This window comes from Actinomyces qiguomingii (genome assembly GCF_004102025.1).
GTDB classification, from domain to species: Bacteria; Actinomycetota; Actinomycetes; order Actinomycetales; family Actinomycetaceae; genus Actinomyces; species Actinomyces qiguomingii.
This window is the reverse complement of record NZ_CP025228.1, coordinates 1,095,237-1,152,907: the sequence shown is the minus strand read 5'-3', so window position 1 is coordinate 1,152,907 and position 57,671 is coordinate 1,095,237. Positions and strand designations below refer to the sequence as shown.

General features: G+C 67.1%; 47 protein-coding genes, 2 tRNA genes and 1 pseudogene (1 of these 50 only partly in view). 17 read left to right on the top strand and 33 right to left on the bottom strand.

What is annotated here, in order from left to right; all coding sequences use genetic code 11:
* On the top strand, window positions 1-28 hold the 3' portion of the coding sequence (locus CWT10_RS04700; protein ID WP_103063503.1) for an IclR family transcriptional regulator. It extends 713 nt beyond the left edge of the window; only the last 28 of its 741 coding nucleotides appear in the window; its start codon lies off the left edge, out of view; its stop codon occupies window positions 26-28.
* A 73-nt stretch (window positions 29-101) separates the two neighbouring features.
* Here the strand turns inward: CWT10_RS04700 and CWT10_RS04695 are convergent, their stop codons facing one another.
* The 3 genes from CWT10_RS04695 to CWT10_RS04685 all read right to left on the bottom strand — a co-directional run bounded on the left by CWT10_RS04695 (window position 102) and on the right by CWT10_RS04685 (window position 2,856).
* A complete protein-coding gene (locus tag CWT10_RS04695; RefSeq protein ID WP_103063502.1) occupies window positions 102-1,238 on the bottom strand; it encodes a glycosyltransferase family 4 protein in 1,137 nt (378 codons plus the stop codon).
* Between the two features lie 123 nt (window positions 1,239-1,361).
* Entirely contained in the window at window positions 1,362-1,847 is a 486-nt protein-coding gene (nrdR, locus tag CWT10_RS04690) for a transcriptional regulator NrdR (protein WP_103063566.1), read from the bottom strand.
* A gap of 172 nt (window positions 1,848-2,019) precedes the next feature.
* Window positions 2,020-2,856 (bottom strand): LysM peptidoglycan-binding domain-containing protein, encoded by an 837-nt coding sequence (locus CWT10_RS04685; protein ID WP_103063501.1) that lies wholly within the window; start codon window positions 2,854-2,856, stop codon window positions 2,020-2,022.
* Between the two features lie 219 nt (window positions 2,857-3,075).
* On the opposite strand from CWT10_RS04685, the gene lexA reads away from it, so the two are divergent.
* Window positions 3,076-3,837: a transcriptional repressor LexA gene (lexA, locus tag CWT10_RS04680; protein ID WP_103063500.1), complete on the top strand. Its 762-nt coding sequence runs from the start codon at window positions 3,076-3,078 to the stop codon at window positions 3,835-3,837.
* A gap of 347 nt (window positions 3,838-4,184) precedes the next feature.
* On the opposite strand, the pseudogene CWT10_RS04675 reads toward lexA, so the two are convergent.
* The 5 genes and pseudogenes from CWT10_RS04675 to hflX all read right to left on the bottom strand — a co-directional run bounded on the left by CWT10_RS04675 (window position 4,185) and on the right by hflX (window position 12,543).
* A pseudogene (locus CWT10_RS04675) lies at window positions 4,185-5,512 on the bottom strand (IS3 family transposase).
* A gap of 274 nt (window positions 5,513-5,786) precedes the next feature.
* Complete coding sequence (locus CWT10_RS04670) at window positions 5,787-6,779, bottom strand: L-lactate dehydrogenase (protein WP_416171714.1); 993 nt, start codon at window positions 6,777-6,779, stop codon at window positions 5,787-5,789.
* Between the two features lie 713 nt (window positions 6,780-7,492).
* A complete protein-coding gene (locus CWT10_RS04665) occupies window positions 7,493-7,717 on the bottom strand; it encodes a hypothetical protein (protein ID WP_103063498.1) in 225 nt (74 codons plus the stop codon).
* A 1,110-nt stretch (window positions 7,718-8,827) separates the two neighbouring features.
* Entirely contained in the window at window positions 8,828-10,903 is a 2,076-nt protein-coding gene (locus CWT10_RS04660; protein ID WP_483396347.1) for an ATP-dependent DNA helicase, read from the bottom strand.
* 5 nt (window positions 10,904-10,908) lie between these two features.
* Window positions 10,909-12,543 carry a GTPase HflX gene (gene hflX, locus CWT10_RS04655; protein ID WP_103063497.1) on the bottom strand — a complete coding sequence of 545 codons (1,635 nt, stop codon included), beginning with the start codon at window positions 12,541-12,543 and terminating at the stop codon, window positions 10,909-10,911.
* Window positions 12,544-12,697: 154 nt separating this feature from the next.
* Between hflX and CWT10_RS04650 the strand changes: the two genes are divergently transcribed.
* Entirely contained in the window at window positions 12,698-14,110 is a 1,413-nt protein-coding gene (locus tag CWT10_RS04650) for an MFS transporter (protein ID WP_103063564.1), read from the top strand.
* Between the two features lie 48 nt (window positions 14,111-14,158).
* Window positions 14,159-14,770 (top strand): class I SAM-dependent methyltransferase, encoded by a 612-nt coding sequence (locus tag CWT10_RS04645; RefSeq protein WP_416171713.1) that lies wholly within the window; start codon window positions 14,159-14,161, stop codon window positions 14,768-14,770.
* Window positions 14,771-14,912: 142 nt separating this feature from the next.
* Here CWT10_RS04645 and CWT10_RS04640 read toward each other — a convergent pair whose 3' ends face one another.
* The 3 genes from CWT10_RS04640 to CWT10_RS04630 all read right to left on the bottom strand — a co-directional run bounded on the left by CWT10_RS04640 (window position 14,913) and on the right by CWT10_RS04630 (window position 16,956).
* Window positions 14,913-15,395, bottom strand: coding sequence for a 2-thiouracil desulfurase family protein (locus tag CWT10_RS04640; RefSeq protein WP_233188196.1), 483 nt, complete (start codon window positions 15,393-15,395; stop codon window positions 14,913-14,915).
* A 225-nt stretch (window positions 15,396-15,620) separates the two neighbouring features.
* Window positions 15,621-16,316 carry an ATP-dependent Clp protease proteolytic subunit gene (locus CWT10_RS04635; RefSeq protein ID WP_103063494.1) on the bottom strand — a complete coding sequence of 232 codons (696 nt, stop codon included), beginning with the start codon at window positions 16,314-16,316 and terminating at the stop codon, window positions 15,621-15,623.
* A 1-nt stretch (window position 16,317) separates the two neighbouring features.
* Window positions 16,318-16,956, bottom strand: coding sequence for an ATP-dependent Clp protease proteolytic subunit (locus CWT10_RS04630; RefSeq protein WP_103063493.1), 639 nt, complete (start codon window positions 16,954-16,956; stop codon window positions 16,318-16,320).
* A 324-nt stretch (window positions 16,957-17,280) separates the two neighbouring features.
* Between CWT10_RS04630 and CWT10_RS04625 the strand changes: the two genes are divergently transcribed.
* On the top strand, window positions 17,281-17,634 hold the full coding sequence (locus CWT10_RS04625; RefSeq protein ID WP_103063492.1) for a cupin domain-containing protein: 354 nt from the start codon (window positions 17,281-17,283) through the stop codon (window positions 17,632-17,634).
* A 27-nt stretch (window positions 17,635-17,661) separates the two neighbouring features.
* Here the strand turns inward: CWT10_RS04625 and CWT10_RS04620 are convergent, their stop codons facing one another.
* The 7 genes from CWT10_RS04620 to CWT10_RS04590 all read right to left on the bottom strand — a co-directional run bounded on the left by CWT10_RS04620 (window position 17,662) and on the right by CWT10_RS04590 (window position 24,871).
* Window positions 17,662-18,450, bottom strand: coding sequence for a hypothetical protein (locus CWT10_RS04620; protein WP_128683289.1), 789 nt, complete (start codon window positions 18,448-18,450; stop codon window positions 17,662-17,664).
* Window positions 18,447-19,160, bottom strand: coding sequence for a fluoroquinolone export ABC transporter permease subunit (locus CWT10_RS04615; protein ID WP_103063490.1), 714 nt, complete (start codon window positions 19,158-19,160; stop codon window positions 18,447-18,449). The genes CWT10_RS04620 and CWT10_RS04615 overlap by 4 nt, the downstream gene beginning before the upstream one ends.
* On the bottom strand, window positions 19,157-20,008 hold the full coding sequence (locus CWT10_RS04610; RefSeq protein WP_103063489.1) for an ABC transporter ATP-binding protein: 852 nt from the start codon (window positions 20,006-20,008) through the stop codon (window positions 19,157-19,159). The genes CWT10_RS04615 and CWT10_RS04610 overlap by 4 nt, the downstream gene beginning before the upstream one ends.
* Complete coding sequence (locus tag CWT10_RS04605; RefSeq protein WP_244936777.1) at window positions 20,001-20,675, bottom strand: TetR/AcrR family transcriptional regulator; 675 nt, start codon at window positions 20,673-20,675, stop codon at window positions 20,001-20,003. The genes CWT10_RS04610 and CWT10_RS04605 overlap by 8 nt, the downstream gene beginning before the upstream one ends.
* 817 nt (window positions 20,676-21,492) lie before the next feature.
* Window positions 21,493-22,935, bottom strand: a complete 1,443-nt coding sequence (gene tig, locus CWT10_RS04600) for a trigger factor (protein ID WP_103063488.1) — start codon at window positions 22,933-22,935, stop codon at window positions 21,493-21,495.
* Between the two features lie 229 nt (window positions 22,936-23,164).
* Window positions 23,165-23,464: an FMN-dependent dehydrogenase gene (locus CWT10_RS04595; RefSeq protein ID WP_103063487.1), complete on the bottom strand. Its 300-nt coding sequence runs from the start codon at window positions 23,462-23,464 to the stop codon at window positions 23,165-23,167.
* Window positions 23,465-23,524: 60 nt separating this feature from the next.
* On the bottom strand, window positions 23,525-24,871 hold the full coding sequence (locus tag CWT10_RS04590; protein ID WP_168190784.1) for an amino acid permease: 1,347 nt from the start codon (window positions 24,869-24,871) through the stop codon (window positions 23,525-23,527).
* A 262-nt stretch (window positions 24,872-25,133) separates the two neighbouring features.
* Between CWT10_RS04590 and mmuM the strand changes: the two genes are divergently transcribed.
* Window positions 25,134-26,087 carry a homocysteine S-methyltransferase gene (gene mmuM, locus CWT10_RS04585; RefSeq protein WP_199176353.1) on the top strand — a complete coding sequence of 318 codons (954 nt, stop codon included), beginning with the start codon at window positions 25,134-25,136 and terminating at the stop codon, window positions 26,085-26,087.
* An 80-nt stretch (window positions 26,088-26,167) separates the two neighbouring features.
* On the opposite strand, the gene CWT10_RS04580 is transcribed toward mmuM, so the two are convergent.
* The 4 genes from CWT10_RS04580 to rpmF all read right to left on the bottom strand — a co-directional run bounded on the left by CWT10_RS04580 (window position 26,168) and on the right by rpmF (window position 27,900).
* Window positions 26,168-26,917: a hypothetical protein gene (locus CWT10_RS04580; RefSeq protein WP_128683287.1), complete on the bottom strand. Its 750-nt coding sequence runs from the start codon at window positions 26,915-26,917 to the stop codon at window positions 26,168-26,170.
* Between the two features lie 553 nt (window positions 26,918-27,470).
* Window positions 27,471-27,544: transfer RNA gene (locus CWT10_RS04575), tRNA-Pro, on the bottom strand.
* 52 nt (window positions 27,545-27,596) lie between these two features.
* Window positions 27,597-27,667: transfer RNA gene (locus tag CWT10_RS04570), tRNA-Gly, on the bottom strand.
* A gap of 68 nt (window positions 27,668-27,735) precedes the next feature.
* The gene (gene rpmF / locus CWT10_RS04565; protein WP_103063484.1) at window positions 27,736-27,900 is read right to left on the bottom strand and encodes a 50S ribosomal protein L32; all 165 of its coding nucleotides are present in this window, start codon (window positions 27,898-27,900) and stop codon (window positions 27,736-27,738) included.
* A 200-nt stretch (window positions 27,901-28,100) separates the two neighbouring features.
* Between rpmF and CWT10_RS04560 the strand changes: the two genes are divergently transcribed.
* The 3 genes from CWT10_RS04560 to cysE all read left to right on the top strand — a co-directional run bounded on the left by CWT10_RS04560 (window position 28,101) and on the right by cysE (window position 30,972).
* Window positions 28,101-28,805, top strand: a complete 705-nt coding sequence (locus CWT10_RS04560; protein ID WP_174721934.1) for an IMPACT family protein — start codon at window positions 28,101-28,103, stop codon at window positions 28,803-28,805.
* A gap of 391 nt (window positions 28,806-29,196) precedes the next feature.
* A complete protein-coding gene (gene cysK, locus CWT10_RS04555) occupies window positions 29,197-30,126 on the top strand; it encodes a cysteine synthase A (RefSeq protein ID WP_103063482.1) in 930 nt (309 codons plus the stop codon).
* 270 nt (window positions 30,127-30,396) lie between these two features.
* Window positions 30,397-30,972 (top strand): serine O-acetyltransferase, encoded by a 576-nt coding sequence (gene cysE / locus CWT10_RS04550; protein ID WP_103063481.1) that lies wholly within the window; start codon window positions 30,397-30,399, stop codon window positions 30,970-30,972.
* Window positions 30,973-31,134: 162 nt separating this feature from the next.
* Here the strand turns inward: cysE and CWT10_RS04545 are convergent, their stop codons facing one another.
* From CWT10_RS04545 to CWT10_RS04510, 8 genes are all read right to left on the bottom strand, one after another.
* On the bottom strand, window positions 31,135-31,719 hold the full coding sequence (locus tag CWT10_RS04545) for a DJ-1 family glyoxalase III (protein WP_103063480.1): 585 nt from the start codon (window positions 31,717-31,719) through the stop codon (window positions 31,135-31,137).
* 23 nt (window positions 31,720-31,742) lie between these two features.
* Window positions 31,743-33,260, bottom strand: coding sequence for an alpha-amylase (locus CWT10_RS04540; protein WP_269843782.1), 1,518 nt, complete (start codon window positions 33,258-33,260; stop codon window positions 31,743-31,745).
* A 46-nt stretch (window positions 33,261-33,306) separates the two neighbouring features.
* On the bottom strand, window positions 33,307-36,717 hold the full coding sequence (locus CWT10_RS04535; RefSeq protein ID WP_103063479.1) for an ABC transporter ATP-binding protein/permease: 3,411 nt from the start codon (window positions 36,715-36,717) through the stop codon (window positions 33,307-33,309).
* A 318-nt stretch (window positions 36,718-37,035) separates the two neighbouring features.
* On the bottom strand, window positions 37,036-37,941 hold the full coding sequence (locus CWT10_RS04530; RefSeq protein ID WP_233188194.1) for an SIR2 family NAD-dependent protein deacylase: 906 nt from the start codon (window positions 37,939-37,941) through the stop codon (window positions 37,036-37,038).
* A gap of 110 nt (window positions 37,942-38,051) precedes the next feature.
* Window positions 38,052-38,900, bottom strand: coding sequence for an alpha/beta hydrolase family protein (locus CWT10_RS04525; protein WP_103063478.1), 849 nt, complete (start codon window positions 38,898-38,900; stop codon window positions 38,052-38,054).
* Window positions 38,893-39,354, bottom strand: coding sequence for an alpha/beta hydrolase family protein (locus CWT10_RS04520; RefSeq protein ID WP_103063477.1), 462 nt, complete (start codon window positions 39,352-39,354; stop codon window positions 38,893-38,895). The genes CWT10_RS04525 and CWT10_RS04520 overlap by 8 nt, the downstream gene beginning before the upstream one ends.
* Window positions 39,351-39,899, bottom strand: a complete 549-nt coding sequence (locus CWT10_RS04515; protein ID WP_233188193.1) for a methylated-DNA--[protein]-cysteine S-methyltransferase — start codon at window positions 39,897-39,899, stop codon at window positions 39,351-39,353. Before CWT10_RS04515 ends, CWT10_RS04520 begins: the two co-directional genes overlap by 4 nt.
* Window positions 39,900-39,928: 29 nt before the next feature.
* Window positions 39,929-41,989 (bottom strand): hypothetical protein, encoded by a 2,061-nt coding sequence (locus CWT10_RS04510; protein WP_128683286.1) that lies wholly within the window; start codon window positions 41,987-41,989, stop codon window positions 39,929-39,931.
* 382 nt (window positions 41,990-42,371) lie between these two features.
* Between CWT10_RS04510 and CWT10_RS04505 the strand changes: the two genes are divergently transcribed.
* Window positions 42,372-43,298: a GIY-YIG nuclease family protein gene (locus tag CWT10_RS04505; RefSeq protein ID WP_103063475.1), complete on the top strand. Its 927-nt coding sequence runs from the start codon at window positions 42,372-42,374 to the stop codon at window positions 43,296-43,298.
* Window positions 43,299-43,498: 200 nt separating this feature from the next.
* Here CWT10_RS04505 and CWT10_RS04500 read toward each other — a convergent pair whose 3' ends face one another.
* On the bottom strand, window positions 43,499-44,269 hold the full coding sequence (locus tag CWT10_RS04500; RefSeq protein WP_103063474.1) for a carboxymuconolactone decarboxylase family protein: 771 nt from the start codon (window positions 44,267-44,269) through the stop codon (window positions 43,499-43,501).
* Between the two features lie 248 nt (window positions 44,270-44,517).
* Window positions 44,518-46,971, bottom strand: coding sequence for a beta-glucosidase (locus tag CWT10_RS04495; RefSeq protein WP_174721933.1), 2,454 nt, complete (start codon window positions 46,969-46,971; stop codon window positions 44,518-44,520).
* 273 nt (window positions 46,972-47,244) lie between these two features.
* Between CWT10_RS04495 and CWT10_RS04490 the strand changes: the two genes are divergently transcribed.
* From CWT10_RS04490 to CWT10_RS04480, 3 genes are all read left to right on the top strand, one after another.
* Entirely contained in the window at window positions 47,245-47,691 is a 447-nt protein-coding gene (locus tag CWT10_RS04490) for a MarR family winged helix-turn-helix transcriptional regulator (protein ID WP_128683285.1), read from the top strand.
* An 11-nt stretch (window positions 47,692-47,702) separates the two neighbouring features.
* Window positions 47,703-49,067: an MATE family efflux transporter gene (locus tag CWT10_RS04485; RefSeq protein WP_199176352.1), complete on the top strand. Its 1,365-nt coding sequence runs from the start codon at window positions 47,703-47,705 to the stop codon at window positions 49,065-49,067.
* 1,283 nt (window positions 49,068-50,350) lie between these two features.
* Window positions 50,351-50,980 (top strand): helix-turn-helix transcriptional regulator, encoded by a 630-nt coding sequence (locus CWT10_RS04480; RefSeq protein WP_103063471.1) that lies wholly within the window; start codon window positions 50,351-50,353, stop codon window positions 50,978-50,980.
* A gap of 123 nt (window positions 50,981-51,103) precedes the next feature.
* Here the strand turns inward: CWT10_RS04480 and CWT10_RS04475 are convergent, their stop codons facing one another.
* A complete protein-coding gene (locus CWT10_RS04475; protein ID WP_233188192.1) occupies window positions 51,104-51,988 on the bottom strand; it encodes a LysR family transcriptional regulator in 885 nt (294 codons plus the stop codon).
* A 125-nt stretch (window positions 51,989-52,113) separates the two neighbouring features.
* Here CWT10_RS04475 and CWT10_RS04470 point away from each other — a divergent pair, with 125 nt between their 5' ends.
* The 4 genes from CWT10_RS04470 to CWT10_RS04455 all read left to right on the top strand — a co-directional run bounded on the left by CWT10_RS04470 (window position 52,114) and on the right by CWT10_RS04455 (window position 56,165).
* Window positions 52,114-52,992 carry an aldo/keto reductase gene (locus CWT10_RS04470; protein WP_103063469.1) on the top strand — a complete coding sequence of 293 codons (879 nt, stop codon included), beginning with the start codon at window positions 52,114-52,116 and terminating at the stop codon, window positions 52,990-52,992.
* A 118-nt stretch (window positions 52,993-53,110) separates the two neighbouring features.
* Window positions 53,111-54,001 carry an aldo/keto reductase gene (locus tag CWT10_RS04465; RefSeq protein WP_103063468.1) on the top strand — a complete coding sequence of 297 codons (891 nt, stop codon included), beginning with the start codon at window positions 53,111-53,113 and terminating at the stop codon, window positions 53,999-54,001.
* Window positions 54,002-54,225: 224 nt separating this feature from the next.
* Window positions 54,226-55,143: a magnesium transporter CorA family protein gene (locus tag CWT10_RS04460; protein ID WP_103063467.1), complete on the top strand. Its 918-nt coding sequence runs from the start codon at window positions 54,226-54,228 to the stop codon at window positions 55,141-55,143.
* Window positions 55,144-55,496: 353 nt separating this feature from the next.
* On the top strand, window positions 55,497-56,165 hold the full coding sequence (locus tag CWT10_RS04455; protein WP_103063466.1) for an SDR family NAD(P)-dependent oxidoreductase: 669 nt from the start codon (window positions 55,497-55,499) through the stop codon (window positions 56,163-56,165).
* Window positions 56,166-57,671 lie beyond the last annotated feature (1,506 nt).

Here is a 57,671-nt window from a genome sequence, read left to right as displayed (position 1 = left end):
GGTCCTTCGCAACAACGACGAGGGCTGAGGTAACCATCGAGACCGGCCGATACGGTTCCGGGGAAGCAGCCGCCCGCACCCCGGCGCGGATTCAACGACGCTCAACGATGCTTACCTAGCTCAATGGCACGCCGGTAGGCGTCAACGTTCATGTTCGTCACATCACCCCATACCGGCAGCGGGTCGACGGCGTAGTTATGCGCCTTGATGCGCCGCAGCAGGCCGGGACTCGTCATGAACTCCGCAAGTGCCCGAGCCAGATCGGCATCATCCTCGCCCAGAAGTCCGTCTTGACCGTCCGTAATGAAATCCGCAACGCCGGAGGAGCGTAGGGCAACCACGGCCAGCCCCGCCGAACGCGCCTCCAGCACACTGATTCCGAAAGAGTCCGCGGGCGAGGTCTGTAGGTAGACGTCGGCCCCAGAAAAGGCTCGCGCCAGTTCATCACGATCAACTCTGCCTACCAAGGTGATCCGAGCCGCCATACCGGATTCGGCAACCTCCTGAGCTAGTCGATCACGCAACGGACCGTCACCGTACATCTCCAACACGGCATCACAGCCAGTACGCCTGACGGCGTCGACGAACACGCGAACAACCTGCAGGGGCCGCTTGCGTTCGATCCAACGCAGCGAGGCCACGACCCGCAAAGGACCCTGCGCCGCGGGTTCCGCACTCCGGGGAAGCCTCCAGTCCTCCACGGTGATACCGTTCGGCAGCACCGTGACCGGCCAGGCGCCGCCCGCCCTTTCGACTTCTGCGGCGAGCATGGAGGACACAGCTGTGAGGTCGGCCCCACCGCGCTGCCAGATGCGCACGGGGCTCGCCGGGCCTAGGGCACCGCATACCGCCGCCCAGGGACCGAGGACACAGTGGAAGGTGATGGCCAGAGGCAGCTCGGCGCGCCGTGCCGCACCGATGCCGGCCCAGGCGAACTGGGAGACGATGCCGGTGTGGACGTGAACGACGTCGGGCCGCAGCCGCGTCATCAGGGCCGACACTTCCCTCCCGGCACGCGGATGCAGCGGCAACTCCCCGGGCAGGCGGACGGTGGTTCGGTACACCGGAAAACCATCGGGATCCTCAAGGCTGCGGCCTCGTACCGTACCCGTGGGTGTGGCCGTAACGACGGCGGGTTCATGACCGGCCGCCAGCAGGTTCCGGGCGAGGTCCCTCACCTGCGTTTCAATGCCGCCCAGCCGCGGCGCATAGCAGTCGGAGACAATAAGCACGCGCATGCCCTCAGTGTGCCACGCAGATTCACGCACTCGCCTGAAGCCACCGGCAGTACCCACGCCCGGCCCGTGTCATGCAGAACCAGGCGGGTCGCGCGACTGCACAGCTCGGCGCCGTCGTACAGCTCAGCGCGTCGGAGAGTCTCCGGCCGCGTCGGAGCCCTTGGCGTGCCGAGTGCGCAGGTCGGCTATGGCGGATTCGAAGTCGGCTAAGGAATTGAAACCGGAGTACACGGAGGCGAACCGCAGGTAGGCGACCTCATCCAGTTCTTGCAGCGGCTCAAGAATCGCCAACCCCACCTCGTGGGAGTCAACGATGGCGTGCCCCCTTCCACGAACGGCCTCTTCGACCCGGTGGGCCAGCAGCGCCAACTGGTCGTCGGTGACCGGGCGCCCCTGGCAGGCGCGACGCACACCTCGAATCACCTTCTCACGGGAAAAGGCCTCAATGACGCCGGAGCGCTTGCGCACAGACAGGCTGGCCGCCTCAATGGTGGTGAAGCGCCTGCCGCAGTTAGTACATTGGCGACGACGGCGAATCGATGCGCCGTCCTCGGAGGTGCGCGAGTCGACGACGCGCGATCCGCTGTGCTGACAGAAAGGACAACGCACGCCGGCCACCTCCGATTCTCCTCGCTGTGCGTACGGTTCGGAGGGTATGTGTCCGGCAGGACAATTCGCAAGCGTTTGCCGCGCGTCGCCTCTACCGGAGCCGTCGACGCGCCCCATCACCGCATCGAACAACCTCATCAAACCAGAAGAACCGGAAAACGACGCCGAAAGCTCAGTCAGCCGGGACTATGAGCGTCTGACCGGCCTGCAGCGTGGAGCTGGTCAGCCCGTTCAAGTCGACGATCTGGGACATGACCTCATTGACGTCACCGGCGCCGGTGGCCACGGCGATGTCCCACAGGGACTGGCCAGACTGTACGACGGCGGTGGTGGTCGCGGCAGGGGTGGCGTCGAAACCGGAGGCCACGATGCCGCTGGCTACCGCCAGGACGACAACCAGCACCAGAGCACCGAGGGCGAACAGCCGCCGCACGACGCCCGGCAGGCCGACCGCATCGCTTCGGCGTGGGGCCCGGGAATGCGTCTGCGCGCGACCAGATGTGGAAGTCTGCACGGCAGGAGATACCACCTGCTCATGCGCCTGTCTCCGACGGCGAGCGCGCACGGCCGGATGGGCGGGCGCAAGCGCATCCACGGAATCTGATCGCACACCGAGCTCCCGCACACCGACGCCGGTGACGAGCACCGGACGGGCCGCCGCGGCGGCGCTGACTTTACGCGAAGACGCACTGCCTGGGGAAACACTGCCCGGCGACGCAGTGCCCGGGGACACGCTGCCCGGCGACGCCGTACGGCCTCGGTGCGGAGGGATCGGCCGCCGAATCAGCTCCCGCGGCGAGTCTGGGATTGGTGCCGGGGTCGGCTCGAAGTCGGCGTCGACGCCCCCGGGCACCAGACGCAGCCGAGGCCTGCCCCATTTGCCCTCAGGCGTATCGGCAGGTGCGGAGAACCTGGACACGGCACCGACCACAGACTCAGCGGGTGTCCGCCCATCCTCGACCGATACCAACCGAAGGTGCGGCGGCAGTGGCGCGGTGAGAGCGCTCATGAAACCCTCCTAGAACATACGTTCGACGAACGCCTGTTCGATAGATTAGCGGTTCACGTCCGACACGTCCAGAGCGTTTTCGAACACATGTTTGATCACTTGGACGATCGGCCGTAGTCTTGACGGGACCAGGCCATCACGGGCCACCGACATGAATTCGGGCTCCTTAACCGGCACCCGGCCCCGAGCCGCCGGAAGCCCGGGAATGAGGGACAGGCGATGAGCGCGAACACCGGTCCGACGGGCCGCCGCGACACGAGCACGGCAGCCGATCCCACCGCCGATGCACTGCACCGCCTGGATGCACGCGCCCGCGCCGTGTATGAGTCGGTACGCGAGGCCGTCGCCGTCCACGGTTACCCACCATCCATGCGAGAGATCGGCGCCCAGGTGGGCTTGACCAGCCCCTCCTCGGTCAAGCATCAGCTGGACAAGCTCGAACGCCTCGGCCTGGTGCGGCGCAATCCCAATCGACCACGCGCCTTGGAAGTGGTGACTCCTGCGGTCACGCCGGACGAGCCGGACACCTTTGTTTCCCCCGCCGCACGCGTTTCCGAACCCTCACTGCCGCTGCTGCCCGGCGTCGCCGACGGCGAGGCAGTGGCCGTGCCGCTGGTGGGGCGCATCGCTGCGGGTTCACCGATTTTGGCCGAGCAGGACGTGGAGGACGTGCTGGCCCTCCCCCGACGCCTGACCGGCGACGGGGAGTTGTTCATGTTGGAGGTTCACGGCGACTCCATGATCGATGCGGCCATCTGCGATGGCGACTGGGTGGTCGTACGTGCTCAACCGGATGCAGACAACGGCGACGTCGTGGCCGCGATGGTCGACGACGTCGACGGCGCCTCCGCCACGGTCAAGGTACTCTCCCGCAAAGACGGCCACCAGTGGCTGCTGCCACGCAACCCCGACTACGCCCCTATCCCCGGCGATGCGGCCACGATCATGGGCAAGGTAGTCACGGTACTGCGGTCCCTATAGTAGGCATCCGCCGGACGCCCCCTCACGTCCCCCGTATGCGGGTTATGGGATATGGGTGTCGGCGCGAACGCGTGCGCCGCCCGACCTTCGACTACAGCGCCCGGCTGCGGATGGACCTCCGGGCTGCGAATAGACCATCTGGAACACACTCTCAGACGGTTCAAGCACAGGGACGCGGTCCAAGCACAGGGACGCGGTCCAAGCACAGGGACGCGGTCCAAGCGCGACGCCGGCAGCCAACCGGGCCCACACCCACCACCGCCAACACCCACCCATACCCAATATGGACCAGGCGCAAACTCGCGTGGTCGGGGCTTGCCCCTGTTTTGTGGACACGAGGGTTTGGTTCATGCGGCGTGTTCCAGCATAGTGGCTGGCGTCGCGGGTGTGTAGTGGTTCTCGTAAGTGTTCGGGGGCAGGTTCTGGCAGTAGGAGTGTCTGCGGACGGTGTTTGTTGCGGGTCAGCCACCGGAACGCCTGACGGCGGCAGGTGGTCTCGTCGGGCCAGGCGCGTTGGTCCATGAGCACTTCCCGCTTGAACGCGGCATTGAAGGACTCCGCCAGGGCGCTGGTTGGCGCTGGTGCCCACCGCACCCATCGACTGGGTAACCCCAAGGTCCTTGCAGGCCTTGTGAAACGCCGAAGACGTGTAGACGCTGCCGTGGTCGGAATGGAAGACAGCCCCTTTAAGGCTCCCGCGCTCACGCGCGGCAGCCTGTAGGGCGTCGACGACGAGGCTGGTGCGCATGTGGTCGCGCACAGCCCAGCCGACCAGGCGCCTGCTGTAGCAGTCGATGACGGTGGCCAGATACAGGTTGCTCCCGTCAGCCAGCGGCAGATAGGTGGGGGCACCTCCCACGCAGTGGGGGAATGTCGCCCACGTACTTGCGGTTGGGGGCATCGGCGGCGGTAGTCCCGCCCCAGCAGGTCGGGATACCTTGGACGCCGCCTGGTCCGGGACAGTGGTACGCACCCGGCGCCGCTTGCGGCACCCCCACAATGCCGCCGGCCCGCATCAGGCGGGCAACCCGCCTTGCGGTTGATCCTGCTCCCGCCGGACTCGGCCTGCTGGTCGCCTGGTTCGGCGGCGGGTCCTGGGAGCGCCCATGGCCCGGTCACCGGCATTGATGGCCCGTATCCGCTCGGTCAGGGCGGCATCTGCCGCCGCCCGCTGCGCCCTGTTGGGAGCACCTGCCTTCCAGGCGTAGTAGGAGGAGCGGGCTACCTCCAGCAACTCACAAAGCCGCTCCCGCCCCATGGGTGGCTGCATGGTCGGCGACGAACTGGAAGCGGCTCACCAGATCGTCTCCCCCGCGAAATACTTGGCCGCCTGCTGCAAGATCTCCCGCTCCCGGGTCAGCTTGGCCCGCTCCGCCCGCAGGGCGGCGTTCTCCGCCTCCAGGCGGGCGACCCGCTCCTCCATCGACTCCTCGGCTGGCGGCTGGGTCCCGGTCCTGTCCCCGAGGTCGGTCTTGGGTTTGAGCGGGCTGGGGGCCGGTGCCCCATCCGGACCGGTCTTACCTCCGGTGCCCCACCGGTGCAGCCAGCCGCGCAGCGTGCCCCGGCAGACCCCCAGGTCCTGGGCGATGCCGCGCACGCATCGCCCCCGGTGTCGTCTCGTACAAGTCCACCGCCTGACGACGCAAGCTCCTGCCGAGTAACTCTTCATAACCATAGTCAGATCATCTCGCTCTCCCCAGCCCCGCAGGGCCGGAATCAGCGTGTCCAACAAACAGGGTCAAGGCCCGTCTGGCCGTCCGATCGGCACCCACCCACACCCATATGGACCAGGCCCTCATACCCGAAGAGCCCTTAAACCACAAAGGAGGGTCCGACCCCACCGGAGTCGAACCCTCCTTTACCTTCCGGCCAATGACTGTGATGTATCAGGCCGAAGCCAACGCCAAGGCTCCCGCGGACGCACACACTCCTCGGCTTTGCCTGCCGGATTAGTAGCCCAGACCGCGAGCCACCTCGCGCAGGCGCTCGGCGGAGGCAGTCAGCCGGTCGCGCTCATCGAGCGTTAACGGCAGCTCCAAACGACGCCCGGCGCCCTCGCGGCCAACGATGGTGGGCACCGCCATGCACACGTCGGAGATACCGTGCCAGTTATCCAGCAGCGGCGAGATGGTCAACACGCGCTGCTCGTCGTTGAGGATGGCGCCGATGATACGGGAAACGGCCAGGCCGACGGCATAGTTGGTTGCACCCTTGCCCTCAATGATGCGGTAGGCGGAGCGGACCACATCGTGGGCGATGCGGTCACGCTTGGCCTGATCGAATACGCCGCCGTCCAGGGTCTTGCCCCACTGGGTGACCGGCACGCCGCCAATCTCGGTGGAGGACCACAGGGCGACCTCTGAGTCGCCGTGCTCACCGGCGATGTAACCGTGGATGTTCTGGGTCGCGGTGCCGGTCTCCAGGGACACCAAGTACCGCATGCGGGCGGTGTCCAGGACGGTGCCGGAGCCGAAGATCTGATTCTCGGGTAGACCAGTGATCTTCTTGGCACAGTAGGTGACCACGTCTACCGGGTTGGCCACCAGCAGGAAGATCGCGTTCGGAGCCACCTCTACGAGCTTGGGAAGGATCTTCTCCATAATGCCGACGGTGGCGCCGGCTAGCTCGAGGCGGGACTGGCCGGGCTTCTGCTTGGCGCCGGCAGTGATGGCCACGACGTCCGCGTCGCGGCAGATCTCCGGGTCGTCCGAGCCGGAGACAGCGCCGGCGGAGGTGAACTGGATACCTTGGGCGATGTCGAGAGCCTCAGCCTCAACCTTCTCCTTGACGATGTCCTGCAAGACGATCTCTCGAGCGACGCCCTTGGTGACACAGGCGTAGGCGAGCGTGGACCCAACCGCGCCAGCGCCGATGATAGCGACCTTGGAGGGACGGCCGGAGCGAGCCGTCGGATACGAACCTTGAGCACTGTTGGTAATCATGGGGTCTGACACTGTGTTCCTCCGAATCTGAACGGTTGTCAGGTTGGTGAGCTGGCCCACCCACGGCCTAGCGTACGCGGTCAACCCCGACGGCGCACTGAGAATTGACGCGAACACAACCGCGATGTGACGTCAACCACATTCCTATTTACATTATCGCAACTATCGTACAACATCGAACCCACGATGGTTAGGGCAACCACACCCCAAGAGCTACCATGAAACGGCGCACATATACGCGCTCTTGCCTTTCATATCCATAGCAGTGCAACTAGCTGTGCTTGCGTTGGTTTCCACAATTGACTCCACACTCAGATTGGCATTGTTTTTGGGTCACGTCCGCCTTATAGCCACCTCGCTGCCGCGTTATCACTGCCGGTTTTAGCAGGAGCCATACCTCGGGCGCTGGCACGTGGTCGCATTACCGAAAGCGGTTGCTTCGGCTCTCTTTTCTTCTTTCTTCGGCCCGGGTTCGCCGATTGCTTATTGTGTGCGATAGGGCTCTTCCGGTTTGAGGGTGTTGGCGGTGGTGGGTGCGGGTTCGGCCGGCTGCTGGCCGCGTACTTGGACCGCGTTACTGCGCTTGGACCGTCTGAGAGCGCGTTTCAGGTGGTCCAACCGCAGCCAGTCGGTCCAACGGCAGCCAGACGGTCCGGGTGTGGGGGTGCTGACTCGGGCCGGTGGGGTTGCCGTGGACGCCGGCGCACCCAAGGTCAACGGTCAAGATGCCCTAGGCCGCGGACGTCGCCGGCATGGCCGGCAGCCAGGCCCGGCATGCCAGCGGGCCGGGCCTGGCCGCGGGCGGGTTCATCGCCAAAGACGTCCCAGCCGATCGGACAACGGGGCCAGTCGGCGGCCAGACGCCCTGGCTTGCCCACCACATCAGGGCGGTAGGCCAGCACCTGGGAGCCAAAAGTGTCCAGAATCGGCACAAACACCCCACCCCTCCCAACAGGCGCCCTCAGACTCATTGGAACCATGCAGACCTGGTGAGCGACGTCGGGCAGGGGAACATCGTTCGTGCCGAATCCGGACACTTCCCCCACCCCGCCAACCCCACCAACCGAACTCGATCGTCATATCTACCGAACTCGACGGTTATTTCGACCGAACTCGATCGTCATATCTACCGAACTCGATGGTAATAACGACCGAACTCGGCGAACACGGCTCGACCGGAAGAGCCGAATTCAACCCGGGCTCGGTCTTTCATCGGAGCTGGGTGCGCTTGTGCTGGGCCTGGGTCCGGCCTACATTCAGGCTGATTCAGCACTCGGCACAGGGGGTGCTGTGATGGCCTGGTATCCCATGAAAACGCCCAGCCGCGGGGGAACTGGGCACTCGTCTCGGCGGCCCGGCCAACCCGGGCACCTGGTTACCGCCCCCCCACCACTTGCCAACCTAACCGATGCCGACCGCCCGCGGCGAGGCGTTCGCGGGAATCGGACGCTTCAGCTACACCCAAAGGCCATGAGCAGGAACCAACCAAGCCTCGACGCCAGAGGCCGGAGTCACCTACTACGCCGGTTCATGCTGTAGTACGCCACTTAGGTCTTTGCTGAAGGACTCAAAACCCTTCAACACAAGTCTAACCGGCGTAGCAGACACCGAAGGAGCGCACCCAACAGTCAACCGACGTAACCCACGGCACCATGACGGAGCGAGCACCCAACACACCCCACACCCACCACCCACCACGCCCACACCCCCACACCCGAACAGCTAGTAGAGTCGCTAGAAGTCGATGTGCGGCTGCAGTCACTTACGCATGAGCGAGCACAGCCTGGCCATCCATCGCTCCTTGCACCACACACCTGAGACGCCATCCAGGCCCGCCTGACAGTGGTGGCGGCGTCGCGGCTCGCCCGTCCGCCACCTACAAAATGCCGCCGGGATGAGCATAAGGCGGCTCGTGCGCGGGCCCAGGCCGCTCAAAGAACTCACCATCACCAGCTAAGGCCACCGCATCACTCAAACCAACTCGCTCAGACCGTCCGGCAAGTCATCACTGACTGAACCCTGCGGGCTCTAAACCGGCACGGCTCAGGTCAGGTAGTGGCTGCCAGCCGTTCCAATGCCCCCAGAACGACGTCACGATCCCGAGTGGGCCACAGCGGCGGCATGGAGCGGGCCAGGAAAGTCCCGTAGCGGGCGGTGCGCAGCCGCGGGTCCAGGACGGCGACGACACCGCGATCCTCAGCCCGCCGCACCAGTCGCCCGGCGCCCTGCGCCAGCAGCAAGGCGGCGTGGGTGGCCGAGACGGTCATGAAGCCGTTGCCGCCCGCGGCAGTGACGGCCTCACTGCGTGCCTGGGCTACCGGGTCATCGGGTCGGGGGAAGGGGATCCGATCGATTACCACCAGCCGACAGGTGCGTCCGGGCACATCCACCCCCTGCCACAGCGACAGGGTCCCCACCAGGCAGGCGTCCTCATCGGCTGCGAAGGCCTCCACCAGTGTGGGCAACCGGTCCTCCCCCTGGGCGAAAATGGTCAACTCGGTGCGCTCGCGCAGCACCGCGGCGGCCTCCTCGGCGGCTCGCCGGGAGGAGAACAGCCCGAGCATGCCGCCGCGACTGGCGCGGGCCAGGGCCACCACCTCCTCCAGGGTGGCCTGCGAGATACCCACCCCGGGCCGAGGCAGGTGGGTGGGGGTGTACAGGATCCCCTGGCGTGCATAATCGAAGGGAGTGCCGACGTCGAGCCCTTCCCACCCGGAGTCGACCAATGTCAGCCCGAGGGCGGCCGCCATCGGGTTGAAGCTGCCGCCCAGGGCGAGGGTGGCGGAGGTGAGTACTGCGGCCCGGTCGGCCAGCAGCGTGTCAGCCACCGAACCGGCCACATCTATGGGTGCCAGCGTCAACCGGGGTGGCTCTTGGCCCATGCGCGGTCGCTCAACCCAGGCCACGTCGCGCCGCCGGGCCACCGAGTCTGAGGTCATGCGTTCCACAACTTCGGTCATATCCGCCACGGCGGTGCGGGCCAGCGCCACTCCCCCGGCGTCACCGGTCACCTGCCCGCCGCCCTGGTTCGCCGCGCGGGCGACCTCGCGCACGTCGGTAAGCACCTGCCGGCAGGCCGCCTCCAACACGGTGAGGGCGTCCGCGAGCGCGGGCGGCAGCCCATTGGCAAGACGCCCATCGGGCAGGTCCGCCAGGGCCAGCTGCAGATTCTGTCCGACCTCCTCCAGTTCGTTGACCAATACGCCGGCGTGGCGCCGGGCGGTGGTGGCCACGCGCGCAACAGCCGCCGCCGACAGGCTGGCGGTGCCTTGGGAGCGCACCCGGTCTGCCAGTTCATGGGCCTCATCGATCACCAGTACCTCGTGCTCAGGCAGTACCCCGGGATTACCGGCCACCGCAATGCCGAGCATGGCGTGATTGGTAACCACCACATCCGCCTTAGCGGCCGCGGCGCGCGCGAGTACGGGGAAGCACTCGTCATGTAGGGGACATTTGGCGCCCAGGCACTCGGCTGCGTTGACGGATGCTTGCGCCCAGGCGCGATCGGAAACGCCAGGCACCAGGTCATCCCGGTCGCCGGTGTCGGTCTGTTCGGCCCACTCGCGCAGCCGCACCACCTGCTCGCCCAGGCTCTGCTCGGCGCCCTCACCTATACGGGCGCGGGGGGTGGCCACTGCGGCTGAGAAGAGGGTGTCGGCGTCGTCATCGGGATAGCCGCCGGCCAGGCGGTGGCGGCACAGGTAGTTCTGCCAGCCCTTGAGCAGGGCGACCACGGGTCGGATGCCCGTGACCCCTTCGACGGCGTCGGCGGCCAGTGGGGCATCCTTGGTCAGCACCTGGCGCTGCAGGGCCAGGGTGGCGGTGGACACAACCGCACGCTCACCGGCGTCGACGGCGTGAACCATGGCGGGTACCAGGTAGGCCAGTGACTTGCCGGTGCCGGTGCCTGCCTGGACCAGCAGGTGGATTCCGGAGCCAATGGCGCGGGCCACGCGACGGGTCATCTCCGTCTGTCCCTCCCGGGGGCGGCCACCGAGCGCTGTGACGGCGGCGGCCAGCGCGGCCTGGGAGCGGTCCGCGCCGCCCCCGTCCGCCTCTCCCGGTCGGGCCGATTCGCTATCGCCGGCGCCCTCAGGGCTGCTGGGCGCCTCGGTCTCGATCACGGCACCTACTCGTCATCGACGGCGGGTGTCGGCACGGCGGCATCGACGGCGGCCAGCTCGGCTGCGAGGGCGGCGTCGACGCGGGCGACCACATGGGTGCCGGACTCTACGTATTCGACGACGTCAAGGTCGCCGTCGGCGTGCACGCGGGAGACCAGGTCCCCGCGCGAATAGGGGACGACGACGTCCACGGCCACGTCGGGGCGTGGCAGCATGGCCTCGACGCGTTCACGCAGTTCTCCCAGTCCCTGGCCGGTGCGGGCGGAAACGATGACCGCGTCGGGCAGGCGGGTGCGCAGAGCAGCCAGCGTGACGGCGTCGGCAAGGTCGGCCTTGTTTAGCACGATCAGCTCCGGCACGTCCAAAGCGCCGGGGATGTCCGCCAGGACGGCGTGGACGGCGGTAATCTGTCCGAGCGGATCGGGGTGGGCAGCGTCGACTACGTGCGCCACAAGGTCCGCTTCGGCGACCTCCTCCAGGGTGGAGCGGAAGGCCTCGATCAGCTCGTGCGGCAGATTGCGCACAAAGCCGACGGTGTCGGTAAGGGTGTAGATGCGCCCGTCGGCGGTCTCAGCCTTGCGGACGGTGGGGTCCAGGGTGGCGAACAGTGCGTCCTGCACCATGATGTCCGCGCCCGTCAGAGCGTTCATCAGGGAGGATTTGCCGGCATTGGTGTATCCGGCGATTGCCACCGCGGGGATGGGGCCGCGCCGCCGAGAGCCACGCTTGACCTCACGGGAAGGAGCCATGGCCCGGATCTCACGCCGGAGCTTGGCCATGCGCCGGCGGATGCGGCGGCGGTCTAGCTCGATCTTGGTCTCGCCGGGGCCGCGTGAGCCGATTCCCTGACCGCCGGCAACGCGCCCGCCCGCCTGGCGGGACATGGACTCGCCCCAGCCGCGCAGGCGGGGCAGCAGGTACTCCAGTTGCGCCAGCTCCACCTGGGCCTTGCCTTCGCGGGACTTGGCATGCTGGGCGAAGATATCCAGGATCAGGGCGGTGCGGTCCACCACCTTGGCATCCACCGCGTCCTCCAGGGCGCGCCGCTGGGAGGGGGCGAGCTCGCCGTCGACGATCACCGTGTCGGCCCCGGCGTCGGCGACCATCCGGCCCAATTCCTTGGCCTTGCCGGACCCGAGGTAGGTGGCCGGGTCGGGGTGGTCGCGGCGCTGGATGAGCGCATCGAGCACCTCGGAGCCAGCGGTTTCGGCCAGGGCGGCGAGCTCACGCAGGGAGGTCTCGGCGTCCTGGCCGGCGGCCGCCGGAGAACCCGAGTCGGGGGGCGCGCCCGGCCCGGGCAGTTGGAGTCCAACCAGGATGACGCGCTCCAGGCGCACCTGCCGGTACTCGACCTCGCTGATGTCCTCTTGCTCGGTGGACAGTCCGACCACGCGGCGGGTGCCGGCGCGGGCCTCGCGCTCCAGGGCGCCAGCATCTTCGGCGTCGTCGTACTCGCGCCGTCCTGCGGTGGAGGCCAGGGCGGTGCCGGCGCGGGAGCGGACCCGGGAGGCCAGCATCGCGGCGGGGTCGGTGGCGTTGTTGCCGGGAAGACCGGCGTCGTTGTCGGCGATGACGGCGTCATCGGCGCTATCTGTGACCGCCGGGTTGGCGGAGTGGCTGTAATGCTGCGTGTTTTCCATGCGGGCTCAAATGGTACTGCCTGACCACTTCCCTGCCGAGTTCCCGGGGGCGGCGTTCGCCCACGGCGGTCGCGCCACGACGCATTCCGGACGTCGATCCCGAACCCTGTGGCAGATGTCCGCCGCGATTTCCGGGACGGTTATGCTCGCAGGCATGAGTTCCCCAGAGTCAGACCTCGAGTCGGACCTCGAGTCAGACCTCACGGCATCGTCCCCACCGCCGTCGCTGCGCGCCCTGGTCACTACGCAGGTGGGGCACCTGGCCGCCGCGATGCTGGTGGTGGAGTTGCTGGCCGGCATGCAGACCTACATCAATCAGACCGTGCTGCCGCTGGTGGCCACGGATTTGGGAGCGCGCGCCCACTACGGGCTGGTGACGGCTGCCGCCATGGTGCCGACCTTTCTGACCATGCCGCTGGGCGGCTCCATGCTGGCGCGTTGGCGGGCCGACCGGCTGATGACCGTGCTCACCGCCGTGCTCGTTGCTGGCGCGGTAACGGGGGCGCTGGCACCGAACATAGCCGTATATGTAGCCGGGGAGGTGCTGCGGGGGCTGGCGGCCGGGGCTCTGGCCACGGTGAGTATGGGGGTGCTGGTGGCGGGCCTTCCGGAGGCGTGGCGGCGGCTATTCCTGGCGGCTGGCTCGGCCACCTGGATCGTTTCCTCCTTCCTGGGCCCGGGGTATGCGGCCGCCATCTCCCAGAACTGGGGGTGGCGCTGGGCGCTGGTCGCCTACGTGCCCCTGCTGGTGGCGGCCCGATTGGTGATGGCACGGGAGATCCGGGGCCTGCAAGTAGAGGATGACGAGTCCCGCCCGCCGCTGGTGCCGGCCCTGGCCATGGCCGCCGGGGTGGCGGCCATAGGGGTCGTGCCGGCGGCGTCGACGCTGTTCCTCCCCGTGGGGGCCGCCTCCGTCGCCGTGGTGGTATGGGCCTGTGCGCGGGTTTTCCCGACAGGAACCATGCGACTTGGGCCCGGACGGCGGGCGGCACTGGCCACCCTCGCCTGGTTGTGTGCCGCATACTTCACGCTCGACTACCTGGTCTCCCCCGCCGCCCATGACGTGCTCGGTCTGGGCCCGACGGCGATCGGTTGGGCGCTCACATGCGCCGGGCTGACCTGGTCGTCGATCGCCATTCGGATGGCGGCGCATCCGGCTCGTGAACCGGCGCATTATCGAACGCGTGTGGCAGCGGGCGGGGTGTGCTTCGCCGTCGGCGGGGCGCTCATGACCCTGGCCTTCGCCGGACCAGTGCCCTGGTGGTGCCTGCACGTCGGCTTCGCCACGGCGGGAGCCGGGATGGGGCTGACGCATCAGGACACGATGATCCGTTGCGTGACTGCCCCGGAGGATCTGGGCCGAGCGCCCGACGGCATCTCTCCGGCACGGGCGGCGACCTCGGTGACAGTGGCCAACGCGGCCGGCGCCGCGACTCTGGGCACGCTGACCACAAACTTCGTGGCCCCGACCGCCGCCGGCGTACAAGCTGATCTGTTGGTGCCGACGACGGTGGTACTCACCCTGGCCCTCGCACTCACCCCCCTGCTGGCCCGTCGTGCGGCCTGATGCCGGCCGTCGATGACTACCGCAGCCCGCCCCGGTAGGGTCGGGCGCGTGAGCGAGCAGCACTACTTCACCGCCTCCCCCGAATCCCCCGCCGAGGAGCGCCGGCACCACTTCTCCATCCGCGGCGTCGAGCACGACGTGACCACCGCCGCCGGCGTATTCTCCGCCGACCGGCTAGACCTGGGCACACGTGTGCTGCTGCGGCAGGTGCCCGAACCCCCGCTAACGGGCACCTTCTTAGATCTCGGTTGCGGCTGGGGGCCGCTGGCCCTGGCCCTGGCCGACGCCGCCCCGCAGGCCACGGTGCTGGCCACTGACGTCAACGAGCGTGCCGTGGAGCTGACCGGCCGTAACGCCTTAGAGGCCGGACACACCCACGTGCGCGCCGTTGCTGCCGACACGCTGTTGGAGGAGCTGCGCAGTTCGGGCACGCGCTTGGACCTGATCTGGTCCAACCCGCCCATGCGGATCGGTAAGCCCGCGCTGCACGCACTGCTGGCGGATTGGCTGGGGCTGCTGGCCGACGACGGGCAGGCCTGGCTCGTTGTGCAGAAGAACCTCGGTGCTGACTCGCTGGCGAAGTGGCTGGGCGATCAGGGCTGGACGGTCAGCCGGGAAGCCTCCTCCAAGGGTTACCGTCTTCTACGCGTCACCCACTAACCACCGAGACCGGTCGAAATAACCATCGAGACCGGTCGAAATAACCATCGAGACCGGTCGAAGTGGCTAGTCAGGGGTGGCTCAGACAAGCGGCTGGAGGCGCCTGTTAAACGTCAAGCGGACACACGGCCAATTCTCCCGGCTAGGCACGGCGTTCCCAGGCCGCTCCCGTGGTGACGACGGCGATCCCGCGGCGCCGCAAAGCAGCCGTCAGCACTCCGCATCCCTCCTTACGTCGGCCGCTGTGTGTGCCGTCGTAGATACTGCGTACGCCACATGAGGGGCTGCGCTCCTGCAATATGGCTGCAGGGCAGCCAGCTTGCGCTGCCACCGTAGCCACCGCATCGGCACCCCGGAGGAAGGCGTCGGTCACATCCTCGCCATCGCGAGTGATCACGCGGGCATTCCCGTCGAGCACATCATCACCGTCTCCTCCGACGATCTCCGCAGGCGAGCGTGGAATCGGCAAGCCACCCATGACCTCGGCACACAACGGCAGAGCCAGTCCCTCGGCGGCCAGGCCGGCGACGTCGCGGTCCGACTTGGCGACGCCGTCGTACCGGCACGCATAACCGGCCAAGCAGGCACTGACAAGTAGCGGGCCGACCGGGGAAGAAGAGTTCACGGCGGACAGCCTAGTAGATCGATTCGCGTCGACATCCCGAGGTGGCACCCGCGCAGCGCCGCTTCTCAACACGTTACTTGTACCGAACTCGACGGTCATTACGACCGAACTCGACGGTAACTTGTGCCGATCTCGGTGAAGTGGCGAGCAGGGGCGGCGCCGGAAACCGACACCGCCCCGTCCTGCTCAGTCCGTCCGGGCCTGCGGCGCCCGAACTCCGCTCGCCTATGCAGAGTGCGGCGAGGCGGGCGCCTTGCGGGAGGACAGCACCTGGTCGACGATGCCGTACTCCTTGGCGGCGGTGGCCGTCAGGATTGTGTCACGCTCGAGGTCGGCATGGACCTTCTCCACCGGCTGACCGGTGTGGAATGCCAGCGTCTCCTCCAACCAGGTACGCATGCGGTCGATCTCATCGGCGATGATCTCGATATCGCTGGCCTGGCCCTGCACACCCTCCATGGCTGGCTGGTGGATCAGCACGCGGGCATTGGGCAGCGCCAGGCGCTTGCCGGGTGAACCCGCTGCCAGCAGCACCGCGGCAGCGGAGGCCGCCTGCCCGAGGCACACGGTCTGCAACTGCGGCTTGATGTACTGCATGGTGTCGTAGATGGCCGTCAGCGCCGTGAAGGAGCCGCCAGGGCTGTTGATGTACATGGTGATCAGGCCGTCGGGGTCCTGAGACTCCAGTACCAGCAGCTGGGCCATGATGTCATCGGCGGAAGCATCGTCGACCTGCACGCCCATGAAGACGATCCGGTCCTCGAACAGCTTGGCGTAGGGATCCTGCCGCTTGAAGCCGTAGGCGGTGCGCTCCTCGAACTGGGGCAGCACGTAGCGAGCCTGAGGCAGGGACTGCGGGTTGATACCCGCGGCCTGGACCTGCCGGGCGACGGCGTCGAAGTAGGGCCGAGAGCTCGTCATGTCAGTTCTCTCCGTTCTGGTTGCCGATCTCGCGGCTGGAGCTCACGATATGGTCGACGAAGCCGTACTCCAGGGCCTCGGTCGCGGAGAACCAGTGGTCGCGGTCGGAGTCGCGGATGATCTCCTCGACCGTATGGCCTGTGTTCGCGGCGGTGATCTCGGACAGCTCCTGCTTCATTTTAATGATCAGGTCCGCATTGATGCGGATGTCGGTGGCCGAGCCGCCGGCGCCACCGGAGGGCTGGTGCATGAGTACTCGGGTGTGCGGCGTGATGTACCGCTTGCCGCGCGCCCCGGAGGACAACAGGAACTGCCCCATGGAGGCGGCCAGACCGGTGGCGACGGTGACCACATCGGGCTGGACGTACTGCATGGTGTCATAGATAGCCATGCCGGCGGTCACCGAGCCGCCCGGTGAGTTGATGTACAGGTAAATGTCTCGGTCGGGGTCCTCGGCCGCCAGCAGCAGCATCTGCGCGCAGATGGCATTGGCGTTGTCGTCGCGCACCTCGGAGCCGAGCCAGATGATTCGTTCCTTGAGCAGGCGGTTGTAAATGGAGTCGGTCAGGCCCAGGCCCGTACCTGATCCGTCGGCGGCGGCCGGAGTAATGGCCGCCGTAGGCGTGTGGAGCTCGCTCACGTCAGTCCTTCCGTGTTCGGTGACGCCAACGCTAACCCGCCGCCCGTCCAGCCCATGCCCGAGATCGGGGACTTTTCGCTTACGGCCCACATGACGACGGCGATGCTTGCCCCTTCGACCCATGCCGCGGACGTCAGACGCGGCCCGGCGTGACGGTGGACGACACCTGGGCGGCTGCGGTGTGCCCGAGCCCACCGCTTCGTCGCCCCGCGATGCGGGTAGCCTCGACTACAGGATTTGAAACGGCTCGACCGGGGATAATTAGCCCCTCCGTGAGCGCACGCCAAGTCCGCGAACGATGTGTCCGTAAAGGAAGGAAACGCCATGCCCACCACGCCCGTCTCCGAGTCCCTGTTCCGCCTCGGCCTGAATGAGGCGCTGCCGGTCAGCGAGGAGGCGACCACTTCTCGCGTGGTGGTCAACAACGCCGTCCTGCGTACCGTCATCTTCACCTTCGACGCCGGCCAGCTGCTCACCGAGCACGCCTCCACCAAGGCCGTGGTGGTCACGCTGTTGGAGGGCGAGATGGACTTCACCGTGGCCGGGCGCACCGAGCGCATGCGGGCCGGCGACGTCATCTACCTGGCCCCGAACGACCGCCACGCCCTGACCGCCGTCACCCCGTGCCGGATGCAGCTGGTGATGGTGGAGGTCGAGGATCGCGACACCCAGGACTGACGCACCCGGCGAACCAGCCGCGGCGGCTCAGCGTGCAGTTCTAGTGACGCGATGCAGGCAGATCGCCACGAGCAGGACGCCGACGGCGACCGCACCGGCCACCCACGGCTCCCACGCCTCGGCTCGGATCATCGCGGCATGCGCCCGCAGGGGCCACCACGATGGCACCAGGGCGGCCAGGAGGCTCCATGACCCGTCTCGCCCCATTACGAGGGCCGGCAGCACCAGCAGCACGAATCCCAGTTTGATCGCCGTGACCGCCTGGATCGTCGAATCTGTGAAGGCGGCGAGCGCCAGGGCGGTCATACCCGCCAAGGGCGCTGCCGCCAGGGCCAGGCCCGCATCCGCCGCCCAATCCAGATGGTTCAACCCACCCACACGTAGTCCCAGGACAACGAGCGGAGCGGCGAGCCCCGACGCTACAACGGCGCGCCAGACCAGGTAGCCGCGCAACGAGACCGGGGTCACCGCCACGGCCCGCCAGGTGCCGTCCTCCTTGTCCGCCAATAGCATGAAGCCGACCACGGTTCCCATCAGCACGGGAATGATCACGGCGAATGCCACCGCGCCCAACGGCTCCAGCCAGGAGCCCGCGTTTAGGCCAAGACGTGAGAGCGCGCCGACCAGCCCCGGGGCGGCCAGGCGCAGCACCGGGGCGACGGCGAGCGGCAGCACCGCCATCCACGACAGCAGCTCATCGCGCGCCAGGCGGCGCAGGTCCAGTGGCGCCAGGCGGGCCAGCGCCCGAATCGTCGCCGCGGTGCGGATGTCATTCGGAGTTCCGGACTCGGTGCCGGCCATCCCCCTGCGTCTCATGGCTTCTCCCCGGCCTCGATGCTCATCGCGTGCAGACGCCGTCGAGCGACCGCCATCCCCACGGCGGCCCAGAGCGCCCCGACGACGACAGCGGGCACCGACAGCGCGGTCGTAGCGCGATCGAAGGCTACCTCCACGAGGATCACTGCGGGCTGCAGGGGGTGGAGCCACAGCCACCAGCCGCCGCCCAGCCCCATAAGGGGCAGCACCGGCACGATGAACACCGCGGTCCACAATCCCGAGGGCAGCAGGAAGGCCGCCGCCGTGTCGTATCCGGCCACGACGCTCACTCCGTAGAGCACCTCGAGGGCGGCCAGCACCAGTACGCCCGCGATCAACGCCGGCCAGTGCCGCGGCAAGTCGCCGGCAACCAGCACCAGCACCGCCGACTCCAGCACCGCCAACGCCCCGAGGGAGAGCATCAGGGCGGCCAGGTACTCCTCCTCCCGCGCCGGCGTGAGCGCTCGGGCCGTCAGCATCCCCTCCCCCCGCTCGGCCAGGACCTGCACGGCGGCGAAGTAGAAGCAGGTCACCGTCAACTCACCGAGGAGAAGGATCGGCCACCAGCGGGTGGGCTCCACCCCCAGGCCCCGTACCATGCCCGCCACCACTGCCCCGACCAGCACCGCCACCGACCAGTAACCGCCGACCGCCTGGCGCCGCAGATCCAGCAGGAGAGTCGCCGCCGTGCGCCGCACTGAGTGCCTCACGACAGCTCCCGCCCCGTCACCGCTCGGAACACCTGGGCCAGGTCGGCCTCCTGGCTGTGGAGCGCGCGCACCTCGTGGTTACGCAGATCGCGGTGGAAGCCCGGGTCATCCGCCAGGCCGTCGAGGGGAAACGCGGAGCGGCCCCCGTCCCAGGTCAACACCACCTCGCGCCTGCCGTGGCGCCGCCGCAGCTCGTCGGGCGCACCCGTCTCGACGATGGTGCCGTCGACGACGAAGCCGACGCGGTCGCACACCTCCTGGGCGAGGACCATGTCATGGGTGGTCACCACCACAGTGCAGCCGCGCTCGCGTTCGCGAGTGATGAGATCCGCCATCCGGGCTGCGGCGACCGGGTCCAGGCCCGAGCTCGGCTCGTCTAGGAAGAGCAGTTCAGGACGGTGCAGCAGGGCCCGCGCGACGTTCAGTCGTATCCCCATGCCCTTGCTCATGGCCGCGGCGCGCAGGCCGGCGTCCTGCGCCAGCCCGAGTAGCTCCAGCAGTTCGTCCGGCGTGCGCGTGTCTGCCGAATACATGCGCGCGAAGTAGGCCAGATTCTCCCGCAGGGTCAGGCAGCCGACGGCCACCGGGTGCTCGAAGCCCACCCCGACGCGCTCGTACAGTTCACGGCCCCATGAAGACAACTCCCGCCCGAGCACCCGAGCACTGCCCGTGGCGCCGCGCAGCAGCCCGGTCAAGACCCGCTGCAGGGTGGACTTGCCCGCACCGCTCGGTCCGAGCAGGCCGACCACCTCCCCGACGCCGACCGTGAGGTCGACCCCGTGCAGGGTGGGGGCGGCTCCGCCCCGGTAGGTGAAGCCGAGGGAGCGGGTGGCGATCGCCTCAGCCATGAGCCCTCCCGCCCGTGCGGTTCTGCGGCTGAGGCATCAGGGCGGCCACGAGCATGGCGACGATGTCATCGGCCACCGCCGCGATCTCGGGACGCTCGAAGGCACTGCCATCCGTGGCCGCCTGCTGCGGACTCACCTCGAACCGGGTCGCCACGTACTCGGGCACGCTCAGCAGTACCTTCTCCAGCATCCAGGCGGCGGTCTCGGGGTCGACGTCACCGCGCAACTCGCCGCCGTCCTGCCCGGCGGCGATCGCCGCCGCGGCCCACTTATGCACGCCGGCGTCGATGTTCTCATCCGACCCGAGTGCGGCCGGGGCGTCGTCCGACAGTGAACGCGCAAGTACCTCCCAGGCACGGGGATCGCGCCGGTAGAAGTCCCGGCTGCCCAGCACCATTGACCTGAGCACATCCTCGAAGGGCGCCTCGGGCACCGGCGCATCGCCGACACCTATCCGCGCGCTCATCAGTTCGCGCACCAGGTGGAGGTAGGCGTCGCGCTTGTCCTCGAAGTACTGGTAGAAGCTGCCCTTCGAGATCCCGGCGGCGGCAGTGATGCGATCGACCGAGGTCTGCGCGTAGGAGTGCGCCGCGAACTCCGTCTTGAGCGCCTCCATGACGCGGGCACGCTTGTCCCGCGGGAGGTTGAGGAACGTCTCCTTGGGCACGAGTCCTCCGTCCATACGATTATGACCGTCCAGTCATATGACTGTTGAGTCATACACTACTTCAGGCGGAGAGGTGACGCAATACCAGCTCTTCCGGCTCAGCTGCGCGTGCCGAGTTCGGCAGATATAACCATCGAGTTCGGCAGATATAACCATCGAGTTCGGCAGATATAACCATCGAGTTCGGCAGATATAACCATCGAGTTCGGTCGGTGGGGCTAGCGGGCCGGGGAAAGTGTCCAAAATCGGCACAAACGATGGTCCCGCACCCGAAGCCGCCCACCACGCCGCATAATCCCAAAGTTTCCGAGGGCGCCACCCGCGCAGACAGCCCGTTCGTGCCGAATCCAGACACTTCTGGCTCAAAGATGCCAGCCAACCGCCCTACTACGGCCACCAGGCCGCACATCTGGCCACCGACCCGAACCCCGGGGCAGCGACACCGGACGCCGACACCGGACGCCGACACGGAGAACCGACCCCGCTGACAGTCAAAGACAACCAACCAGACCTGAAAGCAACACCCTCAGCACTACCGCAGAAAAACACCCCCCAGCCCAAAGAGCCAGCCATACCAACCGAACTCGGCAGTCATACCGACCGAACTCGCAGTCATACCGACCGAACTCGGCAGTCATACCAACCGAACTCGGCAGTCAAATCGACCGAACTCGGCAGTCATACCAACCGAACTCGGCAGTCATACCAACCGAACTCGGCAGTCATACCAACCGAACTCGGCAGTCATACCGACCGAACTCGCAGGGAGGGCCCGCGCCTGACGGCACGGGCCCTCCCTGAGCGTTACGTACGGGCGTCACTCGGCGTCGTCGGCACTTTCCGCCGAGGCGGAGGAGGCCGAGGAACCGGAGCCTGCGGAATCGTCATCCACGTCGGCCGGGGACACGACGACCTCCGTGTCCACCACTCCATCGACGGCGGCCTCCGCCGCGGCGGCTGCATTGACCTCAGCGTCGAGCTCGTCGGAGCCGATGAAGTCCGTCAGGTCTACCGTCTGGCCGTTGGAGTCCTTCACCGCCACCTGACGCAGCCCCATCGCCAGCGACTTGTTGCGGGCGATCTCGGAGACGAAGGCGGGAATCTGGCCGGCCTGCTGGGCGCCCTGCATAAACTGGGCCGGCTCCATGCCGTACTGCTGGGCGGTCTGCATGAAGAACTCCAGCAACTCGTCCTGGGTGACGGACACGTCCAGGGACTCGGCCAACACATCCAGGAGGATCTCGTCACGCACACCCGAGATGACATCGTCCCGGATCTCCTCGGCGTGAGGGTCGTCCTCCGCCTTGCCCTCGGCCTCAAGATGCTGCTTGATCTCATCCTCGACCACGGCGTCGGGCACCTCGAAGGAGACGGCCTCCCGCAGTCGCTCCAGCAAAGTATCGCGTGCGGCAACGGCCTGGTCTCCGACCTTGCGCTCGGTCACCTGTCGACGCAGATCCGCAAGCAGCTCATCCAGCGTGTCGAATTCGGAGGCCTCCTCGACGAAGTCAGCATCCACCTCGGGCAGTTCACGCTCCTTGACGGCGGTGGCGGTGACCGTGACCTCCGCCTCCTCACCCGCGTGCTCGCCGCCGGCAAGCGCGGTTGTGAAGGTCGTTGACTCCTCTGCGGTCAGGCCGCTCAGGGCATCATCCAGACCCTCGAGCATGTTGCCCTTACCGATCTCGTAGGACACTCCGGACACGGAGTCGACCTCCTCGCCGTCGATGACAGCCTTAAGGTCGATGGTGACGAAGTCACCGGTCGCGGCAGCCCGGTCCACGGACTTCAGCGAGCCGAAGCGGGCACGCAGCTTATCCAGCTCGGCATCCACATCCGCATCAGTGATCTCGACGGCGTCCACGGTGACTTCCAGGTCGCCCAGTTCGGGCAGCTCAAACTCCGGGCGCACGGTCACCTCGGCGGTGAAGGTTAGCTGACCGCCATGCGGACCGGTGACGTTAACCAGCTCAGTTACCTCGATCTCCGGCTGGCGCATGGGCACGCGGCCGGACTCGGTGAGGGCGTCGCGGTAGAAGTCGGGAAGTGTGTTATTGACCGCCTCCTGGATGACGGAGGCGCGTCCCACGCGCTGATCAATGATCCGCGGCGGGACGTGTCCGCGGCGGAATCCCGGGATCTGGACCTGGGAGCCGATCTCCTTGTAGGCGGCGTCGAGGCTCGGCTCCAGCTCCTCGTAGGGGACCTCCACGGTCAGCTTGATACGCGCGGGGTCAAGGTTCTCGACGGTGCTCTTCACGGGGTTCTACTCCGAATGTGTGACTGCGACTGGTAGGTGCGGGGCCGGCGGCCCCTGGCGGACGCCCGGATGCGGCGTCAATTCCGGGCCATCCTAGGGCACGGCTCGGGTCAGGTGACAAATGAGCCCACCCACAGACGACGGGAACTGCTCACATTCGACTCCCAGGGCACTACGGTCCGCGTCCATAAACCTCGGGATCAGGGATCCCGCCCCGCATCCAACATGCTCAGGCATCCAGTGCGACGGGCGCGCTTCGTCCGCCCACCACCTTGGCGAGCACCTGCTGCGGGACGACGGCGGCCTCCCGCACCCCCGCGATGATGCGCCCATGGACGGCGCGGGCATCGGCGTCGTCGGCCCCGGTGAAACGGACCGTGACGCGCGGCCGACCGCGCACGACGTCGATTTGGAAGGCCTCCAACGTGGTCGAGGCGGTCACGGCGGTGCGGGCGGCGGTCTCCACGTCCTGCGGGCCGCGCCCCGGCAGCAGGTCGGTGACGGTGAGAATGGTGCGATATGAGGGCATGGCAGGAGCCTACGGCGCGCCACGGACCGCGGTCCTGGCTGCCCTGCGCCGTCGTTCGTCTCAGGCCCTCACCCAGCCGCGGCGCAGTGCCAGTGCGTGCCCGGCGTAGCACAGGGCGACGAAGGGTACCGTCCAGTACAGCGCGGAGCTCTGTTCGGGGTCGAAGACGATCAGGAGGCAGGAGGCGGCCGAGCCGACGAAGGCAGCCAGCGGCACCCAGGGGTACCCGGGCGTACGGTAGCCGAGCTCGGCGACATGGTGCCCGGATGCAAGCCAGCGACGTCGGAAGAGGAATTGGCAGGCGGCGATCGCCATCCACACGATCACCACCGCCAGCCCGGAGACGGACACCAGCGCCAGGTAGACGGTACGCGCAGCCACCACCGAGCTGAGCAAGGCCAGTAGGCCGCCCACCATGGACAGCGACAAGGCCACCACGGGCACGCCCCGCCTGGTGGTATGAGCGACCACGGCCGGCACGGTGCCCTCATTGGCCAGGGACCACAGCATGCGGGTGGAGGCGAACAGACCGGAATTGGCGGCGGACAGGATCGCGGTGACGATCACGATGTTCATGATGTCGCCCGCGTGGGGCACGCCTATCATGTCCAGCACCGTAACGAAGGGCGAGTTGTCCACGCCGGCGTCCTGCCAGGGGATGAGCGCGGCCATGACCACGATCGAGCCGATGAAGAAGACGGTCAGTCGCACCACCGTGGTACGGATAGCGCGCGGGATGTTGCGGCCGGGGTCGGTGGTCTCCCCTGCGGCCACGCCAATCAGCTCGGTGCCGGAAAAGGCGAAATTGACGGTGAGCATGGTGGTCAGCACCATCCCGAAGCCGTTGGGGAACCAACCGTCCCGGATGAAGCTGCTCAGCCCCGGAGAGGAGGAGCCATCGGCCATGGGGATGATGCCGATGATCGCCAAGCTGCCGAGCACGATGAAGGCAATGATGGCGAAGACCTTCACCCCCGCCAGCCACGACTCGGCCTCGGCGAATACCCGCACCGAGAAAACATTGGTGGCGAAGACCACAACAATGAAGATCGCCGACCACATCCAAACCGGCGTGGCAGGGAACCAGTGGCGCATGATGGCGCCAGCTGCGGTGAACTCCGAGCCCAACGCGATGGTCCAGGTCAACCAGTACAGCACCGCCACCACGAACCCGGTGCCGGGACCGATCAGCTCCTTGGCGTAGACATGGAAGGCACCGGTCCAGGGCATGGCCACACTCAACTCGCCCAGACACAGCATGACCAGGTAAACCAGCAGCGCGCCGAGGGCGTAGGCGAGTACGGTGCCCAGCGGGCCGGCCTGGCTGATGGTGTAGCCGGAGGAGACGAACAGGCCGGTGCCGATGACGCCACCGAAGGAGATCATGGTCAGGTGGCGCGAGCTCATCTTGCGCTGCAGGCGGTCGTGCCTGTGGGCGTCCTGGTCCGCATCGGGCAGCGGTGCCGGCGCCTGCCCGGTCGAGAACCCCGTTGGTGAGGCTGACGATGGCGACGAGGTGGCCGGCGCAGGATGATCAGTGGCGGTGTCGGGTTCGATTGCCATGGGACTTCCTATGGTCGGATCCGGGGAGATGCGTCCGGTCTTCCCGGCTAGGGTGGTTGCGCCGTCGACGTGCGGCGGCAGCGAACAGGGTCGGGAGAGGATCGATGTGAACGACGCACTCACGAGACTACTGGCACAGCGGAGCACCGTAGTACTCGACGGGGCCATGGCAACCGAATTGGAAAAACTGGGCGTTGACACCTCCGGTCCGCTGTGGTCGGCCCTGGCGATGCGGGATGCGCCCGAGGCGGTCCTGAATGTGCACCGCGCCTACTTCGCTGCCGGCGCCGACGTGGCCACAACCAACACCTATCAGGCCAATCAGGAAGCCTACCGACGTGCGGGCTTAAGCGAGGACGAGTCCGCGGAAATGGTGCGAATCGCGGTACGCCTGGCTATTCGGGCGCGCGAGGAGTATGAAGCGGCGACCGGGCGGCACGGCTTGGTGGCCGGATCGATCGGCCCATATGGCGCCTACCTGGCCGATGGCAGCGAGTACACCGGCGCCTACACGCTCACCAACAAGGAGTTCCGCGCCTTCCACCGCCCACGACTGCGGCTGTTGCTGGAGGCGGGCGTGGACGTGCTGGCCCTGGAAACAATGCCGCAGGGGCCGGAGATTCGGGCGCTGCTGGGGCTGCTGGCCGAGGACGCGCCGGACGTGCCCGCGTGGTTGTCATTATCGGTGCGCGACGACGGCGGAGCGCTGCGTGACGGTACTGGTCTGGAGGATGTGGCCGACTGGTCGCGGGAATGCCCGCAGCTGCGGCTGCTGGGGGTCAACTGCACAGGCATGGAGACGGCGACGACGGCGCTGAGTCTGCTAGCCGACCTCACCGGCCTGCCGCTGGTCGTCTACCCGAACTCCGGCGAGTCTTATGACGCGGCGGCCAAGACGTGGTCCACCTCCGGCGGTAACACGGGACTCGGCGACAATCTACTGGCTCGCACACTGCCCGCCTGGGAGGAGCTGGGAGCACGCGCCGTCGGCGGCTGCTGCCGCACCACACCGGCGCAGATTCGGGCGCTGGCCGATGCAGTGGGCCAGGCCGCGGTGTAGGGAGGTCAGCGGCAGTGCTGCCTGCTACGACGTCTTGCACCCTAGTACGAGGCGTCGCGGCGCAAGGTTCAGGCCATGTGTCATCGAGTGAGCTGCCGCCAGATGATCAGGTACAGCACAGACAGCGCGATGATACCGAGGTAGCTGAAGAAGGCCAGGACGTGGGCCCTGCGCAGGTTGTGGAGATTGGAGCTTCCTGTGCGCGGCGGTGGAATGAGCCCGATCAGGAGCGTGAATATGGCGGCCATCGCGCCGAGGGACAGACCCACGGGGACAAACGAGGGTTGTGATGAATCGCCCTCCGGTAAGAGCGACATTAACAGGCACCCCAGTGGCAACAGGCCCGTTGCCCAGCCGACGCAGGCGCGGGTGCGGCCCGTATCGAAGGCGTCGCACGACAGTATGAAGCAGACCAGTGCCAGCGCCATTGCAGCAAGGCAAGCCGGCTCGATGAAGGGCAGGGGGCCACCCCGGTGACCACGCATTGCCTCGCCAAAGTTCGCGTGCATCACGACGGCAAGAACCGCATAAGCCAACAGGACGACCACATCCATCAGCCGGAGTCGATGCAGACCCGTGTCATGGTGCTTGTCACCGCGCAAGGTGCCGATCGCGGCCGCAACAAAGCTGCCCACACTTCCATACAACACGTCCAGCGGCAGCAACGCCAAGTCATGCCGGTTCAACAGGCCGTAGAAGAGCCCGGCGACGACGGGCGCGGCGGTAAGCGCCAGGCCGATCCGATGGTGTCTGCCCGGCATTAACTCCCAACTGCTGAAGGCACCCACCACGGCAACGATGGCGAGCAGTCCGTTCAGTACAGACACCACAAAACTACTATAAACAATTCACGCGGCAACGCAGAGAAATCCGGGAGAACCTGCGGCGGCGTTGGGCAACAAGCCCGAGCCGCCGTTGGACCGCCTGGCTGCCGATGGACCGCCTGGCTGCCGTTGGTATACCGAACAGGGAACGCTCCCAGGCCAATGAGGAGGATCCCGACTCGGTGGGGAGACTCTCGGGCTGGTGGGGAGACTCCCGGGCCGGCGGCGAGACTCCCGGGCCGGCGGCGAGACTCCCGGGCCGGTGGTGTTGGCGGCCGGCGACGATTCAATGGAGTCATCCCAGTCATACCAGCCCCGCAGACACGGGAACCAAGACCTGTGGCTCTCCACGTATACCGGCCAGCAGTAAAAGCGCAGGTCCCGGACCCCAACCCTGCGGCTGTCCGCGTATACGAAGCCAGCGGGTCCCACGGCTAAGGAAATACGCCTACCTGAACCCCAATCCTCCAGCTGGACCGCAGTATCCCCAGCTCAACCGCCGGAAACTGCGTCTTCCTCCTCGCACGCCTCATAAGCGAGCTCATGGGCGTACTCGTCGTCGGGGTGGCGGGATTTGAACCCACGATCTCCTGCACCCAAAGCAGGCGCGCTACCAAGCTGCGCCACACCCCGCGTAAACAACCGCGACCGCCACCGGAAAGCCGGGGCGGCCACGCGTTCACCGAGCGGGTGACGGGAATCGAACCCGCGCCATCTGCTTGGAAGGCAGAGGCTCTACCATTGAGCTACACCCGCATTGGTCGGACTCAGGGTCCGCCGCTGTTGCCACTGCGTCTTGGGTGGAACCAAGACGTCAGCGGTCATCAGCCCTCAAGGAGGCCGGTCCGGTAGGCCTTCGACAACCTCGCCGGAACCGTGATCTTGCGGCCGGCAACGGTAATCGTCTGCAGCGCAGGCATCTTGGCCTTCCACTGCGAACGACGATTCCGGGTGTTACTGCGGGACATCTTCCGCTTCGGCACTGCCATGAGCCCGCTCCTCTCAAACGAATTGGTACCACCCGGTCACGGGCGGCCTGAAGGACAGTTGACCAGGGGTCACCCTAGCGGTTCATCCGGGTCCCGTTCCAGCCCGCACGCACCACAGAGCGTGTGAGATCAGTCCCGTACACCCCGGCGATCGCGCCGCACCACCGCCACGACCACGGATGAAGGCTATACATGAAGCCATGACCGCCTCGCCACGTCCTTCCGCCAACGCAGCCCCTGAAGCCATCATCACCCTGGCCCGCGGCGAGCACCCGGAAACCGACCTGGAGGTCAAGCGCTCGCATTTCCTCGGGCGCGCCGCCCGCACCGACGACGAGGCTTCCGCTCGCGCCTTCATCGCCTCCGTGCGCGCCCGCTACCCGGACGCACGCCATCATTGCAGCGCCTTTATCGTCCTAGTGCCAGGGGCGCAGCCGATTGAGCGTTCCAGTGACGACGGCGAACCCTCCGGCACCGCAGGAGCACCCATGCTTGACGTCCTGCGCGGCACCGGTCTGACCAACACCACCGTTGTAGTCACCCGCTACTTCGGGGGGACCCTGCTGGGCACGGGTGGCCTGACCCGAGCCTATTCACAGGCCGCCACGCGGGCACTGGACGCCGCCTCCCGGGTTCGTCTGGACACCCGTCGACTGTGGCGTGTGCGCGTGCCCGTGGCCGACGCCGGGCGTCTGGAGGCTCAGCTGCGCGCAAACGCTGGCCCGGAGGGAATCAGGATGGAGCAGACCACATGGGAGGCCACTCATGCCGTCCTCACGGTATCTACCTGCGCATCCGACTCCGGCGCGCTGGCCGAACAGCTGGCGGCGCTAACCGGGGGCACCGCCGTCGCCGAACCGGCCGGCAGCCGCATCGTCGAAACCGCCCTCACCCGCAGCCTGTGACGCATTCATGCAGTGCAACTCACCATACGGAACATTTGACAGCGGTGCCGCCGCACACGCTAATGTCGTCTCAGCGGAGGACGCCGCCACAAGCGTCGGCGATTCCCCGCAAGCTTCAGCAGCACCGCAACCGAGGAGGACCCCATGACGGTCAACGGCGTCATGCGCGTGATGTTCTCCTGCTGCTGCCGGTGTCGATAGAGCGCCTGGCCATGAAACTGTGCACGCATAGCTGCGTGCATGCCTGGCGCTCGGGGCATCCTTAACGCCCCTCCCCCGATTCGATCCCCAAGAACTACTCAAACGATCTCCAGGCCGCGGGCGTACAGACCTCGTAAGCGCCGGATCGGCGCGACTGTACTCCGCCTTCACAAGACTTAAGGATTCCGCAATGGCGTACGCAGCCAACATCACCGAACTCGTCGGCTCCACTCCACTGGTCCGCATCAACAGGGTCACCGACGGCGCACCCGCAACTGTTCTGGCCAAGGTCGAGGCCTTCGAGCCTGCCGGCAGCGTCAAGGACCGCATCTCCCTGTCCATCGTCCGCGCGGCCGAAGCCTCCGGCGATCTAAAACCCGGAGGCACCATCATTGAGGCCACCTCCGGCAACACCGGCGTCGGCCTGGCCATGGTCGGCGCCGCGCTCGGCTACCGGGTGATCATCACCATGCCGGAAACCATGTCCAAGGAGCGCCGCGCCATCATGCGCGCCTTTGGCGCCGAACTGGTGCTCACCACCGAGGGTGGGGTCGCCGGCGCGGTCAAGCGCGCCGAGGAGATTCAGGCCGTCACGCCGAACTCCATACTCGCTTCCCAGTTCACCAACCCAGCCAACCCCCAGATCCACCGCGAGACCACTGCCCGGGAGATCCTGGAGGCCACCGACTCCCAGCTCGACGTATTCGTCGCCGGCATCGGCACCGGCGGCACCCTGACCGGCGTTGGACAGATTCTGCGCGAGCAGCTCCCCGCCGTGAAGATCTTCGGCGTGGAGCCCACCGAGTCCCCTCTGCTCAGCGAGGGCAAGGCCGCACCGCACAAGATCCAGGGTATCGGCCCCAACGTGGTCCCCGAGGTGCTGGACCAGTCCATCTGGGACGAGCTGCTGCACATCGACTCCGACACTGCTCTTACCTACGCCCGCCGCGCCGCCGCCGAGGAGGGCCTCCTGGTGGGAGTCTCCTCCGGCGCTGCTCTGGCCGCCGCCTCACAGCTCGCGCAACGCCCGGAGTTCGCGGGCAAGACCATCGTCACTGTCCTGCCGGACACCGGTGAGCGCTACCTGTCGACGCCGTTGTACGCGGACTACCTGAACTGAGCACCTAAGGACTGAGTACTGAACCGGTAGGCGGTGGGCGGCCGCAGACGGCGCGGTCACCCACCGCCCCTCCCTCGCTCATATCCCACAGTGGATTCGGACACAGTCGGGCGTCGGTGGCACCAGACCTGGAACAGGGATGCGAACACCGACGTTGCCAGAACGGATCATCGCAGGTCACAGGCCCTTCGCGGCGCTGCCGGCGTGCTCCACCCCCGATATCTGCGTCTGTTGTCCACCCCACCATCAGGCTTTTGTCATAGGAGCACCATGCACAAGTCAAGCCGGTCGTTCATCGAACTCGCCAAGGAGGATCTGGCGACCGCCCGACGGCGGGACCCGGCGGCCCGCTCGATCCTTGAGGTGGCCCTCCTGTACCCCGGGGTCCACGCACTGTGGGCGCACCGAGCGGCCCACGCCCTGTGGGGCCGCGGCCACCATTTCGCTGCGCGTGCCCTGTCGCAGGCGGCCCGTGCAGCCACGGGCATTGAGATCCACCCGGCCGCGAAGATCGGTGAGCGCTTCTTCATCGACCACGGCATGGGGGTGGTGATCGGGGAGACCGCCGAGGTGGGTAATGACGTGCTCATGTTCCACGGCGTCACGCTGGGTGGAGTCTCCATGAATCCCGGCAAGCGGCACCCCACCATCGGCAATAATGTGCAGATCGGGGCCGGCGCCAAGGTGCTGGGGCCGGTAACCGTTGAGGACGGCGCCAAGATCGGCGCCAACGCCGTCCTGGTGAAGAACCTGCCCGCGGATCATGTGGGCGTGGGCGTACCGGCCCGTGCCCGCGACCCGCGTACCGACCCCGAGCTCATGCTCGACCCGACCATCTACATCTGACGACATCTGACTAGACCTGCCCAGGTCTGGCGACAGCGGATCGTGCTGGCCTGCATCCGAGCCGCCGCAGTTGGCCGTGCCGGTGCTGCCGGACGCAGGTATGCAGCTCGCGGCGCTCACGCCCGGGCCACCCGAGCACGGTCCGGGCGTCGTCGTCGGCTGTCAGTGCTGGTAGACGATGCCGCGCTTGACGGCGTCGACGGCATCATCGCCCAGGTAGTGGCGCACGATCTCCAGGCCGAGTTCGATTGCGGTGCCCATGCCCCGGCTGGTCAGCAACTGGTCGTCGACGACGACAGCTGCCTGACTGGTGCGGGCCCCGTGCTCTGCCAATACCCCCATGAAGTTGGGGTTGGAGGTGGCATCACGCCCCTGCAGCAGTCCCAGCTCGGCCAAGATTGAAGGTGCGGCGCAGATGGCGGCAACAGGGCGCCCAGCCTGCACACGCGCGGTGACCTCGTCGGTGACGGCGGGAACTGCCTTGAGGTTGGGCGTGCCGGGGATTCCGCCGGGCAGGAACACCATGTCGTAGTCGTCCAGATCCACCTCGCTCAGCAGCGCCTCACAGGTGAGCACCACCTTGTGGGAGGAGGTGACGGTCAGCGAGTCGCCAACAGCGATTAGCTCGGCGCGAATGCCGGCACGGAACACGACGTCGACAACCGCCAGCGCCTCCACCTCCTCCAATCCCTCGGCGATGAGGACGGCGATCTTCTTGTCGGTGGTCGGATTGTCCGGAGTGGGCATGGTTCCTCCTCGATTGTGTTCCCTCAGCGTACGCGGACCAGCCGGGTCATGCCCCGGTCAATGACGGGGCGGGCGGAGGCGGGCACATAGACGGACAGGCCGGTCTCGCTTACGGGGAACTCGGCACTGCCGTCACCGCCTATGGTGATGGCGCCATGCCCGCCGATGGCGCAGATCCACCGCTCCCCCGCATGCCGGGCACCCACATACAGGCGCTTGGTGGCGGACACCCCGGTGGACAGCACGACTGCGAGGCCTGAACCCGGGTGGGAGTCCTCACCCTCGCGGGTGAAGCCGACCAGGTCGGCGGCGTTGAAGGCATCATGTTGCGGGCCGTAGGCGAGGCTGCGGCGCAGCCGCATCAGCAGGGGCAACTCGATACAGGCCGACATGTCCCCGGTTTCCGGGGTGCCGAACAGATCGCCCCAGAAGACGCACGGAGTGCCGGCCTCGCGCAGCAGAACCAGGGCGTAGGCAGCAGGTTTGAAGCCGGGTTCTACGAATGACTGCAAGGACTGGCCCGGCTGGGTGTCGTGGTTCTCCACGAAGGTCACGGCGTGGTCAGGATCGGCCTCCACCAAAGTGTGCTCGAAGATCTTCGACAGGTCGAAATGATCCTTGAAGGAGGCGTGGTAGAGACGGTAGTGCAGGGGGGTGTCGAACATGCTCATGATCGGCTCCTCCCCCAGGTAGGCGCAAAGCTCGGCGGCGTCTCGAGACCAGAACTCCCCGACGGCGGGAACATCCCGGCCCGTGGCCTCACGCAGGGCGGGCAGCCAGCGACGGTAGAACTCACGGCTCATGTGCTTTAGGGCATCCAGCCGCACACCGTCCACGCCCGTGGTCTCCAGATACCAGCGGCCCCAGCGGATCAGTTCGTCCGACACCCGCGGATTGTTCAGGTCTACATCCGCGCCCATGAGGTAATCGAAGTTGCCGCGCTCATCGGTGACATCCTCATTCCACTCCTTGCCCTCGAACAGCCACACACCGTTACGGCGGGCCTGCTCGTCCCAGTCCGTGCCCAGGAAGCAGGTGTGATCCCAGGTGAAGTCGGAGTAGGTGCCGTGGCGGCCGGGGAAGGTGAAGCTCGTCCAGGCGGTTATGGTGGCCGGGTCCGCGATGGGCTTGCGGCGGTCGGCGCCGTCGACCTCGATGGCACGCACCTGCTCGGCGCCGTCGGCACCCATGCGGTGATTCAGGACTATGTCGGCCAGTACCTCGATGCCGGCTGCGCGCAGCGCGGCGACGGCGGCGACATACTCGTCCTTAGTGCCGTACTTGGTGGGCACGGTGCCCTTCTGGTCGAACTCACCCAGGTCGTAGGTGTCATAGACGCCGTAGCCGACGTCGTTGACGCCGGCCTGGCCCTTGTAGGCGGGCGGCAGCCAAATAGTCGTGACGCCGGAGTCCGCGATGAGGGCGGCATTGTCCGCGAGGAAGCGCCAGTGGCTGGAGTCGGCGGCCATATCCCAGGCGAATCCCTGAAGCAGGATCGGGTTTTCGCTCCCGCGGGAACCGAAGGTCGTGCTGTCACTCACAGGAGCAGCCTACCGGAGGGGTGCACAGGCAACTACCAGGTCGGATTCACTCCGAGCGCAGCGCCTCCACCGGGTCCTCCCGAGCGGCCTTGCCAGATGGGATCAGGCCGGCCAGCACGGTCAGCCCCACCGAGATGAGTATCAGGATCACGCCGGCACTCACCGGCAACTGAGCGATCGATTCCACGCCGAAGCGACCGTGGATAAAGGCATTCACGGGCAGACTCACCAGCAAGGTTATACCCACACCCATGAGCCCGGCGAGCAGCCCCTCAATGATGGTCTCGGCGTTGAACACGTGCCGGACATCCGCCTTGGAGGCGCCGACGGCGCGCAGGATGCCGATCTCCTTGCGGCGTTCAAGCACGGAAATGTAGGTGATGATGGCGATCATAATGCTGGAGACCACCAGGGAGATGGCCACGAAGGCGATCAGCAGCCAGGAGATGATGTTGACGATCCGGGTCACCGAACTCATCAGCACGCCGACTACATCGGTGTAAGTGATGACCTTGTCATCGGCGCCGACCGCCATCTGCTCGGCGTTGTAGTCCTCAAGGATCTGCTTGACCTCGTCCTTGGCCGCGAAGTCCTTGGGATAAATGTGGATCTCGCTGGGGTTGTCCAGGTCCGCCCAACCCAGCCCACTCAGGTTGGACTCGTAGGTGGCCGTCTCGGTGGACACCAGCGTGGCGAGCAGTTGGCTGAGCTCCTCCGGGGTCATGTCCAGTTCAAAGGCCTGGGCGAAGGCGTCGGGATCCACACTCACGGCATCGGCCAGGCCGGTGGCCAGCTGGCTAGTGGCGGTCTGGATCTGGGCGGCGATCTGCGTCTGGATGGCAGTCATCATCTGTGCCATAGCGGCCGCCATGGTCTGCTGCACCGCGCTGGACAGAGCTTCGCTGATGGAGCCTGCGACCGCCCCGGCCACCTGGGAACCGATCTCTGCCACCAGTCGGTCGCGCACCGCCTCGGAGATCTCGGTTACGGCGGGGTCGGCGCCCAGGGCAGTGGTGAGATTCTCGGTGAGCTTGGCCGAGTCGATCACTTCCTCTGAGCCGAGTGTTTCTGCGATGGTGCGCTGGACGTCCTCCTGTGCCAGATAGTCGGTGATGAGCACGCCTAGTTCGGGGTCGTCGCTGGGGTCGGCCGGATCATCGCCGGTGGCGTGCTCGGCGTAGTAGTCCGTGAAGTCCGCGATCAGGCCGGTCATCATGGCCGCCACCCGCGTGTCGGCCCCCTCCTTGATCACGCCGTCGGCCAGCGCCCGGGTTATCAGCGCCGCATAGTCGACGTCCGCTAGTTGGGGGAACTGCTGCTCCAGGTCGGTCAGGCTCAGCGAGGACAGGTCCAGTCCGGACAGGTCGATCTCGGGTTGGACGGCCGCCAGTCCGGACAGGTCCAGTCCGGACAGGTCCATCTGGGTGGTGTCCAGGCCAGACAGATCCATGCCAGACAGGTCCATGCCGGAGATGTCCAGGGCGTCAGGGTCGATCTGGAAAGCGGCCCGCAACTGGGACTCGTCGATGGTGAACAAGCTGGAGAGGTCGAATTCGGTGTCCTCAGCGGCGTCTTCCTCCTCGGCGAAGGTCTTCCCGGTGAATACATTCACGTCGGGCGCGGCCAACTGCGCCTTGACGATGTCGGAATCAGCAGCCTGTTCAACCAGATACCGGGTCAGGGCCGGGGTGTAGTAGAGGCCCGGCGTGAGAGCTGCCTGGGATCCGTTGGCGCGCACCACGCCCACCACGCTCATGGTCTCGCCGTCGGCCACCAGCTGCGACATGTAGGCGGCGTCGGCGGACCTGTCCGTCCACACGCCGTAGTCGGCATCATGCACGTAGCGCTTGTGGGACGGCACCAGGCTCAAGGTGCGTCCGATCAGATCGTTGTAGGCGTAAGTGCGCTCTGCGGTGGAGTCCGTGGTGGCATCCTCGGAGGGGTCGGCGCCCGCCGCATTGGCCGTGGCGGTGGCTGCCGCCGTGGGCATCGCTACGGCCGCCGGCGTGTTACCCATGTAGGTCTGCACCAGTTGCTCCAATTGACTGTGTTCGCGCAGGCCGAGCGCGTACGCAGTCATATCACTCATCCGGCCGTCCTCCGGCAGCACCAGCACCAGCTCGTTGTAAGCAGTGGGCCAGCGGCCGGCGGCGACGTCGTACTGGTCGACATACAGACCGTTGTCAGCGGCGAGTTGCCGGAACACGGTCATCTGCATGGTGGCGGTCATGGCGCCGAAGGATGAGAAGGCCGAGTCGGGGTTGACCTGTGTGGGCATGGTCGAGGACGCCTTGGTGACCGGAAGGTACAGCTGGGGGCTGACGTTGTAGAGGTACTCAATGGCATTTACATGGGCATTAATGCCGCCGCCGTCGGCTTCGAAGTAGGCCTTGAGCGCCGCCAGATCATTGGTGTTGGCCGAGCCGAACATGTCACGCACGTCGCCGCGCTCCCCGACCACGCCGTCGGGAAGATCCTCTTGGGTCGTGGTGTCGGTGGCCCGGGCGATCAAGGCGGTGTAGTCCATGCCCAGCCGCTCGATCTGGAGCGGGTAGGAGGACAGTGTCTCTTCCTCGGTACGGGCGATGTAGGCGTTGACGCCGTTGGCCAGCGCCAGGATCAGGGCGATGCCGATAATGCCGATGGACCCCGCGAAGGAGGTCATGAGTGTGCGCCCCTTCTTAGTCATCAGATTGCTGAAGGACAGCGACAGCGCAGTCAATGGCCCCATGCGGGTGCGACGCGGCGGCCGTGCCTCGCGGGCGTCGTCGGCCGTGGGGATGTAAGGGGCCGTGTCGGAGGTGATGCTCCCGTCGGCGAGCTCGACGATGCGGGTGGCATAGTCGTGGGCGAGCTCAGGGTTGTGGGTGACCATGATGACCAGCCGGTCGGCGGCGACCTCCCGCAGCAGGTCCATCACCTGAATGGATGTGGTCGAGTCCAGGGCGCCGGTGGGTTCGTCGGCCAGCAGGATCTCGGGGTCGTTGATCAGGGCGCGGGCGATGGCTACGCGCTGCATCTGGCCGCCGGAGAGCTGGCTGGGCCGCTTGTGGACGTGGTCTGCCAGCCCCACCTGTTCCAGGGCGTCCAGGGCGCGGCGGCGCCGCTCCCCGCGGGAGACGCCGGTCAGGGTCAGGGCGAGTTCGACGTTGGCCAACACGCTCTGGTGGGGAATCAGGTTGTAGGACTGGAAAACGAAGCCGATGCGGTTGTTGCGGTAAGCGTCCCAGTCGCGACTGCGGTAGTTCTTGGTAGAGATGCCGTCGATCACCAGGTCGCCGGAGTCGAAGTGGTCCAGACCGCCGATGATGTTGAGCATGGTGGTCTTGCCGCTACCCGATTGGCCGAGCACGGCCACGAACTCGTTGTCCCGGAAGGAGACGGACACTCCGTCCAGTGCAGTCTGGTCAAAGGATGCGGTGCGGTAGGACTTGGTTATCTCGTGCAGCTCAAGCATGGGCTCTCCGGAGCGGGGGTCGAGTAAGAGAGCCTATGCCGCCTTCCTGAGAGAACCAACAAAGCCCCCTCCCCGAGGTCGGTCGAAGTAACCACCGAGGTCGGTCGAAGTAACCACCGAGGTCGGTCGAAGTAACCACCGAGGTCGGTCGTTATGGCGGCTGCCGTGCCCCATGACGGAGGAAGCTTCGCCCAGAGAGTTAGTCAACACGGAGGACCGCCACGGCGACGGACAGAGACATCCCCCGCTACCCCCTGCTCAGACCGCGGGACCCTGGTTGGATCGCCGCTGCGTGTCACGTGGGCTGACCAGTGTCCGCTATTGCTCAGACAGCCGTTCACGCAGCGCGGAAAGGGCAGCGCCGAGGTCGGCATCTACGAGGATGGAGCGGCCGGCGATCTCGCGGGGCGTGCCGGGCTCCAGCGACACCGCCGCGTAGATGGACTCGGGGTTGGCGTGCACGCGGCGCCAGAACGGGTACTTGATGATGCCGGGGGTGTTCATGCCCACTCCGAGTTCGAGGTGGAGCACGCGCCCGCTCTGGTGGGCGTCGGTCCAGGCGACGTAGCGCTCGGCGGCGGCGTACCAGCCGGCGTCCTGGACGAAGGTGTCATCCGAGCGCAGGTTGGTGGTCAGCGGCTCGCCGCAGCGAGGGCAGGTGGGAAGCAGGTGTGTGGGCACTCGCATCGGGGTGCCCGCGGCGGTGTTGGCGCGCTCGCCAGCATCCATGGCGACGACGGCGTCGTAGTTGTCATAGGTGTCCTGGCTGCAAGGCACGGAGCACTGGAACAGGCCGTAGTCGCCCTGGGTGTAGAACAGGCGGTCCTTGGGGAAGCCGGAGTTCTGGAAACGGTGGTCGACGTTGGTAGTCAGGACAAAGTAGTCGCGCCCGTCCAGCAGGTCATGCAGGTCGCGGTAGACGGCGCCGGGGCCGGACTCGTAGCGCTGGAGGAGGATGTTTCGCGCCCAGAAGGCCCACCTCTCCTCCGGCGTGGGGAAGGGGTAGAAGCCGCCGGAGTAGGCGTCGGTGATGCCACGGGCGGCGTAGAAGTCGGCGAAGCGCGCCTCAAATGCGGGGCCGGCGTGCGCATCGCCGTCGGCGACCGACAGCCCCGCGCCGGCGCCGACTAGGACGGCGTCCGCGTCGATCAGGGCCTCGGCTAGGCGGTCAATACGAACCAGGTTGGCTGCGTCGAGCGGCGATGAGGTGGGAGTCTCGGTCACCCAGGCGATTATGGCGATTCGAGGTATTAGGGGCAAGAACACAAGTCGCCTGCACCCGCCGACCATCGCCGACGCGCCCGCCCGGTCCGCACCGGCCGGCGACCTCGACCTCAGTCGTCCAGGACGCCCGCCCAGGCCAGGAAGTCCACGGTCCACCCCACGGCCGCCTCGAAGTTCGCGTCGCCGAAGCCGTGCCCCGCACCGGGGATGCGCTCCAGGCGGGCGTCGGGGAGGGTGCGGGCGGCCGCCTGCGAGACGGCGAGGGGCACGTCGGCGTCCGCCTCGCCGTGCACCAGCAGCACCGGGGAGGGGTAGCGGCGCATGGCGGCCTCGACGTCGCGGGTCCAGAGGTCGCGGGCGAAGTCCCGTCCGAGCGTGATGTCGCGGCCGTCGACGCGGGAGGTGAAGGTCTCCGGCACCGCGTCGAGGCGCCCGAAGCGGCGCCGCACCGAGGCAGGGGCCGCGAGCGCCGGGTACCACAGGGTCAGCGCGGCGATCTGCGCCGGGTGGGCGGCGGCCGCCTCCATGGCCACGAGTCCGCCCTGGCTGCGACCGAACAGGGCGGTGCGGGCGGTGTCGACGAAGGGCCAGGTGCGGGCGGTCTTCAATACGGCATCCAGGTCGGCCAGTTCGGTGCCGATGGTCATGGCGGTGGTCGGGCCTGTGGTCGGGGCTCCTCCCCCGCGGAAGCTGGGGGCGATGGCGACGGCGCCCGCGGCGGCCAGCCGTTGGGCGACCGGCGCCACCCGCAGCCCGGACTCCCCCAGCCCGTGGCAGCACACCACCAGCGGGGCGCGCAGCCGCCCGGCCGCGGCGGCGCGGGGCACGTAGGTCAGGGCGTGGACGAGCCCGCCCGGGTCGGCGCCGGCCGCGCCGACCGGCACCGTCAACTCGCGGGCGAGGTAGTCGTTCGTCTCGTCTTCCGCCTCGGCCCCCGCCAGGCCGCCGGCCTCACGCACTGGGGCCGTCCAGGAGGCCGACGGCGCGCACCGCGACGGCGCCGCCCTGGGACTTGCCCAGCAGGGCGATGCGTTCCGGGTCGATTCCCGCCCAGGGGCCGGCGCCTGCCGCGGCGCCCGCACGTGCGGCGTCGAGCACGGCCTCGAGGTCCTCCACCTCCGTTAGCACGCTCATGCCGGTCATGTCGGCGCCGGCCCAGCCGCCGTTGAAGGTGAAGCGGTAGGTCGCCAGGCCGAGGGCGGCCAGGTGGTCGGCCACATCGGCGGTGCCGTGCAGCGAGTCCGTGAAGCCGTGGCAGCAGATCACCAGCGGGAGGCGGCGTTCGCGAGTGGCGTGGACGCCGTCGCCCGCCTCCTCAGGAACGGTGAGCACGCCCTCCATGGGTGCGCTGCGGGAGACGACGTCGAGGCGGGTGCGCCGCAACTCGGAGCGGTGTTTCCGGAAGCTGCTCACGCGACAGCCACTCCTTCCAGCCGCAGCAGGGCGGCCTTGCGTTCGGGCCCGCCGGCGTAGCCGGTCAGGGCGCCGTTGGCACCCAGCACGCGGTGACAGGGCACGAGCAGGCTGACGGGGTTGCGGCCCACGGCGGAGCCGACGGCGCGGGCCGAGGCGGACCGGCCGCTGGCGGCCGCGAGGTCGGCGGCGATGCGCCCGTAGGTGGTGGTCTGCCCGCGCGGAATAGTACGCAGTCGATCCCACACGCGCTGTTGGAAGTCGGTGCCGGCCGCGGCCAGGGCGGGGGTCGGGCCGGGGTCCTCGCCGGTGAAGTAGCGTTCCAGCCAGGCTCGGGTCTGCGCCAGCACAGGCGGCTCGTCCGCGGCGCCGGGGGTCACCGGGCGCGCGTCGCTGGTGAGTCCGGCGCGGTCGTGGCGCTGCCCGTCGAACCAGACGCCGACGACGGCGCCGCCGTCGGGCAGCCCCTCCCCCGTGGCGGCGGCCAGCGTCATGGGTCCCAGCGGCGAGTTGAAAGCGCTGAGACGAATCGTGGCCTGCGGCACAGCCAACGACTGTACTCGCATTACGGCGCTCACCGGTAGCCGCCGGGAGCGACCGGCCGAGGCAGGCTCCATGGGGCACCGCTCGCGGAGCTGATCGGATGCCACCCCTGCTCCCAGTTGTTCGGGTCGGGCAACCCCCGGTAGTACAGGACATTGCATTCATCGGTAGGTTCGCCTGCGTGGGCGGCGATGAGAAGCACGGTGTCCTCGTACGGAGATACGAGGTCCTCTCGGTCTCTGGGATCGATAACGCGGATGCTGTCCATCTGCGCGATGAGGCGGCGCCGGAGCCCGGCATATTCCGGGTCCTCAATCAGTGCGGCGCTGACAACAAGGGCGATGACCCCGTAGTCGGGGATGTGCTCGCACGCCCAGGTCAGTATGCGCGTGTCCATGTTGGTCGGCGTCGGTGTTCCGGCGGCGTCGTATGCGGCGGCGAGCCTGGCGTCCAGACCGGCGTAGCGAGACTCTGAGCCGGCGGCCGCTTGCCCGCGGGGCGGGTTGCAGACGATCACGTGGGGCGGGTAGTGGCAGATGGCGGCCTTGTCGAACTCGTCCTGCTCGAACCATGTGGGCTGTAGGGGGTAGGTGGCCGAATGCAGGCGCTGCGGCGCCGGGCCGAGTGCCGGCAGGTCCAGAAGCAGCGGATCTGCGAGAACCCGCAGTGGCAGCTGGAGACGGGGACCATCTACGGCGTCCCAGTCCGAATGGATGGTCGGCCAGCCCTGCGCCTCCTGTGCGGTCTCGATCCGCGCGTTGGCGAGGAATCTGGACATGACGCCGGAACTGATCGTGTAGGCGCCGCCGCGAGGCCACACGGTCTTCGCCGTCTGCGGACTGACTGATCCGGGTATCAGGAAGCGCGAGATGAGTTCACCCGCTCCGGTCATCGGATCGAGGACGTGGGCGTGCTGGGGGTTGCGTAGGCCGAAGGGACGCAGATAGCGCAGGGCCATCTCGTCGGCGGCCCATACGAGGGCGTCTGCGAGCGCGTCCGGCAGAGGGGCGTTGATCCTGCTCATGGCCTCGGGGAAGACGGGGGTGAGGAAGTTCTCGACGAGTTCGTCCAGGAGGGCCATTACGAAGTGGAGGTCGGGATTGATCCAGCTGCGGCGTTGGACCAGGGAGCGCAGATCGTCCAGCGGAGCGAGCAGCTCGAGAATCCGCTCGTTGGGCATTGGTGCCTGGATGAGTTCGAGCAGTGAGCGCATGCTCTCGATGTCCCGCGGCCCCCTGGTGCGGTATTCCGCCGCGGTAAGGCCGGAGGGCTCACGCAGGAGATTGCCGGTGAGGACGGCCTGGATGGTGAGTTCCTCCGCCACTCGCCGTTCCCCCACGATGCCGGTGTCGCGCTCAAGCGCGGTGATGAGTGCGCGGATCCACGGGTCACTCCGGCGCAGGCGCAACTGGTCGGCGAAGAAGGCGTCCAGGTCTGCGCGGACCGTGCGTCCGATGCCGGACCAACGTTCCCAGTCCACGGGGCCGACGATGTCATCGGCTACCTGGAGCAACGCTTGGTCGCGCTCGGAGCCGGCCGCCGTGCCTGCATGGAGGATGGCCATCTTCTCGGGCAGGGTGTAGCCCTGCCCGCCGCGTCCGGCCGCGAGATTGTCCGAGTCACGCACCGGATAACTGGACAGCACCTGCCGCACTCGGGCGAGCAGCGAGGCCGTCGGCGCCGGGGACTCAGCCGTGCTGGGCGCCTGTTGTCCGGCGATGACGGGTACGACGACGTTGAGGCGGCTTGCGTGCACGGGAATGCACAGGGCGTTACCGAGCATGGTGGTCAGCTCCGCGTCGCTCAACTCCGGCGGCACCACGTGCGTGGCTCCGCGCAGGCCGCCCCGCGCTGCTGCGTCACGGGCCTGCTTGAGCGGCGACTGCTCGGAGACGATCGCCACCGCCACGCTCGCCTGGTTGGTCATCACCGGTTCGGTGACAGGATCCATGAGCTGCGCTGGAACCAAGCTGCACTCGGAGCCGAGCAGACCCAGCCGCCCCGAAAGCCGCGCCTGCTCACGAGCACGCCGCACTCGGTCCTGATCTAGGTCCATCGCTGATCTGGGCGTGAAGGTCTCCATACCGGCCATGAGGCCAGGCTATGACGCAGGTCTGACACGAATTCGGGGGCGTTAGCCACGAGCGGCACTCGGCCACGTCACCACCCAACGCAGGGCCGCGCCAATGAATCAGCGCCGATCCGGTCCGCCCCAGATCAGTCACCCGGCCACCCGCGTCACGCAAAACGACCGGCACACCCTCCGACGAAAGAACACCATCCCCAAGACGCACCGTTTGACAACGTTTCTGACAACAACAGCAGCCAGAAGGACTACCAGAGTCCACGACTGCTACCCTGCCATCCAGGCATCACGCCCTAGGTACCTCCACCAAGACCAACCAAGGCGATCGACCGTCGATACCCGCCAATACCCATCCGACACCGATGTCCAGGCACCCGAAGGAACCGGCATGACCTCAGCTTCTACCAAGATTGATCCGGCCGTCCAATCCCAAGTTGCGGACGAGCTCGGCCGCTACGTCTACATGCTCGTCGACCCACGAGACGGAATCCCCTTTTATGTCGGAAAGGGAAGAGGTGAACGGTTTGGCGCACACGGCCGGGAAGCGATGCTCACAAAACCAGAGGAGAAGGAGGACGAGGACGACACTCATGACACAGTAAGTAAAAAAGTGCAGAAGATCCGAGACATACGCGCCGACGACCGCGATCCCCAAATATGGATTCTGCGTTATGGAATGAAAAAGGATCTCGAATACACGGCGGCTGAGGCGGTCTGCATAGACCTGCTCCGTTCCATGCCGGTGACGCCGATCACCAACGGATCATCGCGCCACCCCGACGGCTTAAAGGAGCAGTTAACGAATGCGCGGCGCGAAAAAGCCCGCGGCCACGGGGTAGTGCTTCTCGATGACCTGATTGCCGAGAAGGGAGCACCCGAACTCACCTACCCCGGCCCGTTGTTGACAATCAAACTCGCAGGTTGGACCGAGACTCCCGATGGGGAAGATATGCCCGGAGGCTACAAGCGTTATGGTCATGGATTCCGATCAGAATGGCTGACTCGCGAGGAACGCGAGAAGAACTACCAGAAGATCGGAGAGTCCGCCTGCGGGTGGTGGCCTCTCAGCATCGCGAGAGTAGAAGGCAGCGGGATCAAGTATGCCGTTGCGGTGCATCGCGGCGTTACTCGCGCTCTCCTGAGGATCATTCCGGGAACTTGGGAGCCACAGAGTTACTCGAACGACACTAAGCGCTGCGCTTTCCAGTTTGAAATCATCGACAGCGGACCGCTGTTCGACGAGCTTGTCGGCCCGTACGGCCACTGGATTCCATCCGAGAAATGCAAACAGGGCGCCTTCTACTGGCCGAGGTGAGCCAGCCCGGTTTCTCTGGAGCGTCCGCCCAAGACGCTCCAGAGAAACCGTGCTGACTACGTATCTACCTACCGGCGCCCTGCGGCGAGCCGCACAGCCCCCATACCTCAGCGGTCATATCGACCGGCCTCGGCACGTAACACCTACCGACCTCGGCGATAGGGGTGGTGGCGGAGAGGCGACGCAGGGCGGCGGTGACCTCACCGGTAGGCCTCGGAGGAGGCGTTGGGATCGTAGTTCGCCACCAGCACCAGGCCGGACAGGGCATAGGGGCCACCGATGTAGGGCATGGCCTGCACCAGGGCGGCGGCGACCTTCTGCCGGGTGTTGCCGGCCTTGATCGCTCCGGCCACATGGGGAGTGAGCTGGGTAGCGGCGCCGATGGCGGCGATGGCCACCAGGCTGATGATCTCGCGCTCGGCTACGCTCAGCACGCCGCGGGACTCGACCTCCCCGAAGCCGATGGCGGTGAGCAGGTGCGGCACCTGCGTGTCGAAGGGCTCGGGCAACTTGGCGAAGACGGCCTTGACCTCGTCCCCGTACAGCGGGGTCTGGATGGCGGCGCCGGCCTCGTCCCGGTCGGCGTAGTCGACGGTGGCGGCGCTCGGCAGGGGCAGCTGGACGCCGTGCTCGGTCAGGACCTCGTTGACCACGCCGATGGCGTTGAGGGTCTTGGGGTAGCCGATGTAGGGCTGGCACTGGTAGATGACCTCGCGCAGCTGCTCGGGGGTGGCCCCGACGTTCAACGCAACAGCCGTGTGGGCGCGCAGCTGCGGCAGGGTCTGCATGGAGGCCAGGCAGGTAACGGTGATCAACTCGCGCTCGACGTCGGTGAGCACGCCGGCGGAGAAGACCTCGCCGAATATGTGGTTCTGGAGGGTCTCCATGAGTTCGGGGTCGGTGGGGCTGGGCTCGGGGGCGGAGCCGAACAGGCGGGTGAAGGTCTCGATCGCCTCGGGGGTCAGTGCCATGGTGTCTCCCTTGTGCTTGGTTGTCGGTGCTTTGTGCTGGCGGTTGTCAGGTTGCGTCTCCGGGGCTGGTCGCAGGCGGCCGGGCCGCCCGGGTCGGTCGGTGACGTCGGTGGCGGGCGACTGCGGCGTCGTCGGGTCCGAGCATGATCCTGCCACGGGCGGGGCCCCGTCCGGCGCCGGTACGCGGCGTCAGACGGGGCCCCTTAGTGCCTGGTTGATCCAAGCCCGAGCATGCAGCGCGGAAGTGCTCAGACCTCCGGGGCGGAGGCGACGTCGCCCAGCAGGTGGGCCATGCGCACCACCCGGGCGGCCTGCTTCTCGAGCTCGGCGCGGGTCAGCGTCACGGCCGCCGTCCCCTCGTCGCGCAGGGCCGCGAGGATGTCCTGGCGGTCCGCCTCGCAGCCGGGCATGAACAGCTCGTTGCCGGCCTTGACGGTGGCCGAGGCGGTGGCGCGGGGGTACTTCAGGTCCGTGCGGGCCATGGAGTCCACCACCCAGTCGGTCATGACCAGGCCCTTATAGCCCCACTCCTCGCGCAGGATGGTCTCCAGCAGGTCGGCGGACTCGGAGGTGTGCACCCCGTTGAGCAGGTTGTAGGAGGTCATGAGCGCGTGGGGCTGAGCCTCACGGATAACGATCTCGAAGCTGCGCAGGTACAGGTCGCGGGCGGCCCGCTGGGAGACGTGGCTGTTGGAGTTCAGGCGGTTCGTCTCCTGGTTGTTGAAGGCGAAGTGCTTGACGGTGACGGCGCGACCCGGGTGGGCCTGGACGCCGCGGGTGATACCAGCGGCCATGCGGCCGGCGAGCAGCGGGTCCTCAGACATGTACTCGAAGTTGCGCCCGCACAGGATGGTGCGGTGCAGATTGAAGGCCGGGGCCAGCCACAGGTGGGCGCCAAAGTGGTCCATCTCCACGCCCACCAGGTCGCCATAGGCGGCGGCCAGCTCGGGATTCCAGGTCTGGGCAATGGCGGTGCCGATCGGGATGGCGGTGGCGTACTGCTCGTAGGTGCGCTCCGGGGTACGGGGCGCGGGGGCGGTGTCACCGCCGAGCGCGGCAACAGACTCGTCGTCCATGAGCTCGGCGAACAGGCCGCCCAGGGCCTCCCCGAGCGGGAAGGCGCCATCGGCGTCCACGCCCACCTGAGGCGACAGGCGCAGTCCGGCGGGGCCGTCGGGCATGACCAGCGACGGCAGCCCCTCGAAGCGTGTGGTGGTCTGGCCCGCGGCGCCGACCAGTGCCTGCGAGGCCTGACCGATGATGGACTGCTTCTCGGCGTCGTCGCTGTAGTCACCCAGCACGATGTAGGACAGTTCGTCGTCGGACAGGTTCTTCACGTAGTCGAGGGCCTCGGTCAGGTCCACGGGGGCGTGGGTGTCCTCACGGCGCAGGTCGGCGGCGGTCACTGCCAGCCGCGGAAGGTCGGCCGGCACCTCGACGGCGACCGGTGCGGCCGGCTTGAAGTCGGTGAAGCCGGGGTCTCCCAGGGCGTCGTGGAGCCGACGGACAATCGCCGTCTCGGCCAGCTCGACGACGGCCGCGGGGACCGTGTCACGGCTGGAAGCGCCCACGCGCACCACGTAGTCGCCGGACTCGAGCACGGTGGCGGCCTTGGCGGCGTCATAGGAGGCGATGTCGGTCAGGTCGAAGGTGACGGCGACGTCCTCGGCCGCGCCCGCAGCAAGCTCGCCGGTCTTGGCGAAGGCGGCCAGGGCCTGGTAGGGCTGGTCGAGGTCGCCGGCGGGCACGGAGACGTAGACCTGGACGACCTCCTTGCCGGCGGCGGTGCCGGTGTTGGTCACGGAGGCCTTCACGGTGATCTCGGAGCCGGAGGCGCTGACGGCGGGGGCGCCGATGGTAAAGGTGGTGTAGCCCAGGCCGTAGCCGAAGGGGAAGATCGGGGCGGTGCCGACCGAGTCGAAGTAGCGGTAACCGACGTAGACGCCCTCGCGGTAGTTGGTGTCATCCGGGTCGCCGAAGTCACCCTCAGTGGAGTAGTCCTCCCAGGCCGCCCAGGTGGTGGATAGCTTGCCGGAGGGGTAGCTCTTGCCGAGCAGCACGTCGGCGAAGGCGTCGCCGATAGCGGCGCCCAGCTGGGACAGCAGCAGGATGTTGCTCACGTCCTTCACCGGCGTCAGGTCGACGACGCCGCCGACGTTGAGCACCAGTAGGAACTTGTCGAACTTGGTGGCGAGTGCGCTGATGTCGCGGATCTCGGAATCGGTGAGTTTCACGTCGCCGGCCTCGGGGTGGCGGTCATTTCCCTCACCAGAGTCGCGGGCGACGACGTAGATGGCGGCCTCGCCGTCGCCGTCGAGCGGCAGGTCGAAGGCGGGGGCGGGCTCGACTGCGCCCATTCCGAAGTAGATGGCGGGCACGCCCGCAGCCTTGGCCTGAGCCTTCAGGTCTGCGACGAAGGTCTTGTGGTTCTCCTCGGCGACGCGATCATAGGCGTCCAGCCAGGACTTGGTGGTGATGGTGAAGCCGGCGTTCTCGAGCCCTTCCTCAACGGTGACCACATGGCGGGAGTTGACGTCGCCGCTGCCGGTTCCGCCCTTGATCGTGCGCCGGGCACCCGCCCCGTACAGTGCGATCCTGCCGAGGCCCTTAAGGGGGAAGGATCCGTCGGTCTTCAGCAGCACCATGGATTCGGGCGCCCCCGCGCGTACCGTTGCCAGGTGGTCAATCTCGTACTGGTTCATGTTCTGCTCCACTGTGAGCCCCTTCTGTCAGGCCAGGTTGTGGGGTGCTCACCTGAGAGCACCCGCTTGTCACAATCCTACCGCTCGGTCCATTGTTGGGGAAGAGTTTCGCGACGACGAATCGAACAGACAGACCCCACCCCGAGCACCCCACGCCACACCGGGCCTCCTCTCAGGGGCCTTGGACACACCTCACAGCACACACTGACCGATCCGCTAGGCCGCACCCTGTACAGTAGGTCCGAACTCGGACTCAAGGACTGAAGGGGTCACATGGCCACCGACCTGATGGAACTGCAGCAGGCGATCAACACGACGATCAAACGCACTGAGGACGCCTACCACCGGGCCGCCCGGGCGGCGGGACTGTCGGATGCAGCATTCGACATTCTGTATGCACTGCACATGGAGGGTGAGGGCTGCTCGCAGAGCCGACTTGGCGAGCTGTGCTTCACCCGGAAGCAAACAGTCAACTCCGCCATCAAACGGCTCCAGGAAGACGGCATCGTGCACCTTGAGCCCGGGCCGGGGCGAAGCACCCACGTCTACCTGACCGATCAGGGCAGTGCACTCATCGCCGAGCACATCATCCCCATCATCAATGCCGAGCTCACAGCCCTGGCCTCGATAACATCTGCTCAGCGCAACGAGCTCGCCGCCGCCCTGACCGAACACGCGAACGTCCTGGTAGAAGAGCTGGACGCAGTCGAATACGACTGACGACTATGGACATGTCCCAGCACCTGGGGCCGCGCGCACTGCTGCGCTTCACGGCGCCCTCCATCGCGATGATGATCTTCACCTCGATCTACGGCGTGGTCGACGGCCTGTTCGTCGCGAACTTCGCCGGCAAGACGGCGCTGGCCGCCGTCACCCTGATCATGCCGTTCATCATGATCCTGGGCACCCTCGGCTTCATGATGGGCTCGGGCGGCAGTGAACTCATCTCCCACACCCGCGGCCGGGGCGACGGCGAACTGGCGAATCGTTATTTCTCCATGATCGTCTACGTCGCGCTCGGGGCGGGCATCGCGTTGGCACTCATCGGCGCGCTGGCCATGCGGCCCGTCGCCCAATTGCTCGGTGCATCCGGCCAGATGCTTGAGCTGTGCGTGCTGTACGGGCGGATTCTGATGGTCTCGCTGCCTGCGTTCATGCTGCAGTACGCCTTCCAGACCTTCGCCTCCACCGCGGGCAGGCCCCGACTCGGACTGTATGTGACGGTTGCGGCGGGGGTGACCAACATGGCTCTGGATCTGCTGTTCGTCGGCGCCCTCGGGTGGGGCGTGGCCGGAGCCGCGTGGGCCACCGTAGCCTCGGAGCTGTTCGGCGGCCTGGTGCCGTTGTTCTGGTTCGCTCGCCCGAACAGCAGCTTCCTGCGGCTGGGCCGCCCGGCCGGGGACCTGGCCGCGCTGGGACGGGTATGTGTGAACGGATCATCGGAGATGATGGCGGTGGTGGCCATCTCGGTGGTCAGCATCATCTACAACCTGCAGTTGCTGAAGTATGTCGGCCCCGACGGGGTGGCCGCCTACGGCGTGGTCATGTACGTCAGCATGATCTTCACCGCGGTCTTCGAGGGCTTCTGCATGGGCGCCGCCCCGCTGATGAGCTACCGGCACGGCGCCGCGAACGACGTGGAGAAGCGCAGCCTGATGCGTACCTCACTGGCCATACTCGGCGTGGCCGGCGCGGCGATGCTGCTCACCTCACAACTGTTGGCGCACCCGCTGGCGCTCGTCTTCGCCGGACGCGACCCCGGTCTCATGGAGCTGACCGAGACGGCGCTGCGCATCTTCTCCATCTCCTTCCTGCCCATGGGCGTGAGCATGTACGGCTCATCATTGTTCACGGCACTGGGCAACGGGCTCGTCTCGGCGGCGCTGGCGGCTGGCCGCACCCTCGGTCTGGAGGTGGGCTCGGTCCTGCTGCTGCCGCTGCTCGTGGGTTCCACGGGCATCTGGGCCGCGATCATCGTGGCCGAGACCATGGCCGCGCTGGCCGTGGGTGGGCTAATCGGCTGGCTGGGGCCCCGGTATGGGCTTCGCGGCCTCCGACGAGGCCGCCGACGCGACCCCGGAACCGTCCCCGCCTAGCGAAGGAGCCCACCCCGAGACCTGCACCGCTATCATCACCAACGCACCGCGGCCGCAAAGGTGGTGCCGCTGAGGGCTCGCTCGAAGCAGGCGATATCCGGCTCTTCCGATCTGGGCGTGGAGAGGCCCCGGAGAGACACGGTGGAGGCGGATGCGAGTCAAGTTCGCCTTGAGATCGCTCACCTGATTGGACCAGCTGGCTTCAGTCGGACCGCCTTTAACGCACTCTCAGACGGTCCAAGCGCCGGAACGCGGTCCAAGTGAAGAAACCGGTCCAAGTAGAGGGCCCGTGCCCGGGCAAGCCCCAGGATCCGCACCCCCCGATACCCAGCATGTGCCCATCCACGACGCCCTACATGTGTCCTTCTCACCCCGAGCGAATCGCGATAATTGAGGGCTCTTTCGGTTTGGGAGTGTGGTGGGGGGTCCCGGCTGTAGGCCATAGCGGAGTGCCCGGATTCGGTGCGAACCATGCCAGCCGTGCCGGCGTCCACGGACAATACGTCGGAATCACGCGGATGCCCCGCCAGACCGCATGCGCACCAACGACATCAGTGCCGAACGCGGACATTACCGGCCTGCGCCCGTCACCACGCAGTGCGCGGCGCGACTGCTCCGGTCGGCATCCCACCATCCGCACGCCCCGCACCCTCCGCCATTGCGGGACGGCCCGGAGCGCGACTACCTGTCCTCAGCGCACGCCCCACACCCTCCCCGCCATTGCGCTCGCAAACACCGGGAGCCGAGCACGCGCACGGGCAGGCCCGGCGCGAGCACGTGCCGCACGCTCAGTCCCGGCACGCTTCCACAGAAACGGCATAATCACGCGGAAAGCACACCACCCGAAAAACAGGCCAACCAGCTCCAGCGTGCCGCAACCCCCACGGCGCACGCTGGAGCCAACCAACCCCCACCACACAAAAACCAAAAACACCGAAATACCAGGCAAAACCCGCCAACCGGCCGAGGCGGCGAAGTGACTGAGCGTGCGCCACTCCCAAGATGACGCACCCGACCCGGGCCTGACCACCCCAACAAACCCACCACACCCACTGAACCCTCCCACCACCCCCCGAATTATGCGCATCTCAACCGGTGGTTGAGTCGGTCAGGCCCCGTGCCCGGCTCACGGATTCCGTGATCAACGGATGCGTGCTACCGCTCTGCGTGCCGGACCAGTCATCATCGTCATTGCGCAACGCCGGCAGGCGCCCCGCAGCGCCCCGGCGCAACACCAACGGCCAGCAGGCCTGGTGCAAACACAATGGAAAGCAGGCAGATACATGAAGCACTCGGTCGGACGCAATATCGCCAGGCTGCGGCTCGCACGCGGCATGACCCAGGAGCAGCTCGCAAAACGCATGGGCGTCACTCCGCAGGCTGTCAGCAAGTGGGAGAACGACCTGAACTACCCGGATGTGGCCACCCTGCCCGCCCTGGCGGCCCTGCTCGACACGAGCGTCGACGCACTGCTCGCCGTGCCCGATGAGGACGCACCGACCGACAGCCCGACGCCTCCCCCGCCTGCATCCTCCGCGACGCCGTCGCCAGCATCGCCCCCGAGGGCGTTGTCGCCCGCTGTGCCCACAGCCACCGGATTCACCCTCGTGCGTCCCGAGCCCGCGACACAGACGGAGGGCGGGCGGCAAGCACCGCGAACGGCCGGGCGCAGCCTCCACATTGAGGTCCGGGGCCCGCAGGACAATGTCAACCTGGCCTTCCCCATGCAGGCAGTCTCCGCGCTGGCGGCCCTCATCGCGAATGTGCCGCAGGTGCGCACCGCCGCCGGCACCCATGGCATCGATCTCAATGCACTCCTGGCCACCTCATACAGCGCCCTCGACAGCGCCGGCCCGAGCACCCTCATCGACGTCATCGATGATGAGGACCACGTCCGCATCTGGGTCGACTAGACAACTGAGCCCGGACCGGGTGCGGCTGCTATGCGGTCGTCGCGCATCGGGACGCCGGGACCACTTCGACCGAACTCGGCAGTAACGTCGACCGAACTCGGCGTTGGGTGAGGGGATGGCGGGTCAGGAGGTCCGGCCGCGCGCCCAGTCGAATACGTCTGCGGCCTCGCGGCGCCCGCCCGGGCACAGCAGCAGGTAGAAGGTTGCGTGCGCCATGGCGTCCCGAATGGGGACGACTACACGTCCGGGCGCGGGAGCGGATAGTGCGGGAGCGTCGGTGATGAAATGCGGCAGCGGGGAGCTTTTGGCCAGTTGCGCGAAGACGTCCCGGTCCTCCTGCACGACGAACTGCGAGTGGGGCAGGTGGCGGTCGCAGCGCTCGCGCCAGAAGCCAATGTCCGCCAGCAGCAAGAAGGTCTCCCCATCCAGCTCAGCGACCGCCACCTGCTCCCGGTCCGCAAGCGCGTGCCCGGCGGGCAGGGCGACGGCGAGGTTCTCCACCATGAGCCAGGCCGAGCGCACGCTCGGCAACGGGTGGGGCCGCAGGGAGATGCCCAGGTCTATCTCGCCACTGACGATGCCCTCCTCCACCTCCTCCTCGGCAAGCGACTGGGAAGTGAGCACCAGACCGGGGAAACGCTCGACGATCAGGGAGGTCAGCCGCCACAACGGAGCCGGCGCAACAGTGCCCACGCGCAGGGCCCGGGTACGGCGGGCGAGGTCGCCCAAGACGGCGCGCAGAGCCTTCTCCTCGCGCAGGAGCCGTCCGGCGTGGTCCAGGGCGATGCGTCCGGCCTCGTTGAGAACGAGGCGGCGTCCGGGACGGTCGAAGAGGGGCTGTCGCAGTTCTGCCTCTAGGCGTTGCAGCGAACGGCTGAGCGCCGGCTGGGACAGATGCAGGGAGCGAGCGGCGGCGCTGAGCGTGCCCTCGCGCGCGATCGCCTCCAGCTGGCGCAGCTGCTCGAAGTCCACCTGCCGCTCACTCCCCCACTTATGTGTCTGACGCATCAAGACTTCCGATATTGGCATTTTACATACGGGCGGATCGCAGAGAAGACTTATGCGTGACGCGGCAGTTGAATCGGCTGACCGAGATGACCGCCGTGCCTAGGAGCCGATACGAGGAGCAGACCATGATCACCATCCCGTCCTTCACCATGAACAACGGCATCAACATCCCGGCGCTGGGCTACGGCGTCTTCCAGATGACCTCCGACCAGGTCCGCGAACACCTGCCGCAGGCCCTCGAGCTCGGCTACCGGCACATCGACACCGCCAACGCCTACTTCAACGAGGTCGCCGTCGGCGAGGTGGTGCGGGACGCCATCGCCGCCGGCAGCGTGAAGCGCGAGGACCTGTTCATCACCAGCAAGCTGTTCCCGCAGTCCTACCCCTACGCGCAGGCCGTGAAGGACATCGACGCCACCTTGGAGCGCCTGGGCCTGGACTACCTGGACCTGCTGCTGTTCCACCAGCCCTACGGCGAGTACACCTCCGGCTGGAAGGCGATGGAGGAGGCCGTGGCCGCGGGCAAGATCCGCTCAATCGGTCTGTCCAACTTCCCGATCGCCAAGTTCCAGGAGATCCTGGACGTCGCCTCCATCAAGCCGGTCGTGAACCAAGTGGAGGCGCACCCGCGCTGGAACCAGCACGAGCTGAAGGCCCGGATGGACCGCGCTGCCGGCACCGAGGTCCTGGTAGAGGCCTGGTACCCGCTCGGCCATGGCGACAAGACCCTGCTGGAAGAGCCCGCGATCGCCGCCGCCGCGCAACGCACGGGCGCCACCCCCGCCCAGGTGATCCTGGCCTGGCACCTGGCGGAGAAGAACATCACCTTCCCCAAGACCTTGAATCCCGCCCACATGGCGGACAACCTCGCCGCCCTCGACGTGACGCTGACCGAGGCGGAGATCGCCGCGATCAACGAAACCCCGCAGGCCCCCTATTACGTGATCCCCGACGAGCCGCCCGCCTTCACGACGACGGTCAACGACTACTCCCAGCAGGCCTGAATCCCTCCGGCTCGCGGGCCTCCCGCCGCGCGGCCACCCCTGCACCGACCGACCATCCGCACCACAAGCTCCCGCGCCCCACAGTCGGCGCTCATGTCCCGCCCCAGGAGGCAGACTCATGACTAACATCGTCCCCACCAAGACGCTCAACAACGGCGTCGAAATGCCCGTGCTCGGCTACGGCGTCTTCCAGACCCCGCCGGAGAAGACCGAGCGCTGCGTGAGCGAGGCCCTCCAGGTCGGCTACCGCCTCATCGACACCGCGCAGGCCTACGGCAATGAGGAGGGCGTGGGCGCCGCCGTCGCGAAGAGCGGGCTGCCGCGAGAGGAGGTGTTCATCACCTCCAAGGTCTGGGTGTCCAACATGAACTATGAGCGCGCCGCCGCCTCCATCGACGAGTCGCTGGAAAAGCTCGGCACCGACCACATCGACCTGATGCTGCTGCACCAGGCCATGGGCGACTACCCGGGCGCTTACCGGGCCCTGGAGGATGCCTATAAGGCCGGCAAGCTGCGCGCCATCGGCGTGTCCAACTTCTACCCCGAGCGGCTGGTGGACGTGGCCGCGCTGGCCGAGATCACCCCGGCCGTCAACCAGGTCGAGACGCACCCGTTCCGCCAGGACGACGCCGCACACGCGGTTATGGCCGAGCTCGGCGTCGTCCACGAGGCCTGGGCTCCCTTCGCGGAGGGGCAGAACAATATCTTCGCCAACCCGGTTCTCACCGAGATCGGCGCCAAGTACGGTAAGCAGCCCAGCCAGGTAATCCTGCGCGCGCTAATCCAGAAAGATGTGGTGGTAATCCCCAAGACCACTCACCGCAACCGCATGGAGGAGAACTTCGACGTGTTCGACTTCGAGCTGAGCGATGAGGACCTGGCGACCTTCCGCGCCCTGGACGACGGCTCCCTGCCGCGCATCTTCGACCACTGCGACCCCAAGCTCGTCGGCTGGCTGCTGCGCGACCTGGTCAAGGCCCAGCAGCTGGGCGGCGGAACCTTGTACTGACCGCAACGCGCATATCGTCGGCTCAGGGGAACGACGGCGAGACCTGGCGTGAGGCTGCCGCGCCGGAGGATCGCCCGGCTGACGGCCCGGCTGACGGGATACTCCTCGGGGCACACCACCGTTGCTGTGAAACAATGCCGCAGCCGCGCAGCCAGACGGTGCAGGTTCATCGCCCGGCTCCCGGCGCTGCCGGTCGCATTGTCGTGCTACGCCGAGGAGAATCCGTGTACTACCTGATTGACGAGTCGCTGACTCCATGTGGCCCGGAAGAAGTGGACCACGCCGACAGGCAGTTCGTCGCCGTACTGACTCCCGAGCAGTGGGCCCAGCGCCGCAGTACCTTCGATCTGGGCATCGACATCGACCCCGATCCCGACGTCGTCCTGGGCACTCAGGCCGAGGTCAACTACGACGCGATCACGGGCACGATCTTTATCCCGGACCGCACGTCGCCCGATGCTCCGGATAAGCGATTCGCCTTCGCACTGGATGAGAAGGGCGTGGTGTTCATCGATGCCCAGGAGACTGCCGCGGGGCTCGTGGCGGCCATCGCCGCCACACGCCGGTGGCGCCGACCGGGGCTGGAGCGTTTCCTGGCCGATTTCCTCATGCAGATCATCAAGGACGACGCCGCCCTTCTACGCGGCTACGAGCGTGAGCTGGATCATATGGAGGATGCAATTCTGGATGACACCGCCGTGGGCGCGGCGGAGCGGATCAATGAGATGCGCTCCGAGCTGCGCGACCTCGACAGCCACTACGACCACCTCATGGATCTCACGCAGATCCTTGAGGAGAACGAGAACGGCTTCTTCCGGGACGAGGACCTGCGCTACTTCCGCACGGTCTACGGTCGGCTCGACAAGCTGCGCGACCAGGCATCCTCGCTGCGCGACCAGGCCCTCCAGATACGTGACCTGTACAAGATGCATCTGGACGTGCGGCAGAACCACATTATGGCGGCGCTCACGATCGTCACCGCGATTTTCGCTCCGCTGACGCTTATTGTCGGCTGGTACGGGATGAACTTCGAGCACATGCCCGAGCTTCAGTGGCCGTGGAGTTATCCGGCGGTCGGGGTCCTAAGTGTTCTGGTGGCCATCGGCTGTATCGCCTTCTTCAAGCACCGCAAGTGGCTGTGACGGTCCTTAACTAAGCTTCCGGCCTGAGGATGTGGGCCCGGCTGACTGCCGGCCTCGTACTTGGACCGCGTTACTGCGCTTGGACCGTCTGAGAGCGCGTTTCAGGTGACAACCGCAGCCAGGCAGTCCAGATGGAGCATCCGACGCCGGACTTCCGGGAGGCACTGGCGGGGACTCCCGAAACCGGGAGGGGTGGCGTAGGCTCCGAGCGATTGCGCGATGCGGCGCCCGGCGTCCGCGGCGCGTCACTTGTGCCGGTCTGGGCATGACTAGTGCCGATCTCGCGGCGCCGAGCCGCCGGACAGCACGCCGAATAAACACCGAGCAAACGCCGGATACCGGAGGAAACCACGATGACCACCATCGCCATCATCGGCGGCGGCCCGGGCCTGGGCCGTGCCGTCGCCCGCCGCTTCGGGCAGGAGGGCTTCAACGTCGCCCTGATCTCCCGCAGCCGCGAGCACCTGGATGAGCGGGTCGCCGCCCTGAGCGCAGACGGCGTCAAGGCCCGCGGCTACGTCGCCGACGGCCGCGACGGGAAGGCAATTACTCGGGCTCTGGCCGACGCTGCCCGCGAACTCGGCCCCATTGAGGTGCTCCAGTGGAGCCCCGTGCCGGCACGCGAATTCATGAAGCCCGTACTGGAGACCAGCGCGGAGGATCTGGTCGGCCCCATCGAGATGTCCGTCTACGGCCCCGTCAATGCGGTGCGTCAGGTACTTCCGGGCATGCGCGAGCTCGGCCGCGGCACGATCCTGCTGATCAACGGCGGCTCCGCCGTCCGCCCGGGCCCGATGGTCACCGGCACCTCGGTGGCCTTCGCCGGGGAGAGCGCCTACGGGCAGCTCCTGCACGACGCGCTCGCCCCGGAGGGGATTCACGTCGCCCAGCTGATTATTCCGCGCGGCATCGGAGGCGGCGAGCCCTCCCACGAGCCGGCGGCCCTGGCCGACCGGATCTGGGAGCTGCACGCACAGCACGACGGCGACTTCCGCACTTTCGCCGCTCCCATGGACGTCTAGCCCGTACCATGCACGTCTGCCGCCGCATTCACGGGCCACGTGGCCACGCATGCCCCGACGCCGACCCTGCTAGGGCGCTCGGCCCCGGGAAATCCGGGCGGCAGAAAGGTGGGGAGCCATCCTGCGGTTACCGGGTGACTTCCCTAGGCAGACGGCTCAGTTGAGCCTCCTGCTGGGGGCATCCACAAGGGCGCCAATGGCCCGGACCAGATGAGCGATAGCGTCGATCAGTTCGCTCACCTGCCGGGCCATTCCCATGTCCTTGCGGACTTTGGCATGTCGACCTTTCGGCTCGGACAGGGCCCCACCTCCCTCCTCGTTCCTACCTTCTCGGCCAAGGACATGGAATGTTCCGAGAGGAGGTGCCAAAGAAGGCGATTTCGGCTTGTCGGCGTGAACGTGGTGCTTTAGGTCGGCGTGGTGCGGGGGTGTTGCGGGGCGTTGTGGGGGGGGCCGCCGTTGGCGTGTCTTGTTTGGACCGCTTCGCTCTGTTTGGACCGTCAGCCTCCGTTTGGACCGCTTCGCTCTGTTTGGACCGCTTCGCTCTGTTTGGGCCGTCAGCCTCCGTTTGGACCGCCTCGCTCTGTTTGGACCGCCGTAGTGCGCTACTGGGGCGGTCCAAACAGACTTATGGGGTCCAAACAGACTTACGGGGTCCAAACAGACTTACGGGGTCCAAACAGGGGCGTGCGGTCCAGACTCGGGGGCGTGCCTGGCATAAGGGTGAGGTGGCGGCGAAGCGCCTTGTCGCTGCCGCCGGCGGCCTCGTCGGCCGGGCAGTGGCCACCGGTCGCCCAGTCGATGAACTCGCCCCAGCACCGCCTGCCCGGTCTGGGACGGTGACGCCGGGCGGGGTGCGGTGGCCTGGACGTGGCAGGTGGCGCAATTCCACCGCTGGGTGCCTGCGGCGGTGCGGCCGGACCTTATCCGTCGGGGGCTGGCAGATCAGTCAGGGCCTTGCCCGCGGGGAACCGTGTTCTCACGGCATACACGTATACCCGCGGGCGTCAAGCACCACCCCGGATCAACCCCCCAGACCATAATCACCCCGACACTCCCGCACCACACCAACCAAAACCCCGACCGTAAACACCACGCCCAAGCCGACAACTCGAACTTTCGGGTTAGACATGACCCCACCTCCCTCCTGGCTCCTACCTTCTCGGCCAAGGACATTGAGTGTTCCGAGAGGAGGTGCCGAAGAAGCCGCCTCCAGCGTACGCGGCGGGTACGACGCGTACAGGACGGATCCGACCATCGCGCTTCAAGAAGTGCCTGCCGTCAGCTTGTCAGCGTCGCCATCACCGCCACTGGCGGTAAACCTTGGGGGTGATCGGCGTCGCACATTAACCGACGGGAGGCGAGTGGCTTGCACGCTCTGCCTTGCTTGTCAGCACCCGGGCGGGCCGCTGGCGGGTCACGGCCGCAGACCGGACGCTAGAGGTTAGCTGCGAAGTCGTCATAGGCGCGGGCGTGGCCCCGCTGCGCGAAGTCGCGTAGGTCGAA

Bases quoted from the DNA above. Each gene is read 5' to 3' on its own strand.
- CWT10_RS04695 (WP_103063502.1), bottom strand. From the start codon at position 1,238: ATGCGCGTGCTTATTGTCTCCGACTGCTATGCGCCGCGGCTGGGCGGC.
- CWT10_RS04685 (WP_103063501.1), bottom strand. From the start codon at position 2,856: ATGAGCGCTCTCACCGCGCCACTGCCGCCGCACCTTCGGTTGGTATCG.
- lexA (WP_103063500.1), top strand. From the start codon at position 3,076: ATGAGCGCGAACACCGGTCCGACGGGCCGCCGCGACACGAGCACGGCA.
- CWT10_RS04670 (WP_416171714.1), bottom strand. From the start codon at position 6,779: ATGATTACCAACAGTGCTCAAGGTTCGTATCCGACGGCTCGCTCCGGC.
- hflX (WP_103063497.1), bottom strand. From the start codon at position 12,543: ATGGAAAACACGCAGCATTACAGCCACTCCGCCAACCCGGCGGTCACA.
- CWT10_RS04650 (WP_103063564.1), top strand. From the start codon at position 12,698: ATGAGTTCCCCAGAGTCAGACCTCGAGTCGGACCTCGAGTCAGACCTC.
- CWT10_RS04635 (WP_103063494.1), bottom strand. From the start codon at position 16,316: ATGACGAGCTCTCGGCCCTACTTCGACGCCGTCGCCCGGCAGGTCCAG.
- CWT10_RS04625 (WP_103063492.1), top strand. From the start codon at position 17,281: ATGCCCACCACGCCCGTCTCCGAGTCCCTGTTCCGCCTCGGCCTGAAT.
- CWT10_RS04620 (WP_128683289.1), bottom strand. From the start codon at position 18,450: ATGAGACGCAGGGGGATGGCCGGCACCGAGTCCGGAACTCCGAATGAC.
- CWT10_RS04610 (WP_103063489.1), bottom strand. From the start codon at position 20,008: ATGGCTGAGGCGATCGCCACCCGCTCCCTCGGCTTCACCTACCGGGGC.
- CWT10_RS04595 (WP_103063487.1), bottom strand. From the start codon at position 23,464: ATGCCCTCATATCGCACCATTCTCACCGTCACCGACCTGCTGCCGGGG.
- CWT10_RS04590 (WP_168190784.1), bottom strand. From the start codon at position 24,871: ATGAGCTCGCGCCACCTGACCATGATCTCCTTCGGTGGCGTCATCGGC.
- rpmF (WP_103063484.1), bottom strand. From the start codon at position 27,900: ATGGCAGTGCCGAAGCGGAAGATGTCCCGCAGTAACACCCGGAATCGT.
- CWT10_RS04560 (WP_174721934.1), top strand. From the start codon at position 28,101: ATGACCGCCTCGCCACGTCCTTCCGCCAACGCAGCCCCTGAAGCCATC.
- cysK (WP_103063482.1), top strand. From the start codon at position 29,197: ATGGCGTACGCAGCCAACATCACCGAACTCGTCGGCTCCACTCCACTG.
- cysE (WP_103063481.1), top strand. From the start codon at position 30,397: ATGCACAAGTCAAGCCGGTCGTTCATCGAACTCGCCAAGGAGGATCTG.
- CWT10_RS04545 (WP_103063480.1), bottom strand. From the start codon at position 31,719: ATGCCCACTCCGGACAATCCGACCACCGACAAGAAGATCGCCGTCCTC.
- CWT10_RS04535 (WP_103063479.1), bottom strand. From the start codon at position 36,717: ATGCTTGAGCTGCACGAGATAACCAAGTCCTACCGCACCGCATCCTTT.
- CWT10_RS04510 (WP_128683286.1), bottom strand. From the start codon at position 41,989: ATGGCCGGTATGGAGACCTTCACGCCCAGATCAGCGATGGACCTAGAT.
- CWT10_RS04505 (WP_103063475.1), top strand. From the start codon at position 42,372: ATGACCTCAGCTTCTACCAAGATTGATCCGGCCGTCCAATCCCAAGTT.
- CWT10_RS04500 (WP_103063474.1), bottom strand. From the start codon at position 44,269: ATGGCACTGACCCCCGAGGCGATCGAGACCTTCACCCGCCTGTTCGGC.
- CWT10_RS04495 (WP_174721933.1), bottom strand. From the start codon at position 46,971: ATGAACCAGTACGAGATTGACCACCTGGCAACGGTACGCGCGGGGGCG.
- CWT10_RS04490 (WP_128683285.1), top strand. From the start codon at position 47,245: ATGGCCACCGACCTGATGGAACTGCAGCAGGCGATCAACACGACGATC.
- CWT10_RS04485 (WP_199176352.1), top strand. From the start codon at position 47,703: ATGTCCCAGCACCTGGGGCCGCGCGCACTGCTGCGCTTCACGGCGCCC.
- CWT10_RS04480 (WP_103063471.1), top strand. From the start codon at position 50,351: ATGAAGCACTCGGTCGGACGCAATATCGCCAGGCTGCGGCTCGCACGC.
- CWT10_RS04475 (WP_233188192.1), bottom strand. From the start codon at position 51,988: ATGCGTCAGACACATAAGTGGGGGAGTGAGCGGCAGGTGGACTTCGAG.
- CWT10_RS04470 (WP_103063469.1), top strand. From the start codon at position 52,114: ATGATCACCATCCCGTCCTTCACCATGAACAACGGCATCAACATCCCG.
- CWT10_RS04465 (WP_103063468.1), top strand. From the start codon at position 53,111: ATGACTAACATCGTCCCCACCAAGACGCTCAACAACGGCGTCGAAATG.
- CWT10_RS04455 (WP_103063466.1), top strand. From the start codon at position 55,497: ATGACCACCATCGCCATCATCGGCGGCGGCCCGGGCCTGGGCCGTGCC.